General features: G+C 51.3%; 56 protein-coding genes, 1 tRNA gene and 1 pseudogene (2 of these 58 only partly in view). 27 read left to right on the forward strand and 31 right to left on the reverse strand.

The features are described 5' to 3' along the window. The 4 genes in view from mnmG to F7P81_RS05895 are tightly spaced (at most 54 nt apart) and all read left to right on the forward strand, a layout consistent with a single transcriptional unit that may run on beyond the window. Nucleotides 1–334, forward strand: the end of a protein-coding gene (mnmG, locus tag F7P81_RS05880) for a tRNA uridine-5-carboxymethylaminomethyl(34) synthesis enzyme MnmG (protein ID WP_151158850.1). It extends 1,562 nt beyond the left edge of the window; 334 of the gene's 1,896 nt are visible here — the last part of the coding sequence; the start codon falls outside the window, past its left edge; the stop codon is at nt 332–334. After that, the gene (gene rsmG, locus F7P81_RS05885; RefSeq protein WP_151158851.1) at nt 331–963 is read left to right on the forward strand and encodes a 16S rRNA (guanine(527)-N(7))-methyltransferase RsmG; all 633 of its coding nucleotides are present in this window, start codon (nt 331–333) and stop codon (nt 961–963) included. The genes mnmG and rsmG overlap by 4 nt, the downstream gene beginning before the upstream one ends. A gap of 54 nt (nt 964–1,017) precedes the next feature. Beyond that, a complete protein-coding gene (locus F7P81_RS05890) occupies nt 1,018–1,818 on the forward strand; it encodes a ParA family protein (RefSeq protein ID WP_022709109.1) in 801 nt (266 codons plus the stop codon). Nucleotides 1,819–1,869: 51 nt separating this feature from the next. Next, nucleotides 1,870–2,748, forward strand: a complete 879-nt coding sequence (locus tag F7P81_RS05895; RefSeq protein ID WP_075653913.1) for a ParB/RepB/Spo0J family partition protein — start codon at nt 1,870–1,872, stop codon at nt 2,746–2,748. Nucleotides 2,749–2,806: 58 nt separating this feature from the next. On the opposite strand, the gene holA is transcribed toward F7P81_RS05895, so the two are convergent. From holA to F7P81_RS05930, 7 genes are all read right to left on the reverse strand, one after another. Beyond that, on the reverse strand, nt 2,807–3,853 hold the full coding sequence (gene holA, locus F7P81_RS05900) for a DNA polymerase III subunit delta (protein ID WP_022709107.1): 1,047 nt from the start codon (nt 3,851–3,853) through the stop codon (nt 2,807–2,809). Between the two features lie 109 nt (nt 3,854–3,962). Continuing rightward, nucleotides 3,963–4,757: an ABC transporter ATP-binding protein gene (locus F7P81_RS05905; protein WP_022709106.1), complete on the reverse strand. Its 795-nt coding sequence runs from the start codon at nt 4,755–4,757 to the stop codon at nt 3,963–3,965. Beyond that, complete coding sequence (locus F7P81_RS05910) at nt 4,754–5,635, reverse strand: ABC transporter permease (protein WP_022709105.1); 882 nt, start codon at nt 5,633–5,635, stop codon at nt 4,754–4,756. The genes F7P81_RS05905 and F7P81_RS05910 overlap by 4 nt, the downstream gene beginning before the upstream one ends. A 348-nt stretch (nt 5,636–5,983) precedes the next feature. Beyond that, a complete protein-coding gene (locus F7P81_RS05915; RefSeq protein ID WP_075653910.1) occupies nt 5,984–6,952 on the reverse strand; it encodes an ABC transporter substrate-binding protein in 969 nt (322 codons plus the stop codon). Nucleotides 6,953–7,173: 221 nt separating this feature from the next. After that, complete coding sequence (locus F7P81_RS05920) at nt 7,174–8,301, reverse strand: NAD(P)-binding domain-containing protein (RefSeq protein WP_183956627.1); 1,128 nt, start codon at nt 8,299–8,301, stop codon at nt 7,174–7,176. Between the two features lie 85 nt (nt 8,302–8,386). Further along, a tRNA-Arg gene (locus F7P81_RS05925) sits at nt 8,387–8,463 on the reverse strand. A gap of 152 nt (nt 8,464–8,615) precedes the next feature. After that, a complete protein-coding gene (locus tag F7P81_RS05930) occupies nt 8,616–9,812 on the reverse strand; it encodes a M20 aminoacylase family protein (RefSeq protein WP_151158852.1) in 1,197 nt (398 codons plus the stop codon). Nucleotides 9,813–10,237: 425 nt separating this feature from the next. On the opposite strand from F7P81_RS05930, the gene F7P81_RS05935 reads away from it, so the two are divergent. Both F7P81_RS05935 and F7P81_RS05940 read left to right on the forward strand, forming a co-directional pair. Then, nucleotides 10,238–11,320, forward strand: coding sequence for a D-alanyl-D-alanine carboxypeptidase family protein (locus F7P81_RS05935; protein WP_151158998.1), 1,083 nt, complete (start codon nt 10,238–10,240; stop codon nt 11,318–11,320). Nucleotide 11,321: 1 nt separating this feature from the next. After that, nucleotides 11,322–12,488 (forward strand): CobW family GTP-binding protein, encoded by a 1,167-nt coding sequence (locus F7P81_RS05940; RefSeq protein ID WP_151158853.1) that lies wholly within the window; start codon nt 11,322–11,324, stop codon nt 12,486–12,488. A 110-nt stretch (nt 12,489–12,598) separates the two neighbouring features. Here the strand turns inward: F7P81_RS05940 and F7P81_RS05945 are convergent, their stop codons facing one another. The 15 genes from F7P81_RS05945 to F7P81_RS06015 all read right to left on the reverse strand — a co-directional run bounded on the left by F7P81_RS05945 (nt 12,599) and on the right by F7P81_RS06015 (nt 29,697). Then, the gene (locus F7P81_RS05945) at nt 12,599–12,832 is read right to left on the reverse strand and encodes a sulfurtransferase TusA family protein (protein ID WP_022709333.1); all 234 of its coding nucleotides are present in this window, start codon (nt 12,830–12,832) and stop codon (nt 12,599–12,601) included. A gap of 1 nt (nt 12,833) precedes the next feature. Beyond that, complete coding sequence (locus F7P81_RS05950) at nt 12,834–14,063, reverse strand: L,D-transpeptidase family protein (RefSeq protein WP_151158854.1); 1,230 nt, start codon at nt 14,061–14,063, stop codon at nt 12,834–12,836. A 342-nt stretch (nt 14,064–14,405) separates the two neighbouring features. Then, on the reverse strand, nt 14,406–15,359 hold the full coding sequence (locus tag F7P81_RS05955; RefSeq protein ID WP_075653906.1) for an acetyl-CoA carboxylase carboxyltransferase subunit alpha: 954 nt from the start codon (nt 15,357–15,359) through the stop codon (nt 14,406–14,408). A 134-nt stretch (nt 15,360–15,493) separates the two neighbouring features. Then, nucleotides 15,494–16,429 (reverse strand): site-specific tyrosine recombinase XerD, encoded by a 936-nt coding sequence (gene xerD / locus F7P81_RS05960; RefSeq protein WP_151158855.1) that lies wholly within the window; start codon nt 16,427–16,429, stop codon nt 15,494–15,496. Beyond that, nucleotides 16,419–16,646 (reverse strand): hypothetical protein, encoded by a 228-nt coding sequence (locus tag F7P81_RS05965; RefSeq protein WP_116088620.1) that lies wholly within the window; start codon nt 16,644–16,646, stop codon nt 16,419–16,421. Before F7P81_RS05965 ends, xerD begins: the two co-directional genes overlap by 11 nt. A 154-nt stretch (nt 16,647–16,800) precedes the next feature. Then, nucleotides 16,801–18,207 (reverse strand): dihydrolipoyl dehydrogenase, encoded by a 1,407-nt coding sequence (lpdA, locus tag F7P81_RS05970; protein ID WP_151158856.1) that lies wholly within the window; start codon nt 18,205–18,207, stop codon nt 16,801–16,803. A gap of 72 nt (nt 18,208–18,279) precedes the next feature. Continuing rightward, nucleotides 18,280–18,813 carry a hypothetical protein gene (locus F7P81_RS05975; protein WP_151158857.1) on the reverse strand — a complete coding sequence of 178 codons (534 nt, stop codon included), beginning with the start codon at nt 18,811–18,813 and terminating at the stop codon, nt 18,280–18,282. Between the two features lie 63 nt (nt 18,814–18,876). Beyond that, on the reverse strand, nt 18,877–19,536 hold the full coding sequence (locus tag F7P81_RS05980; protein WP_022712273.1) for a LysE family translocator: 660 nt from the start codon (nt 19,534–19,536) through the stop codon (nt 18,877–18,879). A 99-nt stretch (nt 19,537–19,635) separates the two neighbouring features. Then, nucleotides 19,636–20,856: a 2-oxoglutarate dehydrogenase complex dihydrolipoyllysine-residue succinyltransferase gene (gene odhB, locus F7P81_RS05985; protein WP_151158858.1), complete on the reverse strand. Its 1,221-nt coding sequence runs from the start codon at nt 20,854–20,856 to the stop codon at nt 19,636–19,638. A gap of 79 nt (nt 20,857–20,935) precedes the next feature. Next, a complete protein-coding gene (locus F7P81_RS05990; RefSeq protein WP_151158859.1) occupies nt 20,936–23,932 on the reverse strand; it encodes a 2-oxoglutarate dehydrogenase E1 component in 2,997 nt (998 codons plus the stop codon). Between the two features lie 284 nt (nt 23,933–24,216). Continuing rightward, a complete protein-coding gene (sucD, locus tag F7P81_RS05995) occupies nt 24,217–25,119 on the reverse strand; it encodes a succinate--CoA ligase subunit alpha (protein ID WP_022712276.1) in 903 nt (300 codons plus the stop codon). A gap of 3 nt (nt 25,120–25,122) precedes the next feature. Next, nucleotides 25,123–26,319, reverse strand: coding sequence for an ADP-forming succinate--CoA ligase subunit beta (gene sucC, locus F7P81_RS06000; RefSeq protein WP_022712277.1), 1,197 nt, complete (start codon nt 26,317–26,319; stop codon nt 25,123–25,125). Nucleotides 26,320–26,471: 152 nt separating this feature from the next. Beyond that, nucleotides 26,472–27,434 carry a malate dehydrogenase gene (mdh, locus tag F7P81_RS06005; protein ID WP_022712278.1) on the reverse strand — a complete coding sequence of 321 codons (963 nt, stop codon included), beginning with the start codon at nt 27,432–27,434 and terminating at the stop codon, nt 26,472–26,474. 439 nt (nt 27,435–27,873) lie between these two features. Further along, nucleotides 27,874–29,058 (reverse strand): cell division protein ZapE, encoded by a 1,185-nt coding sequence (gene zapE / locus F7P81_RS06010; protein WP_151158860.1) that lies wholly within the window; start codon nt 29,056–29,058, stop codon nt 27,874–27,876. A 96-nt stretch (nt 29,059–29,154) separates the two neighbouring features. Then, nucleotides 29,155–29,697, reverse strand: coding sequence for a protease inhibitor Inh/omp19 family protein (locus F7P81_RS06015; protein WP_028233952.1), 543 nt, complete (start codon nt 29,695–29,697; stop codon nt 29,155–29,157). A gap of 568 nt (nt 29,698–30,265) precedes the next feature. On the opposite strand from F7P81_RS06015, the gene dapF reads away from it, so the two are divergent. The 6 genes and pseudogenes from dapF (at nt 30,266) to F7P81_RS17190 (ending at nt 35,875) form a co-directional block, all read left to right on the forward strand. Then, nucleotides 30,266–31,150 (forward strand): diaminopimelate epimerase, encoded by an 885-nt coding sequence (gene dapF, locus F7P81_RS06020; protein ID WP_151158999.1) that lies wholly within the window; start codon nt 30,266–30,268, stop codon nt 31,148–31,150. A gap of 2 nt (nt 31,151–31,152) precedes the next feature. After that, entirely contained in the window at nt 31,153–32,433 is a 1,281-nt protein-coding gene (gene mtaB, locus F7P81_RS06025) for a tRNA (N(6)-L-threonylcarbamoyladenosine(37)-C(2))-methylthiotransferase MtaB (protein WP_151158861.1), read from the forward strand. 451 nt (nt 32,434–32,884) lie between these two features. Next, nucleotides 32,885–33,892 (forward strand): annotated as a pseudogene (ftsY, locus tag F7P81_RS06030) (signal recognition particle-docking protein FtsY); the annotation flags it as partial. Beyond that, nucleotides 33,889–34,563, forward strand: coding sequence for a septation protein A (locus F7P81_RS06035; RefSeq protein WP_022712285.1), 675 nt, complete (start codon nt 33,889–33,891; stop codon nt 34,561–34,563). The pseudogene ftsY and the gene F7P81_RS06035, both read left to right, overlap by 4 nt. A gap of 15 nt (nt 34,564–34,578) precedes the next feature. After that, on the forward strand, nt 34,579–35,343 hold the full coding sequence (gloB, locus tag F7P81_RS06040) for a hydroxyacylglutathione hydrolase (protein ID WP_151158863.1): 765 nt from the start codon (nt 34,579–34,581) through the stop codon (nt 35,341–35,343). 28 nt (nt 35,344–35,371) lie between these two features. Then, nucleotides 35,372–35,875 carry a hypothetical protein gene (locus tag F7P81_RS17190; protein ID WP_022712287.1) on the forward strand — a complete coding sequence of 168 codons (504 nt, stop codon included), beginning with the start codon at nt 35,372–35,374 and terminating at the stop codon, nt 35,873–35,875. Nucleotides 35,876–35,899: 24 nt separating this feature from the next. Here F7P81_RS17190 and F7P81_RS06050 read toward each other — a convergent pair whose 3' ends face one another. Next, on the reverse strand, nt 35,900–36,748 hold the full coding sequence (locus tag F7P81_RS06050) for a DUF3108 domain-containing protein (RefSeq protein ID WP_151158864.1): 849 nt from the start codon (nt 36,746–36,748) through the stop codon (nt 35,900–35,902). Nucleotides 36,749–37,085: 337 nt separating this feature from the next. Between F7P81_RS06050 and rpmB the strand changes: the two genes are divergently transcribed. Together rpmB and F7P81_RS06060 are read left to right on the forward strand one after the other, a co-directional pair. Continuing rightward, nucleotides 37,086–37,379, forward strand: coding sequence for a 50S ribosomal protein L28 (rpmB, locus tag F7P81_RS06055; RefSeq protein WP_022712289.1), 294 nt, complete (start codon nt 37,086–37,088; stop codon nt 37,377–37,379). Nucleotides 37,380–37,460: 81 nt separating this feature from the next. After that, nucleotides 37,461–38,129: a VUT family protein gene (locus F7P81_RS06060; RefSeq protein ID WP_246176038.1), complete on the forward strand. Its 669-nt coding sequence runs from the start codon at nt 37,461–37,463 to the stop codon at nt 38,127–38,129. 78 nt (nt 38,130–38,207) lie between these two features. Here the strand turns inward: F7P81_RS06060 and cobT are convergent, their stop codons facing one another. From cobT to F7P81_RS06075, 3 genes are all read right to left on the reverse strand, one after another. Further along, complete coding sequence (gene cobT / locus F7P81_RS06065; protein WP_151158865.1) at nt 38,208–40,094, reverse strand: cobaltochelatase subunit CobT; 1,887 nt, start codon at nt 40,092–40,094, stop codon at nt 38,208–38,210. A 94-nt stretch (nt 40,095–40,188) separates the two neighbouring features. Continuing rightward, entirely contained in the window at nt 40,189–41,175 is a 987-nt protein-coding gene (cobS, locus tag F7P81_RS06070; protein WP_022709759.1) for a cobaltochelatase subunit CobS, read from the reverse strand. A gap of 318 nt (nt 41,176–41,493) precedes the next feature. Continuing rightward, on the reverse strand, nt 41,494–42,117 hold the full coding sequence (locus F7P81_RS06075; RefSeq protein ID WP_022709758.1) for a J domain-containing protein: 624 nt from the start codon (nt 42,115–42,117) through the stop codon (nt 41,494–41,496). Between the two features lie 180 nt (nt 42,118–42,297). Between F7P81_RS06075 and F7P81_RS06080 the strand changes: the two genes are divergently transcribed. Both F7P81_RS06080 and F7P81_RS06085 read left to right on the forward strand, forming a co-directional pair. After that, nucleotides 42,298–42,627: a BolA family protein gene (locus F7P81_RS06080; protein WP_022709757.1), complete on the forward strand. Its 330-nt coding sequence runs from the start codon at nt 42,298–42,300 to the stop codon at nt 42,625–42,627. Between the two features lie 202 nt (nt 42,628–42,829). Beyond that, on the forward strand, nt 42,830–43,090 hold the full coding sequence (locus F7P81_RS06085) for a DUF2798 domain-containing protein (protein WP_022709756.1): 261 nt from the start codon (nt 42,830–42,832) through the stop codon (nt 43,088–43,090). Nucleotides 43,091–43,158: 68 nt separating this feature from the next. Here F7P81_RS06085 and aroB read toward each other — a convergent pair whose 3' ends face one another. The 3 genes from aroB to F7P81_RS06100 all read right to left on the reverse strand — a co-directional run bounded on the left by aroB (nt 43,159) and on the right by F7P81_RS06100 (nt 45,998). Then, a complete protein-coding gene (aroB, locus tag F7P81_RS06090; protein WP_151158866.1) occupies nt 43,159–44,283 on the reverse strand; it encodes a 3-dehydroquinate synthase in 1,125 nt (374 codons plus the stop codon). A gap of 22 nt (nt 44,284–44,305) precedes the next feature. Continuing rightward, the gene (locus tag F7P81_RS06095) at nt 44,306–44,914 is read right to left on the reverse strand and encodes a shikimate kinase (protein WP_022709754.1); all 609 of its coding nucleotides are present in this window, start codon (nt 44,912–44,914) and stop codon (nt 44,306–44,308) included. Between the two features lie 112 nt (nt 44,915–45,026). Further along, entirely contained in the window at nt 45,027–45,998 is a 972-nt protein-coding gene (locus F7P81_RS06100) for a tyrosine recombinase XerC (protein ID WP_151158867.1), read from the reverse strand. A 91-nt stretch (nt 45,999–46,089) separates the two neighbouring features. Between F7P81_RS06100 and rimM the strand changes: the two genes are divergently transcribed. From rimM to F7P81_RS06155, 11 genes are all read left to right on the forward strand, one after another. Then, nucleotides 46,090–46,713 (forward strand): ribosome maturation factor RimM, encoded by a 624-nt coding sequence (rimM, locus tag F7P81_RS06105; RefSeq protein ID WP_075653893.1) that lies wholly within the window; start codon nt 46,090–46,092, stop codon nt 46,711–46,713. Continuing rightward, nucleotides 46,713–47,408: a tRNA (guanosine(37)-N1)-methyltransferase TrmD gene (gene trmD, locus F7P81_RS06110; RefSeq protein ID WP_151158868.1), complete on the forward strand. Its 696-nt coding sequence runs from the start codon at nt 46,713–46,715 to the stop codon at nt 47,406–47,408. Before rimM ends, trmD begins: the two co-directional genes overlap by 1 nt. Continuing rightward, entirely contained in the window at nt 47,408–47,761 is a 354-nt protein-coding gene (locus F7P81_RS06115) for a DUF4260 domain-containing protein (RefSeq protein ID WP_151158869.1), read from the forward strand. The genes trmD and F7P81_RS06115 overlap by 1 nt, the downstream gene beginning before the upstream one ends. A 212-nt stretch (nt 47,762–47,973) precedes the next feature. Beyond that, on the forward strand, nt 47,974–48,408 hold the full coding sequence (rplS, locus tag F7P81_RS06120; protein WP_022709749.1) for a 50S ribosomal protein L19: 435 nt from the start codon (nt 47,974–47,976) through the stop codon (nt 48,406–48,408). A 246-nt stretch (nt 48,409–48,654) separates the two neighbouring features. Further along, nucleotides 48,655–50,064: a 3-isopropylmalate dehydratase large subunit gene (gene leuC, locus F7P81_RS06125; protein ID WP_075653887.1), complete on the forward strand. Its 1,410-nt coding sequence runs from the start codon at nt 48,655–48,657 to the stop codon at nt 50,062–50,064. 448 nt (nt 50,065–50,512) lie between these two features. After that, the gene (locus tag F7P81_RS06130; protein ID WP_022709747.1) at nt 50,513–50,980 is read left to right on the forward strand and encodes a GNAT family N-acetyltransferase; all 468 of its coding nucleotides are present in this window, start codon (nt 50,513–50,515) and stop codon (nt 50,978–50,980) included. Between the two features lie 431 nt (nt 50,981–51,411). Further along, nucleotides 51,412–51,813, forward strand: coding sequence for a succinate dehydrogenase, cytochrome b556 subunit (sdhC, locus tag F7P81_RS06135; protein ID WP_022709746.1), 402 nt, complete (start codon nt 51,412–51,414; stop codon nt 51,811–51,813). A 12-nt stretch (nt 51,814–51,825) separates the two neighbouring features. Next, entirely contained in the window at nt 51,826–52,209 is a 384-nt protein-coding gene (gene sdhD / locus F7P81_RS06140; protein WP_022709745.1) for a succinate dehydrogenase, hydrophobic membrane anchor protein, read from the forward strand. 8 nt (nt 52,210–52,217) lie between these two features. Beyond that, nucleotides 52,218–54,053: a succinate dehydrogenase flavoprotein subunit gene (gene sdhA, locus F7P81_RS06145; RefSeq protein ID WP_151158870.1), complete on the forward strand. Its 1,836-nt coding sequence runs from the start codon at nt 52,218–52,220 to the stop codon at nt 54,051–54,053. A 17-nt stretch (nt 54,054–54,070) separates the two neighbouring features. Next, nucleotides 54,071–54,850 (forward strand): succinate dehydrogenase iron-sulfur subunit, encoded by a 780-nt coding sequence (locus tag F7P81_RS06150; RefSeq protein WP_022709743.1) that lies wholly within the window; start codon nt 54,071–54,073, stop codon nt 54,848–54,850. 171 nt (nt 54,851–55,021) lie between these two features. After that, nucleotides 55,022–55,393 carry a VOC family protein gene (locus F7P81_RS06155; protein WP_151158871.1) on the forward strand — a complete coding sequence of 124 codons (372 nt, stop codon included), beginning with the start codon at nt 55,022–55,024 and terminating at the stop codon, nt 55,391–55,393. A gap of 152 nt (nt 55,394–55,545) precedes the next feature. Here F7P81_RS06155 and F7P81_RS06160 read toward each other — a convergent pair whose 3' ends face one another. Continuing rightward, nucleotides 55,546–55,983 carry an OsmC family protein gene (locus F7P81_RS06160; RefSeq protein ID WP_022709741.1) on the reverse strand — a complete coding sequence of 146 codons (438 nt, stop codon included), beginning with the start codon at nt 55,981–55,983 and terminating at the stop codon, nt 55,546–55,548. Between the two features lie 93 nt (nt 55,984–56,076). Next, nucleotides 56,077–56,558, reverse strand: partial view of a ubiquinone biosynthesis hydroxylase gene (locus tag F7P81_RS06165; protein WP_151158872.1) — the end only. 790 nt of this gene lie beyond the right edge of the window; only the last 482 of its 1,272 coding nucleotides appear in the window; its start codon lies off the right edge, out of view; its stop codon occupies nt 56,077–56,079.

Raw genomic sequence — 56,558 nt, forward strand, 5'->3', positions numbered from 1 at the left:
AGTCTGGCCGGAGCTTTCTGGTTTGTCTTCTGCTACAAAAGAAGCTCTGGAAATTGAAGCGCAATATTCTGTTTATCTGGATCGTCAGACAGCGGATATTGCCGTGATGGAACGTGAAGAGCAGTTGATTATACCACGATCAATCCAATTCTCGACAATTTCTGGCCTTTCCCTTGAATTGAAGCAAAAGCTTGAGAAGCGTCAGCCTTCAAATATTGCAGAAGCGCAAAGAATTGAGGGGATGACGCCTGCTGCGATCGCATTATTGATAACACATATCCGTAGACATGGTATTGCACAGGATATTTCGGGTGATTTGGCAAAACCAGCATGACAAAAGATAAATATTTTGATTCACTGAAACAAATATACCCATCTGTTTCACGTGAAACAGCCGATGATTTGATTGGTTTTGAAACACTGTTCAAAAAATGGTCCAAAGCAATCAATCTGGCTTCGCCAAATACACTGGAAACTCTGTGGGAACGTCACATTCTTGATAGTGTTCAGCTTTTTAAATTGGCACCTCAAGCAAAACAGTGGCTGGATTTAGGATCAGGCGGCGGTTTCCCAGGTGTTGTTTTGGCAATACTGCTGAAAGAAACCGGCGGTTCAATAAGACTGGTTGAGAGTAATAGTAAGAAATCAGCGTTTTTGAGAAATGCATTGGCTCAATTCCAAACGCACGGACAGGTTGTGAATGCCAGAATTGAAAGCTGTTATCAGCAAATTCAGGTTCCGGAAATCATCACTGCCAGAGCCTTGGCTTCGCTGGACAAGCTGTTTGAACTGACAGAACCGTGGATGACAAAAGGTGCTAAGGCTTTGTTTCAAAAAGGGCGGGACTATCAGCGTGAAATTGATGAAAGTCTGCTGAACTGGAAATTTGATCTTGTACGACATGGAAGCGCAATAGAAGCGGATTCAGTCATTCTGGAAATCAGTAATTTACAACGCCGTTGAATGGCAATGACATTGAATGAGCATTGAAAACGGAAGTTATTCGGGACAATTATTATGAATAACAGAACACGGATTATAACGATCGCGAACCAGAAAGGCGGCGTGGGAAAAACCACAACTGCTATTAATCTGGCGACTGCTTTGGCTGCAATCGGTGAAAATGTATTGATTGTTGATCTCGATCCGCAGGGCAATGCCAGTACCGGACTTGGAGTTGACCGTAAAAATCGTCCATTGTCATCTTATGATGTGCTGACGCAGAATGCTTCTGTGCCGGATGCAGCAATTGCGACTGATGTACCAAATCTTTATCTGGTTGCATCGACGCTGGATTTGCTCGGTATTGAAATGGAAATTTCCCATGCGCCGGACAGAACCAGACGTTTGCGTGATGCGCTGCGCTTTGATTCAGGTATTGCCGATCATTTCAGCTATATTCTGATTGATTGCCCGCCGTCACTCAATCTTCTGACATTGAATGCAATGGCTGCCGCAGACTCTGTTCTGGTGCCGTTGCAGTGTGAGTTTTTTGCTCTGGAGGGTCTCAGCCAGCTGCTCGAAACTGTCAATCAGGTGCGCAATTCGCTTAATCCTGAATTGTCGATTCAGGGCGTTGTGCTGACCATGTATGACAGCCGAAACAATCTGGCCAATCAGGTTGTTGATGATGTGCGCGCCTTTATGGGCGAGAAGGTTTACCGGACTGTTATTCCGCGCAACGTGCGGGTATCGGAAGCACCGTCTCATGGTAAACCGGCCATTCTTTATGATCTGAAATGCGCAGGAAGTCAGGCCTATCTTCAGCTGGCATCCGAAGTGATCCAGCGGGAACGCCAGCTTCGTACCGCAGCATGAAACTGACTATTCGATTCGACTACGTAACAATTTGCAGAAAGCATTCAACTGATGAACGATGATCCTTCAAAAAAGCGTCTTGGTCGCGGTCTGGCAGCTCTGATTGGGGATATCGACCGGCCTGTGGAAGAACGCAAGGCACCGGTTCCGCTTGAACGTTATGTGCCTATTGAATTTGTAAGCCGTAATCCGCGCAATCCGCGTCGCATTTTTACGGAAGCTGAGCTGGAAGATCTGGCACAGTCCATTCGTGAGCATGGCATTGTACAGCCGATTGTCGTGCGTCCGGCACCAGAAAATCGTGAGCATTTTGAGCTGATTGCCGGTGAGCGTCGTTGGCGTGCGGCACAGCGTGCCGGTTTAACCGAAATTCCGGTTATTATGCGCGATGTGGATGATCGCGTTGCTCTTGAGCTGGCAATTATCGAAAACGTTCAGCGTGCTGATCTGAACCCTGTTGAAGAAGCAATGGGTTATCAGTTGCTGATTGATGAGCATGATTATACGCAAGCTGATCTGGCACAGGTTATCGGTAAGAGCCGCAGTCATGTTGCAAATACGCTGCGTCTTCTTAAACTGCCGACAGAAGTACAGGGGCTGATCAATGATGGTGCTTTGACTGCCGGTCATGCGCGCACACTGATTACAATGGAAAATCCTCAGGCTGTTGCAGAACGCATCGTCAAAGAAGGTCTGTCAGTCCGTCAGGTTGAGGCTCTGTCTCAGGCTGAGAGCAAGGGTATTCCGGCGGTTAAGCCGGAACGTGCACCGGTTGAAAAAGATGCTGATACACGGGCATTAGAAAAGCTGCTTTCTGATGTAACCGGTATGAAAGTTGAAATTAATCATCGTGATCGTGGTGGCGAAGTTCGCATCCGTTATAGTTCTCTTGAACAATTGGATGAAATTTGCCGCCGCTTGCAAAGCTAATTTACTAAAAAATAAAAGAAAAGCCGGTCTGAGTACCGGCTTTTTTATTATGATGAAATCAACGTCTTTGTTTATTTCTTATTGCTTCTACTGTCAGAGCAATAAAAGCCTGTCTGATGATTGCTGTTGACAGGGTCGCATTCTGTCGGCTTTCAAGAACTGTGCGCTGAAGCCTGTCTGTCACCTTGTTGAGCGCTGCAACGCTCCAAAGTCCTAAAGCCGTCTCAACCAGCTTTTTACGGGCGAAGAAAATCGGTGGTTTTGCAGAATTGACAACAAGTCCTGCCGGTACATTTCCTGTTTCCATAGCATAGCGCAATGTCTGTAATTGGCTGAACTGGCGGATAGCTGAATTGACGAGCAGGAAAGGGTGGGTGCCGGTATTGACTACGCGGTCAAAGGCAATGTTGAACTTTGGCAGATCACCAATCAGAACAGCGTCGATCACCTCATCCTGAGAAAGAGCGGCGACATCGCCGACAGATTCCCGCACATCTTCAAGTTCAATACGCTGCTGGCCGCGCGCATAAAGGCAAAGCTTTTCAAGTTCACCGCGTGTGGCCAGACGGTCACCGCCAAGGCTCAGGCGCAGAAACTGACGGGCATCATTGGAAATTTGCAAATGATTGGCTTGCAACACATCGTCGATTAAACCGTCAATGCCGCGCGCATCATCGCTATAGCAGGGCAGAGCCATGGCTGTGGAGCCGTTTTCCACATTGGTGCGCAGTGCTGCACCTTTTTTCAGATCACCAGCCTCAACCAGAATATAGGTGTCCTGAGGTGGTTCTGAAATCAGGTTTTTAACGGCCTCAGCCAGATTTTTTTGTGCCGAAGCATTTTTAATCCAGATCAGACGATCTCCGCCGAACATGGAAATTGTTCTGGCTTCATCGATCAGGCGGGCAGGGTCTTTGTCTATTTCATCCGCTTCAATCCGTAAAACCGCAAACGGATCATCGAGAGGCAGGCCGGTCAATTTGGCGAATTTTGCGCCGCGCTCACTAACAAGACCTTTGTCGGGACCATAGAGCAAGACTACCGTTCCGGTTTGAGCCGGACGCGCGAGAAACCCATCAACTTCATGTGCTTTTTTCTGTGCCATATGTCTGCTTACAACAAAGGCAGCTAAAGTGAAATCCGTGTTTCAGCTTTCAAATAAAAATGCCGCGGGATGAGCGCGGCATTTTTTGAACTTCAGATGACAGTCCTATTTATTGGATCAGCAATGCATCATCATCCAGTGTTTCACCGCGTACTTTTTTGAACATATCAATCAGGTCTTTAACGGTAAGGTTCTTACGCTCATCTCCGGAAACATCGAGGATGATATTACCGCCATGCAGCATGATTGTACGGGTCCCGTAATCAAGTGCCTGCTGCATGGAGTGCGTTACCATCATCGTCGTCAGCTTGTTTTCACTGACTAACTTGGCTGTGAGTTTCATGATGAAATCTGCCATGCCCGGATCAAGCGCAGCCGTATGTTCATCAAGCAGCAAGACTTCTGATTTTGTCAGGGTGGCCATGATGAGAGACAGTGCTTGACGCTGACCACCGGAGAGCAGATCCATACGATCCTGCACACGGTTTTCCAGACCGAGATTAAGCCCTGCAATGCGTTCGCGGAACAGTTCACGACGCTTATGATTAAGCGCATGGGACAGGCCACGCTTTTGACCGCGCATGGCTGCGAGGGCAAGGTTCTCTTCAATCGATAATGCTCCACAGCTGCCGGTCAGCGGGTCCTGAAACACGCGTGCTACCATGGAGGCACGGTCAGCGGTCGATTGTTTGGTGACATCTTTATTGCCGATCAGGATTTTTCCTTCAGAGGCCTGAACATCACCGGCGAGGGCACCGAGCAGGGTTGATTTACCCGCACCATTGGAACCGATTACAGTAACAAATGTGCCTTCTTCAATCTTCAGATTGATGCCGGAAAGTGCCTGTTTCTGCAGAGGTGTACCACGACCGAACACAACACCAAGATTTGAGACTTCAATCATTTGGAAGCTCCTCCGCGACGAAGGCGTGGCAGAATGAGTGCCAGTGTGACCAGTACGGCTGTTGCCAGATTAAGGTCAGACGCTTTGAGCCCGATGAAATCACTGCTCAGCGCCAGCTGGATGGCGATACGATAAAGTATGGAACCAATGATACAGCCGATCAGCGCCCAAAGCAAAAAGCGCGTGCGGAATAATGTTTCACCGATAATCACTGCGGCAAGACCGACAACAATTGTGCCGACACCGGAGGTGACATCTGCAAAGCCGTTTGTCTGGGCAAATAATGCGCCGCCAAGAGCCACCAGAGCATTGGACATAGCCATGCCGAGATAAATCTGACGATCGGTTTTCACGCCCTGTGCGCGTGCCATACGCGCATTGGTACCGGTTGCACGCATGGCAAGACCGATATTGCTCTCCAGAAAACGCCAGATGAGCAGGGCGGCGATGATAACAAGAACACCAACAAAAAGCGGACGCACATAATATTCAGGAACACCTAACCCATAAAAAGGTGAGATCATTGTATCCTGATTAATCAGAGCGACGTTCGGCTTGCCCATCACACGCAGATTGACTGAGAAAAGCGCAGTCATGGTAAGGATGGAGGCCAGAAGATTAAGGATGCCGAAGCGGATATTCAATGTTGCGGTTACAAGTCCGGCAACAGCGCCTGCCATCATGGCAATCAGCGCGGCAAGCCACGGATTAACACCGGCAATAATTAAAACAGCAGTAACAGCGGCGCCGAGTGGAAAGGAACCATCCACAGTCAGATCTGGAAAATCAAGCACACGAAACGACAGATATACGCCGAGGGCTACAAATGAAAAGACCAGACCTAATTCGACCGCACCCCAAAAAGCGATCAGACTCACAATAATGTTCCTTCGGCTTGTGCAGACGGCCGGCACTCTCAAACGGGTCAATCACAGTTCTGTTTTGACCGTCTGATAATACGGGGCAGCCTGCCTGTTGAAATCTGAGTATCTTTTGTTTTGCGGTCTGTGCCGGATTTAAAAGATACAAAGGAGATGATCCGGATATTGAGGTCTTAAAAATTGAACCCGAATATCCGGATGATGAAAAACCGGTAAAGCAACTTTACCGGCTAGAGCATAATTCCTTAAACTTGAATCAGTTTAAGGTAAAATTATGCTCTAATTTTAAAGTGTTAGAGCGAGTTTTGTGTGCCAAGTCTGGCACACGGCGCTCTAGAATATAGATTATTCTTTGATGACTTTGCTTGCGCGGTCGACCACAGCCTGCGGGATTTCAATACCCATTTTCTTTGCTGCAACCAGATTGACAACCAGATCTGTACCGGCGGCAACTTTCACCGGAATATCACCAGGCTTTTCGCCCTTCAGAATACGGACAACAACTTCACCGGTCTGCTTGCCAACATCATAATAGTTGAAACCGAGAGCGATGAAAGCACCGCGGCTGACGGAATCTGTATCGGCAGTCATCAGAGGAATCTTGGCTTCTTCCGCAACACTGACCGCACCTTCAAGGGCAGAAATAATAGTGTTGTCAGTCGGGATATAAATCAGGTCTGCTTTACCGATCAAAGCGCGGGCTGCGCCCTGAACTTCAGCCGATTTGGTTGCAGCTGATTCAACCACTTCCAGACCACCTTCTTTGGCCGCAACTTTCAGGCCTTCGAGAAGCGAAATCGAATTGGCCTCACCGGAATTATAAAGGAAGCCGATGGTCTTTACATTCGGAGCTACTTCTTTGATCAGTTTGATGTGATCAGCAACCGGTGAAAGATCGGACAGACCGGTGACATTGCCGCCAGGCTTTTCCATGCTTTTAACAAGCTGTGCGCCAACCGGATCAGACACGGCAGTAAACACAACCGGAATATCACGGGTGCCGGAAACCACGGCCTGCGCAGATGGTGTGGAGATCGGTACAATTACATCCGGTGCTTCACCGATGAACTGACGGGCGATCTGTGCTGCTGTTGCAGGATTGCCCTGAGCAGACTGATAGGTGAATTTCAGATTTTCACCTTCTTTAAAACCGGCTGCGGCCAGTGCATCTTTTACACCGTCGCGGGCAGCATCAAGAGCCGGATGTTCAACAATTGCTGTGACAGCAACACTGACATCTTTGGCATTTGCCGGTGCAGCAATCATTGTTGTGGCCATAGCTGTCGACAGCAAAGCCAGGAAAAGTGTACGCATGAAAATCTCCCTCTGTTCCGCGTCCCGATCAAAACGAATAATCAGTTCTCGGAGAGAGGTCAACGCGCATCATATGGGATAGTCAAGAGGCGGACACTTTAGCGCTATTCTTACCGGCAGGCGTGGCGGTAAAAGCATAGTTGTTTCACGTGAATCATCGTGGTTAGCAAAAACTTAACGACATTTTTTATGATTTACAGGTTTCACGAAATCAAAATCCGTTATGCATATTGTTTATGCAGCTCAAGATATTCGCTCAGTTCTTTAGCTGCTGCAGCGCCTGCGCGATTGGCTCCGATGGTTGATGCCGATGGTCCATACCCAACCAGATGAATGCGCGGATCTTTGACAACTTCAGTAGCCAGTCTGCCGCCCATGATAATACCGCCATTGGCTTCGCGGATTTGTAATGGCGCTAGATGATCGAGGGAGCTGCGGAAGCCGGTACACCATAAGATGACATCGGCACGTTGTTCTGTGCCGTCTGCCCAACGGATACCTGTTTCTGTTATCTCGTTGAACATTGGCAGGCGGTTTAATGCACCACGTTCACGGGCAGCATGCAAAGCAGGGGTGAGGGGAATACCGGTTACAGAAACAACAGAGCCGGGTATCAAACCGCGGCGGACACGATCTTCGACAATAGCCACAGCTGCGCGGCCATCTTCTTCTGTAAATGGTGTTTCACGAAATTGCGGTTCGCTGCGGGTTACCCATGTTGTTGTGGTGACCTGTGAAATTTCATCAAGCAGCTGCAGAGCGGAAATACCACCGCCGACAATGACAACATGTTTACCGATGAATGCTTCAGCTGTCTGATAATCGCGGGTATGAAGCTGCTGTCCTTTGAAAAGTTCAGCACCGGTATAATGCGGTATGACCGGTGTCTCCCATGTGCCGGTGGCATTGATTAATCCGCGGGCAGTGAAAGTTTCCCTATCGGTTTCAATACGAAAACGCTCATTGCGCTCACAAACAACATTGACGCTCACCGGTCTGTAAACCGGCAAATGAAACTTCTTTTCATAGGCCGCATAATATCGGGGAACAGCAATGGATGCTTTGACCTCTGATACTTCGGGCTCCAGAACATCTGCGAAAGACATACCCGGAAGGTCATGAATCCGGTTTACTGTGCTGAGTGTGAGGGAAGGCCAGCGATATTGCCATGCGCCGCCGGCATCGGGCGATTTATCGAGAATGATAAAATTGCGGCCTGCTTTCAGACCCAGTTTTTGCAGATGATAAGCAGATGATAAACCGGCCTGTCCGGCACCAATAATCAGAATATCGGTTTTAAAGGCCATATGCAGTGCCGGTTTTGTTACAGTCTCTTGATTATCACTCATGGCCAGAATCCGCTTTATCGAACAACTAAACCTTACTTAGGTTTTTGTTCCGTTCATACAAGCGGTTGGTAGGGGAAGAGAGAAGTGGTGATCCCGACTGGATTCGAACCAGTGGCCTACAGATTAGGAATCTGTCGCTCTATCCTACTGAGCTACGGGACCGGATAGTATGGTGCACACATACTGATTTTTTGACCGTAAGCCAAGGGCAGGCAGGGCAGAAAATACCGGAATAGTCTGATGAGAAATAAAAAAGCGAAGAGGGGATTATGCCTCTTCGCTGAACAGAAACCTGTTTAATTTGCAGTCTGAGATCAGGCTGCGATTTTCTCAGCCGGCGCTAGCTGCGCGTCTTTGAGACGATATTGTGCAAGCTCAACCCAATAGCTCATGCCATAGGGCAGGGCATCATCATTAAAGTCATAGGCCGGATGATGCAGGTTTGCGCTCTCGCCATTGCCGAGGAAAATATAGCAACCCGGACGCGCTTCGAGCATATAGGAGAAATCTTCGCCACCCATCATCGGTTCAACTTCACGGGTGATCGGGCCATTGATGCTGACCTTGTCAGCAACATTGGCGGCGATTTCTGTCTGGCCGGAATGGTTGAATGTCACCGGATAGTTGTTTTTAAAATCAAGATCGATCTTGATATTGTTGAGCAGACCAAAGGCTTCACAATGGGCACGCATACGCTGTTCGGCAAAAGCACGATTGTGCTTTGTGAGGCTGCGTACTGTGCCCGCGAGCACGGCTTTTTCCGGAATAATATTATAAGCTTCACCGGCATTAAATTTGGTCACTGAGATTACCAATGAATCCAGCGGGTTTGATCCACGTGAAACAATGCTCTGTAATGCGGTGACCAGTTGGGAGCCGATAACGATCGGATCAATATTGCGATGCGGCTGTGCGGCATGGCCGCCTTTGCCGTTGATGGTGATGGTAAATTCATCAGTCGCGGCCATGATCGGGCCTTTGCAAACGGCCAGTTCACCGACAGGAATGCCCGGCATATTATGCATGCCGTAAACTTCAACAATATTGAAGCGCTCCATCATACCGTCTTTGACCATAGCCAGACCACCGGCACCGCCTTCTTCGGCAGGCTGGAAAATGACGATGACTTCGCCGTAGAAATCACGGGTCTCGCAGAGAATTTTTGCAGCACCGAGCAGCATGGAGGTGTGGCCGTCATGGCCGCAGGAATGTGCCTTGCCCGGATTTTGCGAAACCCATTCCGGTGTGCCGGTTTCAGTCAGCGGTAATGCATCCATATCCGCACGCAGACCGATTGCCTGACCTGCACCTTTTTTGCCTTTAATGACGCCGACAACACCGGTGCGTCCGATACCGGTCACAACTTCATCACAGCCGAATTCACGCAGTTTTTGTTCTACAAATGCCGCAGTTTCATGCACGTCATAGAGTAATTCCGGTTTGCTGTGTAAATGTCTGCGCCACAGGCTGACTTCCTGTTTTAATTGTGCGGCGCGATCTAAAAGCGGCATTTCTGTTCTCCGAACCTGTGTGCCTCTCCTCCGAGGCATTATGAGCGAGGCGGTATGTGGACTGCATAAAACTGAAATCACTCGTCACAGTAATGATGCAATAAAATTATACACACTATGAGCGGGTGTGGGTAAAACACAACGCTCTCAGATAACATAGTGTGTTTTATAAAATTTCGCCAATCGGTCTTTGCCTTTTATACGGTGTCTGAGGTAGAAAAGTTTACTTAAGAAAAATGTGCAGGCATTTTTTCTGATGACCGGATTTTTGCCGCTTTATACCGCTTGAAGACCTGACGAAACAAATGCAGGTTCTGATCTGCGGTGAAGCAGGATATAGTTCCGGATATCTGAATACCGAATATTACGCCTTGAAAGGTGGTCATCCCATGATCCCGAATATTTTAAAACAATCTGTTCTGGCAATGACTGTCTCATGCCTTGCAATTTCGCAGGCTGTTTCAGTGGCGCAAGCCAATCCTTATATGGCTGTTGATGTGTCGACCGGTAAGGTACTGGCGCATAATGATGCTTTTAAGCGCTGGTATCCGGCATCGCTGACCAAAATGATGTCAGCCTATGTGGTGTTCCGCGCTTTGCGCTCCGGTCAGAAAACACTAGAATCGCCGGTGCGTATGTCTGTTGCAGCGACAAAAGAACCGCCGAGCAAAATGGGCTATAAGGCCGGTTCGGTGATGACACTGGACAGTGCTTTGAAAATCATGATGGTGAAATCCGCCAATGACGTGTCCGTTGCAGTGGCTGAATCCGTTGGCGGCAGTAAAGCCGGATTTGCAAAAATGATGAATGCCGAAGCAAGACGCATTGGCATGTTCGGTTCAAACTTTACCAATCCGCATGGTCTGCCTGATCCGAACAATTATTCGACTGCGCGCGATATGGCCTTGCTTGCTGCGCAGCTGCGTCGTGAATTTCCTGAATATGCCCATTACTTTAATACGGAAGCGATTGATCCGGGTGAGGGCAAAAAAGTTCAGGCCAATTACAATATTCTGCTCGGCCGGTTTAATGGCGCTGACGGTATGAAAACCGGCTTCATTTGCGCTTCCGGATTTAACCTCGCCGGCTCTGCAACCCGAAACGGCCGTACAATTGTTGCTGTTGTGCTGGGTGCTGCCAAACAGGAAGACCGTGCCGTGCAGGCTGCGGAATTGCTGCAAAATGGTTTTGCTACCCGTGGCGGCGGCGGTGCAACGCTTGCCAGCCTTGTGCCTTATGGCAGCAATAATAATCAGGCCACAGATTTGCGAGCGCAGATTTGCAGCCAGCAGGCTATGTCTGACCGCTGGGACGGTCGTGATGTGGAAGGCCGTTTGAAAATCAATTCGCCTTATATTACGGCGATGACCCGTGAACCGGTTGCGGTTCCTGTCGGACTGGTTGCCAAAGCACCGGAAGTGCAGGCCGGCGGCGTGCTGCATATTTCACAAGTGCCGATTCCACTACAGCGTCCTATGCGCGGTAATCTGACAACAGCAGTGAATTAACATGTCCTTCAAACCGATCAGCGTTTCTGTGCTCACAGGTTTTCTGGGAGCAGGAAAAACCACATTGCTCAACCGGCTGCTGAAAGATCCTGCCTTGCAGGATACGGCGGTTATCATCAATGAATTTGGTGATGTCAGTATAGATCATCTGCTTGTTGAGCAGACGGCTGACGGGGTTATCCAGCTTGCTGATGGTTGCCTGTGCTGCACCGTTCGCGGTGAGCTGGTGGACACACTGGCGGATCTGATTGAGCGGGTGCAGATGGGCAAGATCAATGCCTTGCAGCGCATTGTGATCGAGACAACCGGTCTGGCTGATCCGGTGCCTGTATTGCAGGCGCTGATGGGGCATCCGGTTTTAATGCAGGTTCTGAAACTGGATGGTGTGATTACAGCAGTTGACGCTGTGAATGGTATGGCGACATTGGATGCCCATATTGAGGCGGTGAAACAGGTAGCAGTTGCCGACCGGATTGTTCTGACCAAATCTGATCTTGCCGATACAGCACAGCTTGCAGCTTTAAAGACGCGGATCAGAAACCTTAATCCGGCAGCCGAAATCTATGACAATGTTGCAGACGATATCGGTTATGCAGCTTTGTTTGATTGCGGCCTGTACAATCCGGCAGGCAAGACACCGGACGTGCAGAACTGGCTGAAAGCAAACAGTTATGACGACCATCATGACCATCACGACCACGTTTGTGAAATACATGGTACAGGCTGTTCCGGCCATCATCACGGTGAGCATGGACATCATCATCACCACCATCACGATGAGACAATCCGTTCATTCTCGCTGAAACATGATGCGCCGGTACCTTTTGCAGCCATTGAAATGTTTCTGGATTTGCTGCGCTCTACCCACGGCGACAAATTACTGCGCATGAAAGGGATTATCGCTGTTGCTGAAGATGCTGAACGACCGCTGGTTATCCATGGTGTGCAGCAGATTTTGCATCCGCCTGTGCGCCTGAAAAGCTGGCCGCAGGAATTACAGGACAGCAAATATCAGACACGTCTGGTTCTGATTACCAAAGATCTGGATGAGACCTATATACGTGATCTGTTTGATGCGTTTTTAGGCAAGCCGCGTATTGATCAGGCTGATGCACAGGCGCTGACTGATAATCCGCTGGCAATTCCCGGTTTTTCCATGAAGGGCTAAAAGTCTTAGAGCGGTTTACGTCCAGATTGGATCATAGTGCTCACTCTAGATTCTTTATTTGGTCGCATTATCACGGGCGTCAAGTTGATCCAACTTGACTGTGAAATGCTCTAGCCCTTTTGTATCAGAAAATGAAAAACCCGACCCTCATTCTGCTGTTCCAGCAGAATATGCCCTTCTGACTGGCAGAAATGGGCAATATCAAGCGGGGAAAGCGGATCAGTGGTTTCAATCCTGATCCGGTCACCGGCAGACAGGTCTTGTAATTTTTTACGGGTTTTCAAAACAGGTAAGGGGCATTGCAGCCCCTTAAAATCATAAAAAACTTCAGCTTCAGCGGTCATTTTATTGGCCGGTCAGCCGGTTCCAGAGAGATTTCTTCTCAGCTGTTACCGCCGGCATATCCGGTGTTACCTGAGGGGCAACAACGGCTGCTGCTGCCGGATTATTGTTCGGCACAGGAACAGAAGCGGTTGCGTTCTGATCCAGAACAGGCTGGGTTGCCGGTACATTAGCTGCAACCGAGGTTGCAGCAGGTGCTGTTACAGGTGTCTGAGCGATCGCTGTCGGTGCTGCAGTATCCGGTGCGCCTGGTGTCTCGGAAGAGGCAGGGCTTAAAGATGGCGGCGTGCGGGATACTTTCTCACCACGTGCGCGACGTGCACTCCAGTCAGATACCAGTTTTGCTTCCTGAACGCCCATGATTGAAGGCGCAGGCTGTTTTTTCGATGATTTATTCAGCGCGCTCGAAAAAGCTGCATCATAGGTTTTCTGGTAGCTGGAATAAGCAGACTGGATTGAATCCGGCTGCGACATTGGCGGACAGGCGGCAGAAGCCGAAAGTCCCTGCTGTCCCGGGAAATTCTGATTAAAGACGTAACGCTTGCCGCAAACATCGACTTTCGGCGGTACTTTTGTAATTTCGAACTGGTCATAGCCTTCCTTAAGCATGGTCCAGAACTGATAATTCGGATCATTCTTATAGCGCGCCATATTGGCGGCTGTCATACGGAACGGATAGGCCTGAACCTGAAAATCGCGTTGACCGCCCTTAAAGGCATCGCGTCCGAAAGCATAAATTTCGGACATGCTTTCGTCAGTCATGGAATAGCAACCGGCAGAAGAACAGGCACCATGCACCATCAGATGCTGACCAGTACGGCCATTGGCACGGTCATAGGCATTCGGAAAGCCGAGATTGAACGACAGGTAATATTGGGAGTTCGGGTTCATCTGCGCAGCAGAAACCGAATAGAAACCTTCCGGTGCCTGACGGTCACCCTCTACATATTTAGGACCGAGCTTGCCTGACCATTTGCAGATCTCATAGGACGCAACCATGTCATAGCGGCCGTTGGTTTTCTGTTTCCAGACTTCCAGAACGCCTTCTTCCTTGAAGATACGCGCCATAACCGGCGATGTCTTGTTCATGCCCTTGGCTTTGATTTTAGCCAGAACTTTGGAAGGCAGCTCACGCTCTGCTTTGGCGCCGACACCATCAAAGACTGAACCCTGACAACCGGCAAGTGCTACGGTTGCGATCAGTGAAGCAAAAATTGCAGTTCTGAGTTTCATGAGTGTCACCGGCAATATTAGGCAAGAGTTGGAACAAAATATCCTGAAATAGCAAAAAGGCAAATTTTCAGCCGCGATCAGTTTGTCCCGTAGTATCGGTCAGTATGATTGATAAAGTGTTATTAACTTAGCATCGGGCAATATTTACAGCAAATGACCCGTATTGACCATATGTCTTAGAGCAGTTCCTGTGACGGCTGAATTGCCGGAAATGCTCTCTCTTTTTGTTAAGCACATTGTCCAACGTAAAACGGCTTAGCACTTTTGCCGGAAATGCTCTTAAAACATAAAGGCCGCGCTGGTTGCGCGGCCTTTATGTGGAACAAGTGGTTGAAATCGCAATCAGAGATTACGACCCATGGCCAGATATTTCTGACGACGTTCCTGTTTCAGTGTTTCGCCGTCCACGCCTTCAAGAGATTTCAGCGCTGTTGCAATCACTTCGCCTGCAGCATCGATAATCGCATTTTTACCGCGATGTGCGCCGCCGAGAGGCTCAGGAATAATATTATCAATGATTTTCAGCTCAAGCAGATCCTGCGCTGTGATGCGCATATTGGTGGCTGCATCTTTGGCACGGGTCGAATCACGCCACAGAATAGAAGCAGCACCTTCCGGTGAGATCACCGAATAGATTGCATGTTCGAGCATGTAAACGCGGTTGGCGACAGCAATCGCAATCGCACCACCGGAACCGCCTTCACCGATCACAACCGTGATAACCGGTACACGCAGTTTCAGGCTCATTTCCAGCGAGCGGGCAATGGCTTCTGCCTGACCGCGCTCTTCCGCACTAACACCCGGATAGGCACCGGCAGTATCAATGAATGTGATTACCGGCAGTTTGAAACGGTCAGCCAATTCCATGATACGGATGGCTTTACGATAGCCTTCGGGACGCGGGGAACCGAAATTATGTTTCAGGCGGGTCTTGGTGTCATTGCCTTTTTCCTGACCGAGCACCGCAACAGCCTGACCATTAAAACGCGCAAAACCGGCCTGAATGGCCTGATCTTCGGCAAAGTTACGGTCACCGGCCAGCGGCGTGAATTCTGTAAACAGGCGGTTCACATAATCCAGACAATGCGGACGGTCCGGATGACGGGCGATCTGCACTTTCTGCCAAGGGGTGAGTTTGCGGTAAATATCTTTCAGCGCGTCGCTAGAGCGCTTTTCAAGGCGCCGTATCTCATCACTCATCTCGACACTGCCGCTTTCCTGCGCCAGCTTTTTCAGTTCGAGGATCTGACCATCGAGATCTGCGACGGGTTTTTCGAAATCAAGGTAATTATACATATGACCTGACTATTACGCTCCGGAGACTAAAACCATCAGACATTAAGGTCTGAGAGAGGGTTTCATCTGTCCTATATAGATTGTCTGACAGAAAAATCTATCTGCCGAATATGTTTCTCTTAAACTTCATAGCGTCAATCGGCAAGCGGATGATGCGTTGCAACGAGCTGATGCAGTCTTTCTTCCAGCACATGGGTATAAATTTGTGTCGTAGAAATGTCCGAATGACCTAATAATTGCTGAACTGCACGTAAATCTGCACCATTTTGCAAAAGATGGCTGGCAAAGGCGTGACGCAGCACATGGGGAGAAACCGCAGCGGCTGCAATACCGGCACGCGCTGCCAGTGCTTTCAGATCACGGGCAAAGACCTGCCGTGCCAGATAACCGCTTTCCGAGCGGGCAGGAAACAGCCAGGGACTGTCCTGCCATTCCGGTACTCTGTCACGCAGACCCACATAAAGCTGCAGGACATTCTGCGCTTTGACCGAGAGCGGCACCATACGTTCTTTGGCACCTTTACCGCGCACCAGCAGAAAACGCTGATTGCTGCGGATAGTTTTCTCCGGCAGGCCGACAAGCTCGCTGACACGCATACCGGTGGCATAGAGCAGTTCCAGCAACGCATGCAGACGCACGGCGTTGAAGTAGCCGCTCATATCTTCCTGAGGCTGCGCTTCTGTTTCAGCCTGCGCCAGCAGCTTTGAAACTGTATCTTCGCTCATGATTTTAGGCAGTGCCTGATTTTTCTTCGGCGCATCGATAATGCCCGTCGGATCGTCGCTGCGCATACCTTCAGTATAGAGAAAGCGGAAAAATTGCCGCAAAGAGGAGAGGCGGCGTGCCTGTGAAGTGGAAGCGAAGCCCTGAATATTCATCTCATCAAGGCAGGCTTTAATATCGACGGAATTGGCTGAAACCAGTCCGGTTTTGCGGCCTGCCATAAATTCCGCAGCGGTTTCCAGATCGCGGCGATAGGATTCCAGCGTATTCTCGGCGGCACCCCGTTCCGCACTCATCATTTCCAGAAACGAGTCGATTGCAGCATCTGATGAGAGATTATTCTGCATCTTCAGCCTCCGGTTCACCCTCTGTATAGGGCGATGGCACAGGGGCAGGGCTGACAGGTGCTGTATCGCGCGGTTGCTGCACCATTTTATGTGCCGGTACGCGCACAACAATCTCTGATGTCACCGGACTGACCGTTTTCACGAGCACCAGCATCAGCCCGTAAATACAGGCAGAAATCAGAGCCAGAATGATAATCAGGCGGGTGAGGGTTGGCATAGAGGCAGCAGTGCTTTCATTTGGTTAGGCTTTATTTAGTGCATTGTGCCCTGATAATCTCAATAAAGCCTAACCAAATTCGACATGAAAAAGAAAAGGCCCGGTAAAAACCGGGCCTCGCATTCTGAATAATCCGCAGATTATATCAAACCAATTACATATGAATTGGCTTGTCATAAGTGGCCATTGCCGATTCACGAACAGCTTCCGACATGGTCGGATGTGCGTGGCAGGTACGGGCCAGATCTTCAGAAGAACCGCCAAATTCCATCAGAACGGTCAGTTCGTGGATCATTTCACCGGCATTGTAGCCGAGGATATGCGCACCGAGAACTTTGTCTGTAGCTTTGTCAGCCAGAATTTTCACAAAACCGTCTGTGTGCTGCATAGCACGAGCACGGCCATTGGCTGTGAACGGGAATTTGCCGACTTTATATTCAATACCGGCAGCTTTCAGTTCTTCTTCGGTTTTGCCGACAGAAGCAACTTCCGGCTGGGTGTAAACAACGCTCGGGATCACATCAAAATTGACGTGGCCTTTCTGACCGGCGATGATTTCTGCAACTGCAACACCTTCATCTTCGGCTTTGTGCGCCAGCATCGGGCCTTTAACCACGTCGCCGATCGCATAAATGCCGGCAACATTGGTCTGCCAATGATCGTTGATCGCAACGCGGCCGCGTTCATCAACAGCAACACCGGCTTCGGCCAGACCCAGACCATCTGTGTAAGGACGACGGCCGGTCGAGATCAGAACGGCTTCAGCTTCAAGGGTCACTGCATCGCCGCCTTTAACAGGCTCGAAAGTCACCTTGGCACCATTGCCGGATTTTTCAACTGCAGTCACTTTGGCGCTGAGTTTGAAATCAATGCCCTGTTTGGCCAGCATGCGCTGGAACTGCTTGGAAACTTCACCATCCATGCCGCCGAGAATCTTGTCAAGATATTCAACAACAGTCACTTTGGCACCCAGACGCGACCATACGGAACCGAGTTCCAGACCGATCACGCCGCCGCCGACAACAACCAGAGTTTCAGGCACTTTGGTGAATTCCAGCGCGCCGGTTGAAGAAACAATGACTTTTTCGTCAATATCAACATTAACGCCCGGAATACCGGCAACATCAGAACCGGTGGCGATGATGATGTTTTTGGTTTCGAGTTCTTTGACAGAACCGTCTTCAGCAGTCACAGAAACTTTGCCTGCAGCAACAACTTTACCAAAACCGGTGAAAGCTTCGATCTTGTTCTTCTTGAACAGGAATTCAACGCCGCTGGTGTTGGCTTTAACAGTTGTTACTTTGTGCGCCAGCATTTTTTCGAGGTTCAGTTTTGGCGCGCTCACTTCAACGCCGAGCGCGTCGAAAGAATGACCGGCTTCAGCAAAAACTTCAGAAGCGTGCAGCAATGCCTTTGAAGGGATACAGCCGACATTGAGGCAGGTGCCGCCGAAAGTGCTGCGTTTTTCAACAACGGCAACTTTCAGGCCGAGCTGGGCAGCTTTGATAGCTGCAACATAACCGCCAGGGCCGGTACCGATAACAACGACATCATAAGACATTGCTTAATCCTTTTAACTCTTTTTAAGTCCGTTCAGGCAGGGGATTTCTGCATGAAGACAAGGGTCGATCTTTTATTCTTCGGGTGTGCAGGCTTTAAAGCGAAACACTTCCCAGTTCAGCGGCTCGGCCGGTTTGGCCGTTCCAAAATCATAACTGTCCAGCATACTGACAAAATCCGGCAGGAGGATTGCTGCGGCAGCCGGTTCATCATTGCGGGGCAGAAACTCTGCATCTGCACCATCTTTAAGCGCATATACTACGCCCTGCCAGATTGTGCAGTCATCAATTTCATCTTCAGCATTATCGTCACCCGCACAATTATAGGTGATCATGGCTGTCGGGCGGGCTGCACCGTCTGTCCATTGCACAGTGCCCTGTAATTTGAATTCAGGTTTGTCATTGGCAATGATGGTGAAACTGTTGCCTGACTGCTCATCATCTTTTTGAACAGGGCTGAAAGTCAGTGTGTAATTCTGGTCTTTGTCGGAATAGGCGGCGCGGTTCTGCATACAGGCGGCTGAGGCAACGGCTGTGGCGGTCAGCAGAATCGTACAGCTTGCGAGACAGGCAATAGTCTTTTTGAAAATGGCTGATTTGATAGGCATTGTTCCCTCACCGGGCTTGTCAATTCTGATTTACAGCATCGGCCTGAAGCACGATCCGTAGTTCTAATGGGCTTGCTGACTGGCCAGCTTAATTCCTAATCCGATAAATACCATACCGGTCACGCGATTAAACCATGCACCCAGAGCGAAAAAGCGTTTACGCACGGGTTCCAGCGTAAAGAACAAAGTCACAATTGCAAACCAGCCGATGACGACGATTGCGATCAGAATCCCGTAAATACCCTGAATTGCAGCCGGTGTTTCATGGCTGACAAGGGATGAGAACAAGGAGAGGAAAAACAACACGGCTTTCGGGTTCAGCGCATTGGTGATGAAACCCATAGTAAAGCAGCGCTTGGCCGAAATTGCCTTTTGTTGTGGTTGAGCAGCTTCGCCGTCTGTCTGAAGAATTTTATCTGCATCGGCTGCATTGAGCGGTTTTTCCCGCAGCGCCTTGATGCCGAGATAAAACAAATAGGCAGCACCCGCCCATTTAATCAGCGAAAACAGAAACAGAGACTGGGATACGATCAGGCCGATACCGAGGATCGTATAGGAGATGTGGAACATCAGCGATGCGCCGATGCCAAGACTGGTGATGAAGGCTGCACGGCGGCCATGCACAATGCTCTGACGCACAATCAGCGCGAAATCCGCACCGGGTGCAACGAGCAGGATCACGAATACCGCCATCAGACCGGTGAATTCGATCACATACTGCATGAGAGGCTCCGTGAGATCAGAAAAAGAAAGAGCCGCAGGGCTCAGAAAAGATGCAGTTGAAAAGAGCGCTGTCGTGAGACAGCGCTCTTAGTCAGTTTATTACAGATCGAGAACCAGACGTTCCGGATCTTCCAGGCTGTCCTTAACGCGAACGAGGAAGGTCACAGCTTCTTTGCCGTCTACGATACGGTGATCGTAGGACAGAGCCAGATACATCATCGGACGGATAACGATCTGACCGCCGACAACAACCGGACGTTCCTGAATTTTGTGCATGCCGAGAATACCGGACTGCGGTGCGTTCAGGATCGGGGAAGACATCAGGGAACCATATACACCACCATTGGAGATGGTGAATGTGCCGCCCTGCATATCAGCCATGGAAAGCTGACCGTCACGGGCTGCACGGCCGAGACGACCGATTTCTTTTTCGATTTCAGCAATCGACATCTGGTCGGCATCGCGAACAACAGGAACCACGAGACCCTTGTCTGTACCGACTGCAACGCCGACGTGAGCAAAGTTCTTGTAGATGATGTCTGTACCGTCGATTTCGGCATTAACAGCAGGGATTTCTTTCAGAGCATGGGTCACAGCTTTGGTGAAGAAACCCATGAAGCCGAGCTTAACGCCGTGCTTCTTCTCGAAGATATCTTTGTAGCGTGAACGCAGATCCATAACTGCGCTCATATCCACTTCGTTATAAGTGGTGAGCATGGCTGCGGTGTTCTGAGCATCTTTCAGACGACGCGCAATGGTCTGACGCAGACGGGTCATTTTCACGCGTTCTTCGCGTGGTGCATCACCGGCAGGGGACGCAGGACGTGCAGCAACTGGAGCTGCGGCTGCTGCAGGTGCAGTGCCTTTTGCAAGCGCTGCAAGAACATCGCCTTTGAGAACCTGACCACGTTTGCCGGAACCGTCAACCTGATCACTGTTCAGGCCGGCTTCAGCCATCAGCTTGGCAGCTGCCGGTGCCGCAGGCATGGAAGAAGAAGCGGTTGCAGCAGGAGCAGCAGCGGCTACAGGTGCAGCGGCTGGTGCCGGAGCAGCAGGTTTGGCTTGAGGAGCAGCAGCTGCGCCCGATGCATCAATCTGGCCGAGCAGGGCATCGAGACCAACATTGTCACCTTCCTGAGCGGTGATTTCTGTCAGAACGCCGGAAACAGGCGCAGGAACTTCAATAGAAACCTTGTCGGTTTCCAGTTCAACCAATGGTTCATCAGCAACGATAGCGTCGCCGACTTTTTTGAGCCATTTGCCGATAGTTGCCTCTGTGACGGATTCCCCGAGGGTGGGAACGCGGATTTCGGTTGCCATGGTTTTATCTTCCCTGGATCTTTAATCTGAATGATAGGCGACCCGCTGAGGATAAATCAGCGGGTCAGAAATTTAAATTTTAAGAACCGAGCGCATCTTCAAGGAAGGCTGCGAGCTGTTCAAGATGCTTGGACATCAGACCTGTTGCAGGCGATGCGGCAGCCGGACGGCCTGCATAGCGGGCACGCGGATATTTCGCATCAATATGCGCCAGAACCCATTCCAGATAAGGCTCAATGAACGACCATGCGCCCATATTCTTCGGCTCTTCCTGACACCAGACGATTTCTGCACCGCGGAAGCGGGACAGTTCGTTGATGAGGGCTTTTGCCGGGAACGGATAAAGCTGTTCAACGCGCAGCAGGTAGATATCGTCGATACCGCGTTTTTCACGCTCTTCGTAAAGATCGTAATAGACTTTACCGGAGCAGAGAACCACGCGACGGATCTTGGCATCTTTCTGCAGCTTGATCGGCTGATCCTTGAGATATTGCGCATCATCCCACAGCAGACGGTGGAACGTGCTGTCTCCGGACAGTTCGCTCAAGGAAGAAATCGCACGCTTGTGACGCAGCAGAGATTTCGGTGTCATCATGATCAGCGGCTTGCGGAAGTCGCGTTTCATCTGACGACGCAGAATGTGGAAGTAGTTTGCCGGTGTCGTAACATTGGCAACCTGCATATTATCTTCCGCGCAAAGCTGCAGATAACGTTCCAGACGTGCTGACGAATGTTCAGGACCCTGACCTTCATAGCCGTGCGGCAGAAGGCAGACGAGACCGGACATACGCAGCCATTTGCGCTCACCAGAAGAGATGAACTGGTCGAAAACAACCTGAGCACCGTTGGCGAAGTCACCGAACTGGGCTTCCCACAGCACGAGTGCGCGCGGATCTGTCAGCGAGTAGCCATATTCGTAACCGAGCACAGCTTCTTCCGAAAGCATCGAGTTGATGGCTTCGTAGATCGCCTGACCCTTCTGAAGATTATTCAGCGGGATATAGCGGCTCTGATTTTCCTGATCGTAAAGAACAGTGTGGCGCTGCGAGAATGTACCGCGTTCCACGTCCTGACCGGAGAAACGGATCGGGTGGCCTTCGAGAGACAGCGAACCGAATGCCAGCGATTCAGCTGTTGCCCAGTCAATGCCTTCACCGCTGTCGATCATCTTCGAGCGATTGTCGAGGAAGCGCTGAATGGTGCGGTGTACGTTGAAGCCTTCAGGGGTTTCGGAAAGTTTCTTACCGATTTCCTTGAGGGTCTTCGCCGGTACGCCGGTTTTACCGCGACGCTGTTCATCGGCATTGTCAGCTGTGCGCAGGCCTGCCCATGCACCGTCAAGCCAGTCGGCTTTATTCGGCTTGTAGTTCTGGCCGGCTTCGAATTCTGTTTCCAGCTTGTCGCGCCAGTCAGCTTTCATCTGGTCGATGTCAGCCTGTGTCAGAAGACCTTCGCCGATCAGCTTTTCACTGTAGAGCTGTACAGTGGTTTTGTGCTTGCGAATTTCTTTGTACATCAAAGGCTGTGTGAACGCGGGCTCGTCGCCTTCGTTGTGACCGAAGCGGCGGTAGCAGAACATGTCCACAACAACCGGCTTATGGAAGGTCTGGCGGAATTCGGTTGCAACTTTTGCAGCGAAGACAACAGCTTCCGGATCATCACCATTGACGTGGAAAATCGGGGCTTCAATCATTTTCGCTACATCCGAAGGATATGGCGAAGAACGGGAGAAGGCCGGATTGGTGGTGAAACCGATCTGGTTATTGATGATGAAATGAACTGTACCGGCAACGCGGTGGCCGCGCAGGCCCGACAGACCAAGGCATTCTGCAACAACGCCCTGACCGGCAAATGCCGCATCACCATGCAGCAGCAGCGGCATGACTTTAGCGCGTTCAGTCAATGGCACGATTTCATCACGGGTGCGGCCGGCCAGCAGATCCTGCTTGGCGCGGGCTTTACCCATAACAACCGGATTGACGATTTCGAGATGTGAAGGGTTGGCAGTCAGCGACAGGTGAACGGAGTTACCGTCAAATTCGCGATCCGAAGACGCACCCAGATGGTATTTAACGTCGCCTGAACCTTCCACATCATCCGGCGCATAGGAGCCGCCTTTAAATTCGTGGAAAATAGCGCGGTGCGGTTTGCCCATAACCTGAGAAAGCACATTCAGACGGCCACGGTGAGCCATACCGAAAATGATTTCTTTAACGCCCATGGAGCCGCCGCGCTTGACGATCTGTTCAAGGGCAGGGATCAGGGATTCACCGCCATCGAGACCAAAGCGCTTGGTGCCTTTGTATTTCACGTCGATAAACTGTTCAAAGCCTTCAGCTTCGATCAGTTTGGACATGATGGCTTTCTTACCTTCCGGTGTGAAAGCAATGCTCTTATTGGCGCCTTCGATGCGCTCCTGAAGCCAGGCCTTTTCAGCCGGATCAGAAATGTGCATGAATTCAAAGCCGATTGTCGAGCAATAGGTGCGCTTCAGGATATCGAGCATTTCGCGAACGGTCGCATATTCGAGGCCGAGCACGTTGTCGATGAAGATTTTGCGGTCAAAATCAGCCGGTGTGAAACCGTAATTTTCCGGAGCCAGTTCATTGTGATCATTCGGCTTTTCGGAAAGACCGAGCGGATCGAGATTGGCATGCAGGTGGCCGCGCATACGGTAAGCGCGGATCATCATGATCGCGCGAACACTGTCACGTGCTGCCTGTGTAATTTCTGCTTCAGACAGAGCTGGTGCAGCAGCAACAGCTTTGCCGCCTTTGCCTTTCAGCTTGTCTGTCATATGTTTTTCAACATCTGCCCAGTTGCCGTCGAGAGCATTGGTCAGCTCATCTTTCGGCGTCACAGGCCAGCTGCTTTTTTCCCAGGATGCACCGCGGGCATTTTCAATCACATCTTTCGGATTGTCACCGAGATTTGCGAAAAAATCGCGCCATTCTGCATTGACCGAATTCGGATCGGTTTCATATGCAGCATAGAGCTCCTCAATATAGTCGGCATTGCCGCCATAGAGAAACGAGGTCAGGGCGAAAACGTCATTGGCTTCTTCTTGCCGTGCCATTGTCCTTGCCGGAGTATCCACTCCGTCTCCTTATACCGGCCATACCGGAAAATCTTCCGGTCCCGTTTTAAGTTGCTGGTCTGTTGTCTCTGTTCTGAGAAATAGTGCGTTTGTACTGATTTCCAACAGAAACGGGCATAAGTTTTAGTCTAGTGAACCCGGTTCGGGGCTTGAGGCGTGCCATGGGCCACGAACCGGGCTTTTTAGAGGCAGTCACGCAGTGCGACTGCCAATATTCTTTTTAGTTCAAAGGGATTACCCCTGAGAGCTTCAACCCAAAGGTTTTAGCCCTTGAGAACTTCAACAAGAGTCTTGCCGAGCTGTGCAGGCGATGGGGAAACGCGGATACCGGCTTCTTCCATAGCTGCAATCTTGTCTTCAGCGCCGCCCTTACCGCCGGAGATAACAGCACCGGCATGACCCATGGTGCGGCCTTCCGGAGCAGTACGACCGGCGATAAAGCCAACCATTGGCTTCTTACGGCCGCGCTTGGCTTCGTCTTTGAGGAACTGAGCTGCTTCTTCTTCAGCCGAACCACCGATTTCACCGATCATAACGATCGATTTGGTGTTGTCGTCTGCGAGGAACATTTCCAGCACGTCGATGAATTCTGTGCCTTTAACCGGATCGCCGCCGATACCGACAGCAGTGGTCTGGCCGAGACCTTCATTGGAGGTCTGGAACACAGCTTCGTAAGTCAGTGTACCGGAACGGGAAACAACGCCGACCGAACCTTTTTTGAAGATGTTGCCCGGCATAATGCCGATTTTGCATTCTTCAGGGGTCAGGATGCCCGGGCAGTTAGGGCCGAGCAGGCGTGATTTTGAACGTTCCAGACGTTCTTTCACGCGTACCATGTCCATAACCGGAATACCTTCGGTGATGCAGACGATGAAGCCGACTTCAGCTTCAATTGCTTCGATGATGGCATCGGCTGCACCTGCAGGCGGAACGTAGATTACGGATGCATCTGCACCGGTACGTTCTTTAGCTTCAGCAACAGTTGCAAAAATCGGCAGGTTTTCGCCCTTGGAACCGGTCCAAGTTTCGCCACCCTTTTTAGGGTGGATACCGCCGACCATCTGGGTGCCGTAATAGGCAAGAGCCTGTTCAGTGTGGAAAGTACCTGTCTTACCGGTCAGACCCTGAACGAGAATCTTGGTGTCCTTGTTTACAAGAATAGACATGGATCAATTTCCCTTCACTGCAGCAACGATTTTCTGCGCTGCATCGTCGAGATCGTCAGCTGAAATAACATTCAGGCCGCTCTCGTTGATGATTTTCTTGCCGAGCTCAACATTGGTGCCTTCGAGACGAACGACCAGAGGAACTTTAAGGCCAACTTCTTTAACAGCAGCGATCACGCCTTCAGCGATAACGTCGCATTTCATGATGCCGCCGAAGATGTTCACGAGAATACCTTCAACAGCCGGATCAGCAGTGATGATCTTGAATGCAGCTGTTACTTTTTCTTTGGTAGCGCCGCCGCCAACATCGAGGAAGTTTGCCGGTTCTGCGCCGTAAAGCTTGATGATGTCCATGGTTGCCATAGCAAGACCGGCACCATTGACCATGCAGCCGATATTACCGTCGAGGGCAACATAGGCCAGATCATGCTTGGAAGCTTCGATTTCTTTTTCGTCTTCTTCCGACAGATCGCGCAGTTCCTGAATGTCAGGATGACGGAACAGAGCATTGCCGTCGAAGGATACTTTGGCATCCAGCACGCGTACACGACCATTGGTCATGACGATCAGCGGGTTGATCTCCAGAAGGCTCATGTCTTTTTCAACAAAAGCTTTGTAGAGGATCGGGAACAGCTTCAGAGCGTCTTCACGGGCTTCGCCTTCGAGCTTAAGAGCATCGGCAAGCTTGGCATTGTCTTCATCGGTCACGCCTTTGGCAGGATCGATTGCAACATTGATGATCTTTTCCGGTGTTTCTTCCGCAACAGCTTCGATGTCCATACCGCCTTCGGTGGAAACAACGAAAGCCGGACGGCCGACGGAGCGGTCGATCAGCAGGGAGAGATACAGTTCGCGGTCGATGTCCGCACCATCTTCGATGTAAAGACGGTTTACCTGCTTACCGGCAGGACCGGTCTGCTTGGTCACCAGAGTGTTGCCGAGCATTTCTTTAACGTTGGCAACAACTTCTTCGATGGATTTGGCAAGACGCACGCCGCCTTTAGCATCGGCTGGCAGTTCTTTGAACTTACCTTTACCGCGGCCACCGGCATGGATCTGGCTCTTGACCACATAAAGCGGGCCAGGAAGGGTCTTTGCCCATTCTTCAGCCTGTTCAGCGGAGTAAACAGCCACGCCGTTGGCAATCGGTGCGCCGTAGGAGTGGAGCAGGCGCTTAGCCTGATATTCGTGAATATTCATCTGGTTGTCCTTTTAAGGGCGCTCCTGAAACCTGTTGTTTCAACTTGTGTTGATAGACAGGCTTCGTGATTTTTATATGAAGTTCCAGAGACCAGTTCGGGGCCACTTTGGGAAAAGCGCCCCGAAACATCCCAGAACTTGAATAAGGGAGCTTATTTCAGATTTGGTGCAATCGCGATGCAGGCGTCGCAAAGACCCTGAACTGCAGCAACTGATTTCTCAAATGCGGCCTGTTCTTCTTTGTCGAGCTGGATTTCGATAACCTGTTCAACGCCGTTCGCACCGATAATGGTCGGTACGCCGACATACATGTCTTTCACGCCGTACTGGCCGGTCAGCTGAGCTGCAACAGGCAGAACGCGGCGCTTATCCTTGAGGTAGGATTCAGCCATCTGGATAGCGGAAGAAGCCGGTGCGTAATAAGCAGAGCCGGTTTTCAGCAGACCAACGATTTCAGCACCGCCGTCGCGGGTGCGCTGAATGATCTTGTCGAGCTTGTCCTGTGTGGTCCAGCCCATTTTGACCAGATCCGGCAGAGGAATACCGGCAACGGTCGAATAGCGGCTGGAAGGAACCATAGTATCGCCGTGACCGCCGAGAACGAATGCGGTGACGTCTTCAACGGAAACGTTGAATTCTTCAGCGAGGAAGTAGCGGAAACGGGCGCTATCAAGCACGCCAGCCATACCGACAACTTTGTTTGCTGGCAGACCGGAGAATTTCTGCAGAGCCCAAACCATCGCATCAAGCGGGTTGGTGATGCAGATTACGAAAGCATCAGGGGCGTATTTGGCAATACCGGCGCCGACCTGTTCCATGACTTTCAGATTGATGCCCAGCAGGTCATCGCGGCTCATGCCCGGCTTGCGCGGTACACCGGCGGTAACGATAACAACATCTGCGCCTTCGATGGCGGCATAGTCATTGGCACCGGTGAACTTGGCATCGAAACCGTCAACCGGTGAGGATTCCGCGATATCGAGGCCTTTGCCCTGCGGGATACCTTCGGCGATATCGAACAACACAATGTCACCGAGCTCTTTGAGACCGGCCATATGGGCGAGCGTTCCGCCGATCATGCCTGAACCGATGAGAGCAATCTTATTGCGAGCCATGCTGGTTACTTCCCTGATCTAAAATCTAACTAAAACAGCTTTACCTCTGCTCGAGCTTTCCGATCGGTTACGCCCGCAGAGGCCATTACGCTGTATGGTCGATATGCCCGTTTTCAAAATAACTCAACTAATAATTTTGTATTTAAAGATTTCAATCGTTTAGCTAAATATGTTCTTACGTAAACGTAAGTCATTTTTGACAAAAGCCGAAGTTTTTCCTGTTTCATATCATGAAATCAGGGAAAGGAATTTTACCGGAATTTTTGTCCGCTTACAGCTGATTTTTGTTTGTTCAGAATGGCTTACAGTCAGCCCGATTGCGGAATGCTTATTTGATGAATCATAAGTGCTCTTATGATTCCCCTGACTGGCATAAATTAGGCCATGATCGTCACAAAATAGTGACGATCAGAGAATTGGCCTGTGTTTCACCTGTTACTCAGGCTGTTGCCCGTATTGCAGCTGATTCATTTGTCTCAAATGCTTCAAGATATTCCGCACTCTGCATCTCAAAAAGACGCGATGCGGTACGGTCAAATTCAAAAGCTTCTGTGCCGCTGGAGGCACTATAGAGTTTGTCGGGTGTCGCTGCGGCAGAGATGATAACACGGGCGCGCTGGTCGTAAAGTGTATCCACCAGCAGAATGAAACGTTTGGCTTCATTTCTCTTGGCAAGATCCAGCACCGGCACATGATCGATAAACATAGTGCGGAAACGCGCCATGATCGCCAGATAGTCTGCAGCAGCCAGCGGTTTGGCGCAAAGTTCATCAAAAGTCACACGCACGGCTTTGCCGACAGTGCGGTTCAGATGAATGCTGCGGCCTTTAACCTTGATAACCTCTGCCGTCTCAAGCCCGCCTTCCGTCAGAACATGCCATGCCTCATCCATTCTGGCATCTGTTTTAAGCCCGAGCGGGGTGAGATAGACTGGCTGGCGATCGAGCTTTTCAAGCCGGTAATCCGTGCGCGAATCCAGATTGATCACATCAACACGGGTTTTGAGAATGCTGACAAAAGGCAGGAACAGCTGACGGTTGAGACCATTCGGATAGAGATTATCCGGTGCCACATTGGATGTGGCAACCAGCACCACGCCACGCTCGAACAGCGCCGAGAATAAACGCGACAGGATCATCGCATCGGCAATATCTGTGACAGTAAATTCATCAAAGCACAGAATCCATGCCTGTTTTTCCAGTGCTTCAGCAACCGGCGGGATCGGGTCTTCCTGTTTGGTTTCACCTTTTTTGAAAGCCTGACGGTGAGCATGAATACGCTCATGAACATCAGCCATGAAATCATTGAAATGTGCGCGGCGTTTGCGTTCAACCGGCAGCAATTCAAAGAACATATCCATCAGCATGGTTTTGCCGCGGCCGACTTCACCATGAATATATAAGCCCTTGATCGGCTCAGCCACTTTTTTGGATTTGCCGAACAGCCAGCCCAGTGCGCTGGATTTGCGCGAAAGGCGTTTGCTGCAAATCGCATCGATCAAAGCATCAAAGCGCTTTGCCAGAATCTGCTGCTGCGGGTCTGCTTCAATATCTCCGGCCATGGCCAGAGAGTCGTAGCGTTCTGATACGGACGGATAGGCTTTCAGCGTTTCATTGAAAGACATGACAACCTCATTCGGGCTCATTCAGGCGCTGTTCTATAAATGAAAAGCCGCAGATTGTGTCTGCAGCTTTTATAATTCTATAATGTCAGCAAGTTTTTAGCGGGACAGGCTGATCGGCTGGCCGCCGGAAGTCTGACCGTCAAAGCGGCCGTCAGCAGATGAATAGAGCGAAGCTACAGTGCCGCCATTTGCATCATAGAGAACCAGCTGCTTGCCGTTGACCGACCATGAGGACAGGTTGGCGAGTTCACCCGGGCAACGCAGCGGACCCGCGCGGTAACCCTGACCGAATTTGGTCTGCGGGGTGGCAACTTTACAGCTCTGACCGGCAAGTGATGCATTCCACACACCAGCAACTTTGCCCGGTGTCAGGTCTACGGACGATGCAGGCGGCAGGCTGGCAACCTGTGTATTGCCCTGCGGCTGTGAATTCATATCATTCGGATTGGCTGGAAACTGCGATGCATTCACATCATTCAGCGATCCGGACTGAACCGATGTCGTCGGAGCAGGGCGCAAAGGAGCAGGCTGTGCCTGCGGGGGAGTGTTGCTGGCCATATTGTCAAAACGCGAACTCTGGCAACCGGCGAGAATGGTGGCAGCTGCAAGTCCGAGCAGGCCAATCTTAGAAACTCCCATACCCATCTCCTTGATAGTGTGGTTTCCGAAGCGGAATCTTTGAAACAGTTCCGTCCTCAGGTCAATATTGAGGCAAAATCCGCTGCACTTTAGACCATTTTGTAATCAAAAGGAATCATTGAACAAAAGGGAAATAAGTAGGATTGCACGATTTTACGGCTTCAGCCTTGTTTTAATCTGACAGGTTATGGCCTGACAATGTGAAAGCCTGTCTGGCAGCAAAATTTGAGCAGATTATGTTTTAAAGATAAACATATTTTACCGGCAGGCCAAGGCACGATCTGCCTCCAAGGCAGATTTCAGGCAAAAACGCATCACTGCTTTTCGAATCATTGGCACATATACTGGCAATTTGAGAGAAGTTCCGCCATATAGGCCTGTAAATGTATATCCGGAGTGCCTTGCGCAAAGTGTGAAGCGCTTTCAGGATGAGTTTTCAGGCAAAATCTTCGGATGCTGCCTGTTTTTCGTATCTCTGCGAACCGAATTTTGTCGATGTTCCGCATTAAGGCTGCTGATATGCCGTAACCGGAATATATCTTATAATTGTGAAACTATGTCTGTAGCTATGTCAGTTGATGCTGCTTTTGCCAAAATGAATGGCCTTGGCAATAAAATTATTGTGGCGGATATGCGCGGCCGGAGTGACCGGATCACGCCTGATGCTGCGCGCGCACTGAATGCTGATGCTGCGACCGGTTTTGACCAGATCATGGCGATCCATGATCCGAAAACGGCGGGTACGGATTATTATATCCGCATTATTAATTGCGATGGCAGTGAAGCGCAGGCTTGCGGCAATGGCACACGCTGTGTGGTGCAGGCACTTGCGGCGGAAACCGGCAAATCACAATTTACCTTTGAGACACTGGCAGGTTTGTTGCTGGCCGAGGAACTGCCGGATGGCCAGATCCGTGTGGATATGGGCAAGCCGCGTTTCGAATGGCAGGCTATTCCGCTTGCAGAAGAATTTCGTGATACCCGCATGATCGAATTGCAGATCGGGCCGATTGATGCACCGGTGCTGCATTCGCCGTCTGTGGCGTCGATGGGCAATCCTCATGCGATTTTCTGGGTGGATCAGGATGTCTGGTCCTATGAGCTGGATAAGTTCGGGCCATTGCTGGAAAATCATCCGATCTTTCCGGAAAAAGCAAATATTTCTATCGCGCAGGTTACAGGCAAAGACGAGCTGACCATCCGCACCTGGGAGCGTGGTGTTGGTCTGACACGGGCTTGTGGTTCTGCTGCCTGTGCCGCTGGTGTGTCGGCGGCACGCACACGCCGTACGGGGCGCAATGTAAAAGTCATTGTGCCGGGCGGGCCATTGCAGATCGACTGGCGCGATGATGATCATGTTTTAATGACAGGACCGGCTGAATGGGAGTTTTCGGGGCAGTTTGATCCGGCAACAGGTCTTTGGGCAAAAGACACAACAGCGGAAGGTGCCTGATTATGGCGGTTGAGGTTGTAACATTCGGCTGCCGGCTGAATACTTATGAATCCGAAGTGATGAAACGCGAAGCTGATGAGGCCGGTCTCGGTACATTGGAAAACGGCGCGATTATTTTCAACACCTGTGCGGTAACGGCGGAAGCGGTGCGTCAGGCACGCCAAGCCATTCGTAAAGCACGTCGGGATAATCCGGAAGCCCGTATTATTGTGACCGGTTGTGCAGCGCAGACCGGTGCTGATGATTTTGCGGCGATGGACGAGGTTGATCTGGTTCTCGGCAACGAAGAAAAACTGAAATCCAATTCTTATCGCATGTTGCCGGACTTTGGTGTGAACCAGTTCGAGAAGGTGCGCGTCAACGATATTATGGAAGTGCGCGAAACCGCCAGCCATATGGTGGATGCGATTGAAGGCCGTGCCCGTGCTTTTGTACAGGTGCAGAATGGCTGTGATCATCGCTGCACTTTCTGCATTATTCCCTATGGCCGTGGTAATTCCCGCTCTGTCCCGATGGGCGGTGTGGTTGAGCAGGTCAAGAGACTGGTCGGCAACGGCTATGCCGAAGTGGTGCTGACTGGCGTGGACATGACCTCCTACGGGCCTGATCTGCCGGGCAATTTACGTCTCGGCAAACTTGTGAAAACCGTTTTGGCGCAGGTACCGGATTTGCAGCGTCTGCGTTTATCTTCCATCGATTCGATTGAGGCGGATGAAGACCTGATGGAAGCGCTGGCTAATGAAAAACGCCTGATGCCGCATCTGCATCTCTCATTGCAGTCCGGGGATAATATGATCCTCAAGCGGATGAAGCGTCGTCATTTACGCGATGACTCCATCCGTTTCTGCGAAGATGTGCGCAAGCTGCGTCCTGATGCCGTATTTGGTGCGGATATTATCGCCGGTTTCCCGACCGAGACGGAAGAGATGTTCCAGAATTCTATCCGTATTGTCGAAGAATGCGGCCTCAGCCATTTGCATGTTTTCCCTTACAGTCCGCGTGAAGGCACGCCTGCCGCACGCATGCCGCAATTGCGTCGTGAGGTGATTAAGGAACGCGCTGCCCGTCTGCGTGTTGCCGGTGATGCGGCTTATCGCCTGCATCTGGAAAGTCTCAAAGGCACCGTGCAGAATATTCTGGTAGAACGTGGTGGCTTAGGTCGGACTGAAGGCTTTACACTGACTGGGCTGGATACACAGGATCTGACAGCAGGACAGATTGTCAGCCGCGTGATCTCCGGTCATGATGGGGACAAGCTGCTGGCTGTTCCGCAAAATATCTGATTATCATTCGAAAATAAGAAGCGCTGTATTCATGGCTATGGGTTTTATAAAAAAGATTTTTTCTTTCGGCAAAAAGGAAGAGGTATCTTCCGCTCCGTCAGAGGAAGTCCTGTCGCCTTTAGCGGAAGAGGGCGCACCGGTTGCAGCAGAACACACGCCTGTTGAACCGCATCATGAGACTGTGCTGGAAAAGATCGAAGACCTGCTTTCCCAGCCTGTCATCGCTGATCCGGCGACGATTGAACTGAAACCGGTTTATGATACGCCGGAGCCGGATGAGACCGACCTTGAAGAGAAGCTGCAGGCGGAAGAGCCGCCTCACGAGACTTTTCTGGAAAAGGTTGAGGAACTGCTTTCCCAACCGGTGATTGCTGATCCGGCAACCATTGAGCTGACACCGGTCTATCCTGAAGCCGAGCCTGAAATTACCGATGCTGATGCGGAAGTGGTTCCTGCGCCAAAACCGGTAAAGGTGACAGTCAGCAAGTCGGTTGAGGCAAAACAGGAACCAGTAGTCGTTGAAGCCGAACCGGAAAAGAAACTGTCATGGTTTGAGCGGCTGCGCAGCGGTTTGTCGCGCTCTTCACAGCAGTTGGGCGACTCCATCGGCGGCATTTTCACCAAGCGCAAACTGGATGAAGACACACTTCAGGAACTGGAAGATGTGCTGATTCAGGCTGATCTTGGTCTGGAAACCGCGATGCGTATCACAGACAGCCTGTCTTCGGGTCGTTATGGCAAAGATATTTCGACCGATGAAGTGCGCCGCATTATGCGCTCCGAGATCGAAAAAGTTCTGGTGCCCGTGGCGAAGCCTCTGGAACTTGACCTGTCGCACAAGCCGCATGTCATTCTTGTGGTTGGTGTGAATGGTACCGGTAAAACCACAACAATCGGCAAGCTGGCGGCAAAACTGACCGCAGGCGGATTGAAAGTGATGCTGGCAGCAGGCGATACATTCCGCGCCGCAGCGATTGAGCAATTGCATATCTGGGGCGAGCGTACCGGTTCACCGGTTGTGTCATCCAAGCTTGGTGCCGATGCTGCCGGTCTGGCATATGACGCATGGCAGCAGGCCAAAGATGCCGGCAGCGACGTGCTGATTATTGATACGGCAGGGCGCTTGCAGAACAAAGCCGAGCTGATGGATGAGTTGGCTAAAATTGTGCGCGTGCTTGGTAAACATGATCCGGAAGCGCCGCATACAGTGTTGCAGACGCTGGATGCTACCACCGGTCAGAATGCGCTTAATCAGGTTGAAATTTTCAAAAATATTGCCGGTGTGAACGGCTTGGTCATGACCAAGCTCGACGGTTCCGCACGCGGCGGTATTCTAGTGGCGATTGCCGCCAAACATAAATTGCCGGTCTATTTTGTCGGTGTCGGTGAACAGATTGATGATCTTGAGCCGTTTACGGCACAGGATTTTGCCGGAGCGATTGCAGGAGAAGCACGATGAACGATCATATTTTTGAGCGCGATCCGTCTGACCCGCAACGCAAGGAAGTGCCGCCGCTGTTAAAACTGGCACTGGAACTCGGGCCTTTGCTGGTGTTCTTTTTTGCCAATTCGCGCGGTGAGTGGCTGGTTGAGCGTTTTCCGGTTCTGGCACAGATCGGTCAGCCGATTTTTATTGCAACGGCCTTGTTTATGGCCGCCACTGTGATTGCGCTGGTTGTATCATGGATCATGACACGCAGCCTGCCGATCATGCCGCTGGTTTCGGGTATTGTGGTGCTGGTTTTCGGCGCGCTGACGCTGTGGCTGCACAATGATACTTTCATAAAAATGAAACCAACCATTGTTAACAGCCTGTTCGGTGCGATTCTGCTGGGCGGTCTGCTGTTTGGCAAAGCTTTGCTCGGCTATGTCTTCGATCAGGCTTTCAAGCTGGATGCGGAAGGCTGGCGTAAGCTGACATTGCGCTGGGGTTTGTTTTTCTTCGTGCTGGCTGTGATTAATGAAGTTGTATGGCGGAATTTTCCGACCGATACATGGGTCACATTCAAAGTGTGGGGCGTCATGCCGCTGACCATTGCTTTTACAATGTTCCAGCTGCCATTGATAAAAAAACATTCTCTGGTGCCATGGGGCACAGAGGATGACGCAGCATCGGCGGATAAAAAATAATCGGGAGCGAAACGGATGGCTCGTCTTGAAATTGAACAGTTCTATTGTCGCGAAGATAATTTCGGTGTTCTGATTCATGATCCGGAAACGGGACTGACAGCATCAATTGATGCGCCGGAAGAACTGGCAATCCGTTCGGCTTTGGCGCGTCGCGGCTGGAAGCTCGATTATATTTTTACGACCCATCATCATCTCGATCATGTCGATGCGAATGAAGCATTGAAACGCATCTATGGTGCACAGATCACAGGACCCGCAGCGGAAAAGATTCCGGGTGCGGATCGCGGCGTGAAAGACAGTGACAGGTTTCAATTCGGCTCGTTTGAAGTGCAGGTGATTTCTACACCCGGTCATACGGCCGGAGAGGTGAGCTATTATCTGCCGCAGGCAAAAGTTGCTTTTACGGGCGATACATTATTCGCGCTGGGTTGCGGACGCCTGTTTGAAGGCACACCGGCAGATATGTATGCATCGCTGCAAAAGCTGGCTTTGCTGCCGGTTGATACAAAAGTCTATTGCGGGCACGAATATACGCTGAATAATCTGCGTTTCGCGCTCGATGTTGACGGTACCAATCCGGCATTGAAAGAGCGCGGTCGTGAGATTGAGCGGCTGCGGGCGGAAGGTCTGCCGACCCTGCCAACCAGTATCGGGCTGGAAATGGCCACCAATCCGTTCTTGCGCGTGCATGACAGTGCAGTGCGCAAACAGCTTGGGATGGAAGATGCCAGCGAGTTGCAGGTTTTTGCGGAACTGCGTAAACGCAAAGATCATTTTTGACAAAAGCCGTTTGAGGCAAAGGTATAGTATGGTTTGTCTGTTCCGCCGTCCGGCTGTTACAATTATCGCCGGTTCTTTTCTCGCAGCGGGTTTTTTCGCTGTTATGCCTTTGACCGGTCATGCGGCATTTGCGCAGAGCTTTTCGGAAGTGGCCAAACCGGAAGTGCCGGCGGAAGTGAATAATTATCCGCTTGATGAGAAGTTTCTGACCAAGATGGAAGCCGCACAGGCCGAGCTCAACACCATGGATATGTCCGGCAGCGGTGATGATGAGGCCGGAACCGGCGATCATTCACCAAAGGCGCTGGCTGCCCGTATTGAAAAGCAGCCGAAAGTGATGGCTGTGCTCGAAAAACACGGCCTGACCGCGCAGGATTATATTTACGGCTATTTCGCTCTGGTCAGCAGTGTAAGCGCTGTGGAATCTGAAAATGAAGAACAGCTTGTTGATGAATTAAAGGGCATCAATCCGGCGCATATCACTTTCGGCAAACAATATATTGACCGTATCCATAAGCTTCTTGGCGAATAATTGACGCTCTGGGCATATTGCTAATCATTTCGTCTGCTCGAAACGTGTTGCGCGGACTTTAACCGTGCCGATCTGTGTGCCGACACTGGCGGCCACAGGGGCGTAAATTCCCGCACCCTGTTTATCCGTATTCAGCGAGGCAAAGCTGATAGTGATTTTGCTTTTGTCCGCCAGATAGCGCACGGATTTCTTGTCTTTTTCATAGCCGGAGACAGGGACAAATTTAGCATTGCAGGTGATTGCAGTGCCGTCGAAATCTTTGATCGAAAAGGCCTCAGTTCCTGCCGGACTTAACCGGATCTGCGCGCGTGTCTGCCCGTCAAAGATCTGTAATGTCCGGTTACAGACTGCTGCGGAAGTGGGGCTGGTAATCATCATCGCGCTGATCGGATCAAAGACTGCTTTCAGATCATCGGGGCGGGTTTCCACCCACGGATCATTTTTCCGGATCGGCGGCTGATTGTCGAAAGCGCTGACAGAACCGTTTTTGAAGCTGATAGCTGTACGCTTGTGTTTTTTACCGCTGCGATAGGTGGTGAGATAAGAAACGGGCTGAACAGCGGCGGCAGTGCCTTGCTTGCGCATATTGCCATTAATGGCGATGGAGCCTTTGGTACTGTCAAAAATACGGGCAACACCGGAGCTGTGAAAACTTCCGTCGAGTGCGTAGGCATTATTCGTGATTCTGGTGTTCAGTTCGGAACGCGCGATTGTTATGCCGAAAACGGAAATACCATATTCCGTGCGGTAGCCGGAATCAGCGGCAAAAGCGGTAGCGGGCATTACGGAGAGGGCAGTGAGAATTGCTGCTGCAAATATCCGGTTCTGATCGGTTGCGGTATGGATTCTTGCAGCCTTGTCCGTAAACATCATTCAGATCTCCCTGAGACTCACCTGAGCGGATAATGTGCAGCACCCAGTCTGAAAATGCAGAACTGGTGACTTTTGTGCCCGCTATTTGTATGATAAAAGCGGCAAAATGCAGTCAATGACAGTCAATTCCTTGTCATTCCTGCAATTGAACCCGTAATCAGCTTGAAACGGCTTGACGGGAAGGGCTGCTTTCACTATAGAAACCCGACTTTCCCAATGGGCCGCTGTCCGATATTGCGCGCCGCGACATATCAATCACGGATTGATTATGATAGTAGCGAAGACGGTATCGGATATTTGTGCCGGGGCCTGAAACAGAATTTTGAAGGTGAGACCAATGTCCCGCGCTTGTGAACTGACCGGTAAAGCGGTCCTCTACGGCAACAATGTAAGCCATGCGAACAACAAGTCGCGTCGCCGTTATTTGCCAAATCTTTGCAATGTAACCCTGATGTCCGATGCAATGGGCCAGAGCTACCGTCTGCGCGTTACTGCGCATGCGCTGCGTACTGTTGAGCATCGCGGTGGTCTGGATGCATTCCTTGCGAAAGCTTCTGACAATGAACTGTCACAGCGCGCACGTCTGCTGAAGCGTCAGGTTGCCAAGAAACTGGCCGAAGCTGCTGCTTAATAGCTTTTACGGCTGAATTTAGTTTTGCTAAAGGCCGGTTCGTCCGGCCTTTTTGCTGGTTCCATTACCCAGGATAAAAAAATGCCTCTACAGCATAATTCCGCTATTAAAGCGTTGATTTTTCCCGTTCTGGCCATGTGTGCGGCCGTCGCCGCCTCCAATATCCTTGTGCAATATCCGGTTCATTATTTCGGTTTGCAGGATATTCTTACCTATGGCGCATTCACTTATCCGTTTGCCTTTCTGGTCAATGATCTGACCAACCGCCGCTTTGGCCCGCAGCGCGCCCGTCAGGTCGTTTATGCCGGTTTTGCGCTGGGTGTTATCATGTCGATCTGGCTTGCAAGCCCGCGCCTTGCTGTGGCCTCAGGAAGTGCGTTCCTGTTCGCACAATTGCTGGATATCAGTGTGTTCAGCCGTTTGCGTCGTTTGCGCTGGTGGAAAGCACCGCTGGCGGCAGCACTTTGCGGTTCTGTGCTGGATACAATCCTGTTCTTCTCGCTGGCTTTTGCCGCACCGTTCAGCATGCTTGATACGGCTTTCGGGCTGGCTGACAGCTCTATGACCGATCAGGTGCAGTGGTTTGGCCTTGCAATGCCGCTGTGGCTGTCTCTGGCGCTTGGTGACTTTGGTATCAAGGTTCTGATGAGTGTGGTGATGCTGGTGCCTTACGGAGCGATTCTGGCACTGTTTGCCCCGTCAATCTATGGCGCCGGCAAATCTGACGCTGCTAAACCGGCTATCCGGTAAGCACCTGCAGAGCAAGCCCATTAAAAAAGCCTCCCGAAGAGATCATCCTCGGGAGGCTTTTTTATTCAGCTTTGCAAATCAGCGCCGTGCTGTCCGGGCTTTGGGCTGATCCTGATCGTCAAACAGCGAGGCGAGCTGCTCGGTCATTGCGCCGGCCAGTTCTTCCGCGTCAACAATGGTCACCGCACGCTGGTAGTAGCGGGTCACATCGTGGCCGATACCAATCGCAATCAGCTCAATCGGTGAGCGGTTTTCGATTTCATCAATCACTGCACGCAAATGACGTTCCAGATAATTGCCCGGATTAACCGACAGGGTCGAATCATCAACCGGCGCACCATCGGAAATCACCATCAGGATTTTGCGCTGTTCAGGACGGCCGAGCAGACGGTTATGCGCCCACATCAGCGCTTCACCGTCGATATTCTCTTTCAGCAGGCCTTCACGCATCATCAGGCCGAGATTGCGTCGTGCGCGACGCCAAGGGGCATCAGCGCCTTTATAAACGATATGGCGCAGATCATTGAGGCGGCCCGGCTGGGCAGGTTTGCCGCGATCGAGCCATGCTTCACGGGACTGGCCGCCTTTCCATGCTTTGGTGGTAAAGCCGAGAATCTCAACCTTTACACCGCAGCGTTCCAGCGTGCGTGCCAGAATATCGGCGCAGGTGGCAGCCACAGTAATCGGGCGTCCGCGCATCGAGCCGGAATTGTCGATAATCAGGCTCACAACCGTATCGCGGAAATTGGTATCGCGTTCGGTTTTGAAAGACAGCGGCTGAGTCGGGTCAATCACCACACGCACCAGCTTGGCGCTGTCGAGATGACCTTCTTCCAGATCAAACAGCCATGAGCGGTTTTGCTGCGCCATCAGACGGCGCTGCAGACGGTTGGCGAGACGTCCGACAACGCCTTGCAAATTCGCCAGCTGCTTGTCGAGGAAACCACGCAGACGATCCAGTTCCGCATCATCGCAGAGATCGGTTGCTTCTACGATCTCGTCAAATTCACGGGTGAAAACTTTATAGTCATGATGCTTGTCGAAATCGGAAAACGGCTGGTTAGACCGGCGCGCTTCGCCCGGTGTTTCCGCATCTTCCTCTTCACCGTCATCAGCATCTTCATAGGCGGCATCTTCAGCTTCCAGATCACCGCGCTCACGGTCATCATTGGTGTCTTCAGAACTGTCGCCGTCGCCGGACTGGTTTTCTGCATCTTCTTCCGATGCACCTTCCTGCGATTCTTCCGGATCAGCCTGTTCTTCCTGCTGGCTTTCCTCGTCATCACTCTCGGATGGTTCGGCCAGTTCTTCAGCCATATCCAGTGCAACCAGCATTTCACGCACCAGACGGGCATAATCCTGCTGGCTGTTCAGACGGTCGCCGAGTGTTTCGAGGCGGTCGCCGATTTTGTCTTCAATCCAGTCGCGCCACAGCTCAACAACATTGCCTGCCTGTACAGGCGGACGGTAGCCGGTGAGTTTTTCACGAACCAGAAGGGAGATGGCTTCTTCAATCGGCGCATCATCGCGCGAGGTAATCGCGGAATAATTGGCGCGGCTATATTTGTCAGCCAGCATGGCCGACAGATTACTGGCCACGCCTTCCATAGCCAGAGCGCCGATCGCTTCAACACGAGCCTGTTCTACGGCGTCATAAATAGCGCGGGCTTGGCTCCCCTGCGGTGCAAGCTGCGCATGAATGCGCGGATCATGGCGCGCATGACGCAGCGCCATCGAGTCACCAAGACCACGGATTATGGAAATATCTTCTGCAGTCGGGCGCTTTGGCAGATCCGGCAGACGGGCATGATTGCCGGTCAGTGCCGGACGGTCATGGCTGAAGCCGACCTCAAATTCATTGCTGCCGGCGATTGCACGCACACAGGCTGTGACCGCGCGTTTGAAAGGTTCGGAATCGACCGGACCTTTAGGACGTTCGCGTGTGTTATCGCCGGGGCCTGCCATGATGAAACTGCCTTATATCAGAAGAACTTAACCTTGTTTCGCTGTCTTAATGAAGCGAGAGCGCCCCTGTGATGACAGGGACGCTTTGTGCGTTTTATGCAAGCACGACATTAACTGCGGATTCAGGCAGTTCCTGTCCGAAAGCACGCTGGTAGAACTCAGCAACAATCGGGCGCTCCAGCTCGTCGCATTTGTTCAGGAAGGTTAAGCGGAATGCAAAGCCGACATCGGTGAAAATATTGGCATTTTCGGACCATGTAATCACAGTACGCGGGCTCATAACGGTCGACAGATCGCCATTGATGAAAGCCTGACGGGTCATATCGGCAACGCGAACCATTTTCGAGACGATCTCACGGCCTTCCGCATTCTGGTAATGCTTGGACTTGGCGAGAATGATCTCAACTTCATTGTCATGCGGCAGATAGTTCAGCGTGGTGACGATCGACCAACGGTCCATCTGCGCCTGATTGATCTGCTGGGTGCCGTGGTAAAGACCGGTGGTGTCACCGAGACCGACAGTGTTCGCGGTTGCAAACATGCGGAATGCCGGATGCGGGTTGATAACGCGGCTCTGATCGAGCAGGGTCAGACGGCCGGACGATTCCAGAACACGCTGGATAACGAACATCACGTCCGGACGACCGGCATCATATTCGTCGAACACCAGAGCAACATTGTTCTGATAGGCCCATGGCAGAATACCGTCTTTGAATTCGGTAACCTGCATACCGTCTTTGACGACGATGGCATCTTTACCGATCAGATCAATACGGCTGACATGGCTGTCGAGGTTAACGCGAACACATGGCCAGTTCAGACGGGCTGCAACCTGTTCAATATGGGTGGATTTACCGGTGCCGTGATAGCCGGAGACCATAACGCGGCGGTTATAGGCAAAGCCGGCGAGAATCGCCAAGGTTGTCTGGCGGTCAAAAATGTAATCCGGATCTGCATCCGGTACATGCGGATCTTTTTTGCTGTAAGCGGGCACGATCATATCGGAATCAATCCCGAACACGTCACGCACCGATACAGTTGTGTCCGGCATATTGTTTATGTCGAGATCAACCTTGCTCATCATGCCTCCTGAGCGGCGCCTGCATGCCGCTGTATCATCATATGTTCAGAGAGCCTTTCCCTTTTCCTGCAGCGGAAAACCCCTCTATCGCTTTCTGTTCGTCTTGGCTCAGTTCTTCCGGCACAAACAGTTCCGGTTTTTGCTGAAACTGTCTGAAGTGCTGTGCCGGTGTAGTTGTTTCGGCAGGTTAACAGGGAACGAAAGTTTTTTGCTTCCGTAATTTCCCTTTGTTCCCTGCAAATAATCTTTGTTTTACCGCATGTCTTTCACCCAAAACCGGTATCCGTTTTCGGGCGGCATGCTTTAGTCTTTGCCTGTTTAGCAAAAACCTGCGGTCTTTAGCAATTGATAAGCTTGCACAACTTCGCGGAAACGTTCTTCCGAACCGCGATCGCCGCCATTGGCGTCCGGATGATGCTGCTTTACCAGCTCTTTATAGCGCGATTTGATCGCGTCGCTGGTCGAATTTGCCGCAATGCCCAGGGTTGCAAAAGCCTTGGATTCGAGCGGACGCGGGCGTCTGGTCGGGGTTGCAGCTTCCGCACGGGCGCGTGTTTGTTCAAAGAGGTTCAGCGGATCACGGATCTTATTGTGATAGGCTGCCGTGCCTGAACGCATACGGGCAAATTGCGGGGCTGACTGGCGCGAAGTGGAGTTTTTGGTAGTTGTCCATGTCGGACGGTCACCAACGGCCGCATTCTTCTGGAACTTGGCGATTTCCTCATCGCTAAGACCGGAGAAAGCATTGAAGTTTTTATTATATTCGCGGACGTGATCCAGACAGAAGTGCAGATAAAGGCCTTCACGCGCACCGCCCGCAGGCGCTTTGTGTGTTCCGGTTTCTTCGCATCCTTCCCACTGGCACTGCGGGCCAGCCGGTTTTTTGTCTTCCTTGCGGGAACGGATACGGATGCTGTCAAAAAATTTTGAATTCGTTGCCATGATATCAATATTACGGGGTCAGATCTGATGATACAAGAATTGACATTTCACGACGCATGACCGAACCCTGCGGGGCCGAGAGTCGAAGCAGACGTGAAATCGGGATTTAGCTGCATTATGTATACCGGAATGGTAACGCATGCACATAACATAGTCCCTATATGGGGGCAGGAGATCAGAATGTCTATTCCTTTGACGCGTCAAGAACGGATTACCGCAAAACTATCTGAGGCTTTTCAGCCTGTGTTGCTTGATGTCATCAATGAAAGTCATCTTCATGCCGGTCATCATCACACAGACGGCGGTCATGAGGAAGTGTTCGACGGTACCGGTGAAACACATTACCGCGTTATAATTGTGGCAGAGGCTTTTACAGGTTTGAGCCGCGTTGACCGTCATCGTGCGATCAATGCGCAGCTGGATGAAGAATTGCAGAGCGGTCTGCATGCGATTGCGCTGGAACCGAGCGCACCGGGGGAGCCGACCCGCCGTACCCGCAAACCGGCCTGATTATTCAAAACAAGTAACCGCAGACTTCCGGTTACTTGTTTCCTTTGTCATCTGCTGTTATGAGGCAGCAGTGAGCTTTTGGCTCTTCCGTAAGCGTTTAACGTTAAGCAACGCATCCATGCCGGTCTTACACCGGACAAGCTCCTGTCTCGGGCGGGAGGGATGTGCTGATGTGTAAGACCGCAAATTTACGGAAATGATTATGCAATCTTCCAAATCTGTTCCTGCTTTTCCGAAGCTTCCGGCACGTTACATTCCGGTTGTGATGCCTTTTATTCTCTCTGTCCTGATGACTTTTGTTGTGTCTCTGATTGCCACACTGAAAAATCTCGGGTTCAGGGCTGATCTTTTATCGCACTGGATGCCCGCATGGGGGCTGTCGTGGATCGTGGCATTTCCGGTGTTGTTGCTGGTGCTGCCGCTGGTACGGCGGCTCGTCGGCATTGTGTGCCACAAGCCATAAGGGCTTAAACAAAAACCGCTCGCAAAACTCATTTGCGAGCGGTTTTTTTAAATTGATGATACGGAGTTTTAAGCCAGTTTTTCCTGCAGGAAAGCCTCTACATCAGCTGCATTGACATTTTTGGCGATGAAAGACTGGCCAAGACCACGGGTCAGGATGAAAGTCAGCGAGCCGCGCGACACTTTTTTGTCCTGTGCAATATAAGACATCAGCACATCTGCGGAGGGCAGACCGGCAATCTCTTTCATCGAAACCGGCAGGCCGACAGCTTTCAAATGCTTTTCTACCCGCACAGCAATATCTTCTGAAATCAGACCGAGGCGTGCAGAGAATTGATGCGCCAGTACCATGCCGATGGCAACGGCTTCACCATGCACAAGGCGTGAGGAATCATAATTGGTGGCAGTTTCCAATGCGTGACCGAATGTATGGCCGAGATTGAGCAAGGCACGATCGCCGGTTTCACGCTCATCGCGGGCAACAACGGCTGCCTTGGCGCGGCAGGAGGTGGCAATGGCCTGCTGGCGTGCAGCACCGCCTGTAAAGATACCCTGCCAGTTGTTTTCCAGCCATTCGAAAAATTCCGGCTGATCGATCAGACCATATTTGGCAACTTCTGCGTAACCGGCAGCGAATTCACGCTTGCTCAAAGTGTCGAGAATATCTGTATCAGCCAGCACCAGTTGCGGTTGATTGAAAACGCCGACAAGGTTTTTGCCGTAAGCGGTGTTGATGCCGGTTTTGCCACCGACAGAAGAATCAACCTGCGCCAGCAATGAAGTCGGAATCTGGATGAAATTCATGCCACGGCGCACAATACCGGCAACGAAACCGGCGAGATCACCGATCACACCGCCGCCCAGAGCAATAACAGCATCGCCGCGTTCAAGGCGGGCTTTGAGAATGTCATTGGTCACAGTTTCAAGCGTGGCAAAGCCTTTGGATTTTTCACCGGCAGCAACCACGACCGGTGTCGCATTAATACCGGCAGCTTCCAAAGCGTCGAGCAGTGATGGCAAATGCAGCTTGGCAAGATTTTCATCGGTGACCACAGCCGCACGGATGCCCGGCAGACGTGCAGCAATCTCCTGACCGGCGCGGGCAATCAGGCCGCTGCCGATCAGAATGTCATAAGAGCGGTCTCCCAGTGATACATGAACGGTTTCGGTTGCAACATGTCCGGTAGATGTCATGGGAGATACTCGTGATTATGATTTAGTCTTGGATTGGTTCGGTCTTGCGTAAATGATCGAGCAGCAAGGTGATGACTTCCTGTGCAATCACTTCACGCTTTTCATCGCGGGAGATGATACTCAGATCAGCTGTAGCATAGACCGGATAACGTTCGGTCATCAGCTTCTGCATCACTGCACGCGGATCGTCATTTTTCAAAAGCGGACGATCCTGACGGCGTAAAACGCGCTCCATCAGCACATCCAGTTCCGCATTGAGCCAGACGGAAATACCGGCAGAAGCAATATTCTCGCGGGTCTGTTCATTCATGAAAGCGCCGCCGCCGGTTGCGAGGATCATTGATCCGCCTTCCAGCAGGCGCTGCATAACACGGCGTTCAAGATCGCGGAATTCCGGCTCGCCATAGGAGGCAAATAATTCAGTAACGCTCATACGGGAGACATTTTCGATTTCCGTATCGAGATCGAAAAACGGCAAATCCAGCATTGCGGCCATTTTCTTGCCGATAGTGGATTTTCCTGCTCCCATAAGTCCGACAAGCACCACAGGGCGCTGGTTCAGGAGGGCTTTAATTTCGTCGGCCTGACTGCGCAAATGCGTCTGGTCAGCTTTTTTATTTGGGTTCGGCATCGTCTTCTTCTCGTGACGGTGCTTCCATTTGAAACACTTGAGTAAAGTCAATCGCTGCTGATCTGCGGCTTGTCAAGAAAGATCGGAGATTTTCTGCCGCTATTGATGGTGCTTAAGGGTGCGCACGGGGGTGTGCTTTGTCGTAAATTTCTAGCAGGCGATCGGTATCCACGCCGGTATAGACCTGTGTAGTGGAAAGGCTGGCATGGCCAAGCAGTTCCTGAATGGTGCGCAGATCGCCGCCGCGCGCCAGAAGATGGGTCGCAAAAGAATGCCGCAAAGCATGGGGTGTTGCGGTTTCCGGTAGACTGAGCGCGCAGCGCATCTTCTGCATTTCCCGCTGGATAATACCGGCATGGAGTGCACCACCTTTAGCACCGCGAAACAGCGGCATTGTGCCGTTCAAATGAAAGGGGCAGAGGCGGCGATATTCGGCAATTGCCTGATGAACGGCAGGCAGCAGCGGTACGAGGCGGCTTTTGCCGCCTTTACCCTGAATTGTCAGGGAGCGGGCTGTTGTGTCGGCCACGGCATCCGGTGTCAGACCAAGCGCTTCTGAAATACGCAAGCCGCAGCCGTAAAGCAGAGTGAGAACAGCGGCATTGCGTGCGGCAATCCATGGCTCTTCCGCCAGCTGTTGCTGTGTGTTGACAACCCGCAAAGCTGCATCAGCCGACAAAGGTTTGGGCAGAGATTTCGGCTGGCGTGGTGCGCGTATAGCGCTGGCACCAGCTGCATTGGCCAGCCCCTGTTTTTCGAGATAGCGCAGCAGCGAGCGCACACCGGCAAGACCGCGCCCGAGAGTGCGGGCACCGGCTCCGTCATTACGGCGTGAGGCCAGATAGGAGCGCAAATCTGTAATGCGTAGATTCGAGACATCTTTCAAAGCCGGTGGTGTGCCCAGATGGCCGGTCATGAATTGCAGAAACTGACGGGTATCGCGCTCATAGGCATTCAGCGTATGGGCGGCCAGTCTGCGGCTGTTGGTTAAGCTGCCAAGCCAGTCCTGACGCGCCTGATTGAGGTCGGGCGCAGCGATAATCAGAAATTCTGCTTTTGAGGTTTCCGTTTTGGCCGTTTGCATGGATTGAATCTGTAATCCGGTTATCTTAATAAAAATAGAGTTTCTCACGGCGAGGTTACGGAACCGTTGCCGCCACAGTTTAAGGTTTTTCATGTCTTCTCAGAAAAAAGGCAGTCCGGTGCGGGTTGCAAATCTTGATAATCCGGTTCAGCTCGCCGTTATCGGCGCTGCCCATGGCATCAAAGGGGAAGTGCGCGTTAAAACCTATACGGGCGACCCTATGGATCTGGGCTCCTATGGTCTGCTTTATGATGCATCCGGTAAAAGCTATGAAGTGCTGTCGATCCGCCCGAGCAAAACTGTGGTCGTGGTGCGCTTTGCCGGTGTTGAGGATCGCAATGCGGCGGAAGCGCTGAATGGCAAAGAGCTTTATGTTGATCATGCGCAGCTGCCGCAGGATCTCGATGAGGACGAATTTTATTACACCGATCTGATCGGCCTTGCCGTGCGCGACAGCGCAGGCGTGTCCTATGGTAAAGTCTCTGCCGTGTTTAATTTCGGCGGCGGTGATGTGCTGGAGATCAAAGAAAGCGGCAAAAAGCCGGTTATGATCCCGTTTACACTGACTTCTGTACCGGAAATTCTGATGGAAGAAGGTGCGATTCTGATTGATCCGCTGGCGGCAGGTCTTGTTGATGACGGTTCAACCTCTGCGGATGAAGAGGGTGATGAGCCTGAGACACCTGAGACTGATGATGACGGATGGGCGCGGTAATGAGTTTCAAAGCATCTGTCCTGACCCTTTATCCTGAGATGTTTCCGGGGCCGCTGGGCTCTGCCCTTGCAGGCCGCGCCTTGCGCGATGATAAATGGCAGCTTGAAGCCGTCCAGATCAGAGATTTTGCGCTCGATAAACACCGGATGGTTGATGACACACCGGCTGGCGGCAGCGCAGGTATGGTGATGAAACCGGATGTTGTAGCGCGTGCACTTGATAGCCTAGAACAGGATAACCGCCCGCGTATTCTGATGAGCCCACGTGGGCGACCTTTGACTCAGGATTTGGTGCGCGAACTGGCGAGCGGCGAGGGTGCAGTGATTCTCTGCGGTCGTTTTGAAGGCGTGGATGAACGGGTTATTGAAGCACGCAATCTGATGGAAGTTTCGGTCGGGGACTATATTCTCTCCGGTGGTGAAACCGGTGCGATTGTGCTGCTTGACGCGATTGTCCGGCTGATTCCGGGTGTGATGGGCAATCATGAATCCGGTGAGACCGAGAGTTTTGAAACCGGCCTGCTTGAGCATCCGCATTATACCCGTCCGCAGGAATGGGAAGGGCGCTCTATTCCCGCTGTGCTGACGTCCGGTAATCATAAGGCTGTCGATCAATGGCGGTTGGAAGAAGCAAAGCGCATTACCAGTGAGCGCCGTCCCGATTTGTGGGAGGCCTATCAGAACAGGAGTAAATAATGCAGATTCTGAGACGTGCGGAATATGCAGCTATTTTACTGATTGCTCTGGGGTTTTATGCGCAAAGCGGTGAGGGCTGGTGGTGGTTTGCGCTGTTGTTTCTGGTGCCTGACATTACTATGGCAGGTTATGCATTTGGCAACCGTATCGGTGCGCTGGTCTATAATGCCGGTCATAGTTTTCTGAGTGTGGCCGCGCTTGGCCTGCTGATGTATGTGTCAGGGCAGCAATGGTTGTGGCCTTATGTGCTGATCTGGACTGCGCATATCGCTTTTGACCGGATGCTGGGCTACGGGCTGAAATATGCGTCCTCTTTTCAGGATACGCATTTGGGACGGATCGGTCGCAACTGAATCAGAACTTCTTGCAGAGTTGAGTTGATTCACGGGCGGTAATGGTGTATTGCCGCCTCACATTTCGGGATTTCCTGAAATCCGATTTTCGTTGACCTGAAATCAATGAGTAGTGAAACCGCTCCTGTCTTAACGGCATAGCATGACGGCAAAGACTGTTTTGCAAGTGATAGCGCTCTGACTGTTCGAGAAGAATCAGAAGGATTAAAACTATGAACATTATTAAGCAGCTTGAAGCTGAACAGATTGCAAAGATTGCTGAAAAGCGCGTTCTGCCAGATTTCGACGCCGGTGACACAGTTCGCGTTCTCGTACGCGTAACTGAAGGTACACGTACCCGTGTACAGGCTTACGAAGGCGTTTGCATCGGCCGTTCGGGCGCAGGTCTGCAGGAAAGCTTCACCGTTCGTAAGATTTCTTACGGCGAAGGCGTAGAGCGCGTATTCCCTGTTTATTCTCCGCTGGTTGAAGGCGTTGAAGTTGTTCGCCGCGGTAAAGTCCGTCGTGCGAAACTTTACTACCTTCGTGGTCTTACCGGTAAGGCTGCCCGTATCGTTGAGAAAAAAGACAATCGTTCGAAAGCTGAACGTGAAGCAGACAAGCGCGCTGCTGAGCGTGATGCTGCTGCCAAGGCAGCTGCAGAATAATTTTCTGCATCTTTCTGCGATTATAAAATTTCCAGGGATAAGGGCGGCCTCAGGGTCGCCCTTTTTCTATTTGCAAAGATTAAATGCCGCTTGGGTAATAATCTTGCTGCGACACCCTGTTCCGCTTGTCATTTCTTGACGAAATCGCATAGCGGGTGCATATGAACCATAATCATATCGGTTCTGTGGTCCTGTGATTGCCGGGAGGTAATGGCCGCAGAACGCTTGCAAAGGATACTAAGAGCCATGAGCGCGCCGCGTACACTCTATGACAAGATCTGGGACGATCATCTGGTAGATCAGCAGGATGACGGTACCTGCCTGCTTTATATTGATCGCCATCTTGTGCATGAAGTGACCAGCCCTCAGGCTTTTGAAGGTCTGCGTATGGCTGGCCGCAAAGTGCGCCATCCGGAACGCACCCTTGCTGTTGTTGACCATAACGTGCCGACTTCGGCAGATCGTGTGAATGGCATCAAGAATGAAGAAAGCCGTATTCAGGTTGAAGCTCTGGCCAAAAATGCGGCCGAGTTCGGCGTTGAATATTATTCCGAGCGCGATAAGCGTCAGGGTGTTGTGCATATTGTCGGTCCTGAACAGGGCTTCACCCTGCCGGGCATGACGATTGTTTGCGGCGACAGCCACACTTCTACCCACGGCGCCTTCGGTTCGCTGGCGCATGGTATCGGTACATCCGAAGTGGAGCACGTACTGGCCACCCAAACCCTGATCCAGAAAAAAGCTAAAAACATGCTGGTGCGTGTGGATGGCAAACTGGCAGCAGGTGTGACTGCGAAAGACATTACACTGGCGATCATCGGTAAAATCGGCACTGCCGGTGGTACAGGTTACGTGATTGAATATGCCGGTGATGCAATCACCTCTTTGACCATGGAAGGCCGTATGACGGTCTGTAACATGTCGATTGAAGGCGGCGCACGCGCTGGTCTGATCGCACCTGATGCGACAACTTTTGATTATATCCGTGGCAAGCCACGCGCACCTAAGGGCGAGCAGTTTGAACAGGCTCTGGCTTACTGGAAGACCCTGAGCTCCGATGAAGGCGCGCATTTCGATAAGATTGTGACTCTTGATGCCGCTGAAATCTCACCGGTTGTCACATGGGGTTCTTCGCCGGAAGACGTGGTTTTTGTGACCGATGTGGTGCCGAACCCTGATGACATTCAGGATGATACCAAGCGTTCATCGAAATGGCGTGCGCTGGAATATATGGATCTGAAGCCTGGCACCAAGATCACCGATATTGCGATTGATCGCGTCTTTATCGGCTCCTGCACCAATGGCCGCATTGAAGATCTGCGCGATGCTGCACGTATGGTTGAAGGTAAAAAAGTTGCCTCCACTGTCAATGCGATGATTGTTCCGGGTTCCGGTCTTGTAAAAGAGCAGGCTGAAGCTGAAGGTCTGGACAAGATTTTCATCGAAGCAGGCTTTGACTGGCGTGAGCCGGGCTGCTCGATGTGTCTGGCAATGAATGATGACCGTTTGAAGCCGGGTGAGCGTTGTGCATCGACCTCCAACCGTAACTTTGAAGGTCGTCAGGGCTTTAAAGGCCGCACGCATCTGGTGTCGCCTGCAATGGCCGCAGCCGCAGCCGTGGCGGGGCATTTTGTTGATATCCGTGATTGGAACTAAATACCTGATCTAAAAGTCGCCATGCTTGGCTGCAAATGGCAATTTCTGTGCTTCCGATGCTCACGTACTTTTATGTACGCTGCGCGTCGGTTCTTGAAATCACCATTTTCGCTTACGCCTGCCGCTTTTTGATTCAGGCATTAATTCGGCATCGTAAGAAAAAACCCGCTCATTGCGTAAGATCAATGGGCGGGTTTTTCTTTTCAGCTAAAGCAGCATTGATTAGGCTGGTTTTTTTTAACGAAGCAGCTACTCTAGTGGATTGAATTTGACGTTTGGCTGCCGACTGAAACAAGCGCTGCTCCAAACGTCAAATTCAAAAAATCCACTAGTTTTATATAGTCTTTAGTGGTCTTTTTGATTCCGACATTTGCTCTGCACAATACCCCACGGAATGCAAATGTCGGAATCAGACCACTAGTTCTTATTCGCCAAAAGGGAAGGCATCATGACACAGGATCACGCTATTGATATTTCATTGCTTCACTTACGTGATGCCCGTGAACTTGCGCCTTTGCTGGCCGATTATGCGCAGGCGCTGAAGCGCGGTGCACCGCGCCGTCCGGATGAATATTATGCGGAAAAGCTGTTGCAGGATCGCAGTGCTGAATTGCTCGGTGCGCGGCTTGATGGCGTACTGGTCGGCTTTGTGATTTTCTATGATCTGCCGGAGCCGGTATCGGGCATGCGCGCAGGGCAGGTGGACCATATTTACGTCCATCACGAGCACCGCAAAAAAGGTATCGCCAAGGCTTTGATTGATGTGCTGGCTGATAAGGCCGAAGAGCGCTCATGGAGCAAGCTGGCACTCAATGCACCGCGTCAGCCGGAAGATGGCCGCAAGCTGTATGAACAGGTCGCGGCCACAGCGGACTGGAGCAGTTTTGTGATTCGTTTTGCACCACATCTCCAGTAAACCTGTTGAAACACAGTCCGGCGGCTCATAATCAGGACAATTTAACTGCCGCCGGATTTTATTTTTATCGCGGATGTCAGGTAATAGGCCGCATAAAACCGTTTAAAACGTCATCTCTCTGCTCAGGTGCGACTAATTGCATGGCTGGCCGCATGGTTGTGACTTTGACGTGGTGACAAAAGCGCAGTAGATAAGCCTTAACATGGTCGTCCTTTAAACGATCTTGGCCGTATTCGCTCTACTGCGCGGCTCCTGAGCCTGTGAAGCTTCAAGAATTGCGCAGCATGTTAAAATGACAGAGTTTATATCTATGCTGGGCGCAGGTTCATCATAGATATAGACTCTGTTGGGCATGAACAGACCATAGATTTTGCCGGTATAGCGGCATGTTTAGCAAGGCCTGTTTATCGGTAACATTTACCAGGATAGCTATGACAACAAGACCAATAGTCAAAAGCCAGCGCCCGCTGTCACCGCATTTGTCGATTTATAAACCGGCAATTACCATGACAACGTCGATCATTCACCGCATCACCGGCGGCGCACTCTATTTCGGCACCGTATTGCTTGCAGTATGGCTGATTTCCGCAGCGGTCAGTGAAGATTGCTTTAATTTCGTCAACGGCCTGTTCGGCTCATGGATCGGACGCCTTGTGCTGTTCGGCTACACATGGGCTTTGATGCAGCATCTGGCAGGCGGTATCCGCCATTTCATCTGGGATATGGGCGCAGGCCTCGAAAAACACACCGCCAGCAAAATGGCCTGGGCGACTGTGGTATTTTCCGTGATTGCGACAATCCTGATCTGGGTTGTGGCTTATAGCCTGCGCTGAGAGGACTGATATATGCAAGATATGCGCACCCCTCTGGGTAAGGTTCGCGGCCTTGGTTCTGCCAAGGAAGGCACCGGCCATTTCTGGACACAGCGTATGAGTGCTGTCGCACTTGTGCCGCTGGTGATTTATTTCATCGGCCTGATTATCTGCCTCAATGGTGCAGATTATGCAGAAGTCCGCGCTGCAATCGCCCATCCGTTTAATGCGATTGTGATGGCACTGTTTGTTCTGACCGGTGTTTATCACATGCGTCTGGGCATGCAGGTTATTATCGAAGATTATATTCACGGCGAAGGCCTGAAGATTGTTTGCGTTATGCTCAACACCTTCTTTGCGATTGTTGTTGGCGGCGCGAGTGTATTTGCAATCCTCAAGCTCAGCTTCGGAGGTTGATAGGCCAAATGGCAACAACTAAAGACACAGCTGCTAACGGCAGCAAATATACCTATGTCGACCACAAATTTGACGTTGTGGTTGTCGGTGCCGGTGGTGCAGGCTTGCGTGCAACACTGGGTATGGCAGAGCAGGGCTTTAAAACAGCCTGTATTACCAAAGTTTTCCCGACGCGCTCCCACACGGTTGCAGCGCAGGGCGGTATTGCTGCTTCGCTTTCCAATATGGGTCCGGACAGCTGGCAGTGGCATATGTATGACACTGTTAAAGGCTCCGACTGGCTCGGTGATACAGACGCCATGGAATATCTGGCTCGTGAAGCGCCTGCGGCGGTTTATGAGCTGGAACATTACGGCGTGCCGTTCTCCCGTACAGAGGAAGGTAAAATCTATCAGCGTCCGTTCGGCGGTCATATGCAGAACTTCGGTGACGGCCCTCCGGTACAGCGTACCTGTGCTGCTGCCGACCGTACCGGTCACGCTATTCTGCACACGCTCTACGGCCAGTCGCTCAAGAACAATGCGCAGTTCTTCATTGAATATTTTGCGCTTGATCTGATCATGACTGACGGTGTTTGCACCGGTGTTGTGGCTTGGAACCTCGATGACGGCACCATTCACCGTTTCTCCGCTAAAATGGTCGTCCTGGCCACCGGCGGTTACGGTCGTTCGTATTTCTCGGCAACCTCTGCCCATACCTGCACCGGCGATGGTGGCGGTATGGTTGCACGTGCCGGTCTGCCTCTGCAGGATATGGAATTCGTTCAGTTCCACCCGACCGGTATTTACGGCGCAGGCTGCCTGATTACTGAAGGCGCACGCGGTGAAGGCGGTTATCTTGTGAACTCTGAGGGTGAGCGCTTTATGGAGCGTTATGCACCTTCCGCTAAGGATCTGGCATCGCGTGACGTTGTGTCCCGCTGCATGACCATTGAGATCCGTGAAGGCCGCGGCGTTGGCAAGAACAAAGATCACATTTATCTGCATCTGGATCATCTTGATCCGGCAATTCTGCATGAGCGTCTGCCGGGTATTTCGGAAAGCGCCAAGATTTTCGCCGGTGTTGATCTGACCAAAGAGCCGATTCCGGTTCTGCCGACAGTTCACTACAATATGGGCGGCGTGCCGACCAACTATTGGGGTGAAGCGCTGAACCCGACGGAAGAAAATCCTGATCGTGTACAGCCTGGTCTGATGGCTGTGGGTGAAGCCGGTTGTGCGTCCGTGCATGGTGCAAACCGTCTCGGTTCAAACTCGCTGATCGATCTCGTGGTATTCGGCCGTGCGGCTGCAATCCGCGCCGGTGAAGTGATTGACCGCGCTGCAAAAATTCCTGATCTCAATCTCGCTGCCTGCGATAAGATCATGGAACGTTTTGACCGTCTGCGCTTTGCTGACGGCGGCACTCCGACTGCTGTTCTGCGTGAAAAAATGCAGCGCACCATGCAGGAAGATGCTGCAGTATTCCGTACCTCAGAATCCCTGAAACAGGGTTGTGAACGTATGGCCGCGATCTGGAAAGAAATGCCGGATATTAAAGTGACTGATCGCTCATTGATCTGGAACTCCGACCTGATGGAAACATTGGAGCTGGAAAACCTGATGGCCAATGCGATGACCACTGTTGTGGCCGCTGAAGCCCGTAAGGAAAGCCGTGGTGCCCATGCCCATGAGGATTTCCCGAACCGTGATGACGTGAACTGGCGCAAGCACTCGCTGTCCTGGCTCTCAGAAGACGGTAAAGTTACGCTTGGCAGCCGCCCTGTTCATCTTGACCCGCTGGTCAAGGAAGAAGACGGTGGCATCAGCCTCGCTAAAATTGCGCCTAAAGCGCGCGTTTACTAAGGATTGGGGAAAGAGCAATGGTAGAACTGGCACTTCCCAAGAATTCGCAGATCCGTCCCGGCAAAGTCTGGGACAAACCTGCGGGTGCAACGAACCTGCGTGAATTCAAGATTTACCGCTGGTCGCCGGATGACGGTCAGAACCCGCGTCTCGACACATTTTATGTTGATCTTGATGATTGCGGCCCGATGGTTCTCGATGCACTTCTGTACATCAAGAACAAGATTGATCCGACTCTGACGCTGCGTCGCTCGTGCCGTGAAGGTATTTGCGGCTCCTGCGCTATGAATATTGATGGTTCGAATACGCTTGCATGCACCAAAGGCATGGAAGATATCAAAGGCACTGTTAAGATCTATCCTCTGCCGCATATGCCGGTTGTGAAGGATCTGGTGCCTGATCTGAGCCATTTCTATGCACAGCACCGCTCGATTGAGCCATGGCTGAAAACGGTTTCGCCTGAGCCGCAGAAAGAGTGGCTGCAGAGCCATGAAGACCGCGCCAAGCTTGATGGTCTTTATGAGTGCATTCTCTGCGCCTGCTGCTCGACGTCGTGCCCGAGCTACTGGTGGAACGGCGACCGTTATCTCGGTCCTGCCGTATTGTTGCAGGCTTATCGCTGGTTGATTGACTCGCGTGATGAAGCAAAAGGCGAACGTCTCGATAATCTCGAAGATCCGTTCCGTCTTTATCGCTGCCACACGATCATGAACTGCGCGCAGACCTGCCCTAAAGGCCTGAACCCTGCAAAGGCGATTGCCGAGATCAAGAAAATGATGGTCGAGCGCCGCGTATAATCACGGCGAATAACCAAAAAACTAAAAGGCACCGTTCGCGGTGCCTTTTTTGTGGCTTCATAAATCTGCCCGATTAAGCGCGCTTAAATTTTTATGCTTTAGTCTGCAACTCTTACGCGCTGTCAGCGTTTCGTGTTTGCATAAGTTGTGTAATCTTTGGCGGAGGCCGCTATGCTGGATCAGATCGGATTTATGGTCACCAATAAAGATAAAGCGCGGGCTTTTTACTCTGCTGCTTTGGCACCACTGGGCATTGATGCTGTCACGGAATTCGGCAACTGGCAGGGCTATGGCCGTCACGGCAAGCCGGAATTCTGGATCGGCTCACAAAAAGGTTCAGCCTATCAGGGAAAAATGCATCTGGCATTTCTGGCGGGCACACGCGGCGAAGTTGAGCGCTTTTATCAGGCAGCACTCAGTGCAGGCGGTGTTGAGCACAGCGCACCGGTTTTACGCCCGAATTATCATGCGGACTATTTTAGTGCTCAGGTTAAAGACCCGGACGGGCATATTATCGAAGTTGTCTGTCACATGCCCGCTTAGAGCGGTTACAGTTAATGCTAATCGATAGAACCGCTCTTTTTATATGATTTGACGCACATCTTATTCCGAAAACCGCTTCACACTTTTCGGGATGCGCTTGAAAGAAAAAAGCCGCAGATCAAATCTGCGGCTTTTTTTAATTGTACTCAGATTTAAAGCAATGTGGCCGTGAGATTGATTTCCAGCGCATTCAACGCGCGGGAGACAGGACAATTTTCTTTGGCTTGTTTGGCCAGTTTCTGAAAATCATTTTCGGAAATATTGGCGACACGTGCGCGCAAGGTCAGATCGCTTTTGGCAATGGAAAAACCGCCGCCTTCATTCGGCACGGTGCTGATGGTCGCGGTTGCCTGTAATTCCGTTGGTGGGGTGCCATTGGTGGAAAGCAGGGACGACAGCATCATGGCAAAGCAACCGGCATGGGCAGCACCAATCAGTTCTTCCGGATTGGTGCCTGCATTGCCGTGTATATCTTCAGTGCGTGATTTAAAGCTGTAAGGCAGTTCATTGAGTGCGGTGCTCTGGGTTGTCAGTTTTCCGGTGCCGGTTTTCAGGTCGCCGTTCCAGATGGCCGTGGCAGTTCGGTTCATTGTCTCTCTCCTAATTGATCCCGTGTCTGAGACTCTATGAAAAGAAATAGTTTTGACGTGCCTATTATCCAGTGCAATCCAAGCAGATTTTTGTCAGATCGCTTCACCTTGTAACAGGCGCGGGTTTTCCTTACCGAAACCGGCGGCCTGTTTGATGAAATAGTTCTTCATCACCGGCAGGCGGTCAACAAGACCGAGCCCGATATCGCGCACGGTGCGTAGTGCCAGATTGTCATTAGAAAACAATCGGGTCAGAACATCGGTGCTGACGCCCATCTGCACGGTGTCGAAGCGGCGCCATGTCTGGTATTTTTCGAGTGCAGCAAAAGAACCGATATCAAGGCCGAGGCGCTCGGTATCAACAATCACCTGTGCCAGCGTTGCCGCATCGCGGAAACCGAGATTAAGCCCCTGTCCGGCAATCGGGTGAATACCGTGCGCGGCATCACCGACCAGTGCGAAACGTGGCTTTACAAATTCACGCGCCAATGTGAGACCCAGTGGGAATGCACGCTTGTTGCCTTCTACGCGGATTTCGCCCAGATGATGACCGAAGCGCTGTTCCAGTTCGGCTT

Source organism: Pseudochrobactrum saccharolyticum, from assembly GCF_008801715.1.
Taxonomy (GTDB): domain Bacteria; phylum Pseudomonadota; class Alphaproteobacteria; order Rhizobiales; family Rhizobiaceae; genus Pseudochrobactrum; species Pseudochrobactrum saccharolyticum.

Excerpts from the sequence above, each read along its gene's own strand:
- rsmG (WP_151158851.1), top strand. The coding sequence starts at position 331 with ATGACAAAAGATAAATATTTTGATTCACTGAAACAAATATACCCATCT.
- F7P81_RS05890 (WP_022709109.1), top strand. The coding sequence starts at position 1,018 with ATGAATAACAGAACACGGATTATAACGATCGCGAACCAGAAAGGCGGC.
- F7P81_RS05895 (WP_075653913.1), top strand. The coding sequence starts at position 1,870 with ATGAACGATGATCCTTCAAAAAAGCGTCTTGGTCGCGGTCTGGCAGCT.
- holA (WP_022709107.1), bottom strand. The coding sequence starts at position 3,853 with ATGGCACAGAAAAAAGCACATGAAGTTGATGGGTTTCTCGCGCGTCCG.
- F7P81_RS05905 (WP_022709106.1), bottom strand. The coding sequence starts at position 4,757 with ATGATTGAAGTCTCAAATCTTGGTGTTGTGTTCGGTCGTGGTACACCT.
- F7P81_RS05915 (WP_075653910.1), bottom strand. The coding sequence starts at position 6,952 with ATGCGTACACTTTTCCTGGCTTTGCTGTCGACAGCTATGGCCACAACA.
- F7P81_RS05920 (WP_183956627.1), bottom strand. The coding sequence starts at position 8,301 with ATGAGTGATAATCAAGAGACTGTAACAAAACCGGCACTGCATATGGCC.
- F7P81_RS05930 (WP_151158852.1), bottom strand. The coding sequence starts at position 9,812 with ATGCCGCTTTTAGATCGCGCCGCACAATTAAAACAGGAAGTCAGCCTG.
- F7P81_RS05935 (WP_151158998.1), top strand. The coding sequence starts at position 10,238 with ATGACTGTCTCATGCCTTGCAATTTCGCAGGCTGTTTCAGTGGCGCAA.
- F7P81_RS05940 (WP_151158853.1), top strand. The coding sequence starts at position 11,322 with ATGTCCTTCAAACCGATCAGCGTTTCTGTGCTCACAGGTTTTCTGGGA.
- F7P81_RS05945 (WP_022709333.1), bottom strand. The coding sequence starts at position 12,832 with ATGACCGCTGAAGCTGAAGTTTTTTATGATTTTAAGGGGCTGCAATGC.
- F7P81_RS05950 (WP_151158854.1), bottom strand. The coding sequence starts at position 14,063 with ATGAAACTCAGAACTGCAATTTTTGCTTCACTGATCGCAACCGTAGCA.
- F7P81_RS05955 (WP_075653906.1), bottom strand. The coding sequence starts at position 15,359 with ATGTATAATTACCTTGATTTCGAAAAACCCGTCGCAGATCTCGATGGT.
- xerD (WP_151158855.1), bottom strand. The coding sequence starts at position 16,429 with ATGCAGAATAATCTCTCATCAGATGCTGCAATCGACTCGTTTCTGGAA.
- F7P81_RS05965 (WP_116088620.1), bottom strand. The coding sequence starts at position 16,646 with ATGCCAACCCTCACCCGCCTGATTATCATTCTGGCTCTGATTTCTGCC.
- lpdA (WP_151158856.1), bottom strand. The coding sequence starts at position 18,207 with ATGTCTTATGATGTCGTTGTTATCGGTACCGGCCCTGGCGGTTATGTT.
- F7P81_RS05975 (WP_151158857.1), bottom strand. The coding sequence starts at position 18,813 with ATGCCTATCAAATCAGCCATTTTCAAAAAGACTATTGCCTGTCTCGCA.
- F7P81_RS05980 (WP_022712273.1), bottom strand. The coding sequence starts at position 19,536 with ATGCAGTATGTGATCGAATTCACCGGTCTGATGGCGGTATTCGTGATC.
- odhB (WP_151158858.1), bottom strand. The coding sequence starts at position 20,856 with ATGGCAACCGAAATCCGCGTTCCCACCCTCGGGGAATCCGTCACAGAG.
- F7P81_RS05990 (WP_151158859.1), bottom strand. The coding sequence starts at position 23,932 with ATGGCACGGCAAGAAGAAGCCAATGACGTTTTCGCCCTGACCTCGTTT.
- sucD (WP_022712276.1), bottom strand. The coding sequence starts at position 25,119 with ATGTCTATTCTTGTAAACAAGGACACCAAGATTCTCGTTCAGGGTCTG.
- sucC (WP_022712277.1), bottom strand. The coding sequence starts at position 26,319 with ATGAATATTCACGAATATCAGGCTAAGCGCCTGCTCCACTCCTACGGC.
- mdh (WP_022712278.1), bottom strand. The coding sequence starts at position 27,434 with ATGGCTCGCAATAAGATTGCTCTCATCGGTTCAGGCATGATCGGCGGA.
- zapE (WP_151158860.1), bottom strand. The coding sequence starts at position 29,058 with ATGTCTTTCAATGAAACGCTGAAAGCCTATCCGTCCGTATCAGAACGC.
- F7P81_RS06015 (WP_028233952.1), bottom strand. The coding sequence starts at position 29,697 with ATGGGAGTTTCTAAGATTGGCCTGCTCGGACTTGCAGCTGCCACCATT.
- dapF (WP_151158999.1), top strand. The coding sequence starts at position 30,266 with ATGTCAGTTGATGCTGCTTTTGCCAAAATGAATGGCCTTGGCAATAAA.
- mtaB (WP_151158861.1), top strand. The coding sequence starts at position 31,153 with ATGGCGGTTGAGGTTGTAACATTCGGCTGCCGGCTGAATACTTATGAA.
- F7P81_RS06035 (WP_022712285.1), top strand. The coding sequence starts at position 33,889 with ATGAACGATCATATTTTTGAGCGCGATCCGTCTGACCCGCAACGCAAG.
- gloB (WP_151158863.1), top strand. The coding sequence starts at position 34,579 with ATGGCTCGTCTTGAAATTGAACAGTTCTATTGTCGCGAAGATAATTTC.
- F7P81_RS17190 (WP_022712287.1), top strand. The coding sequence starts at position 35,372 with ATGGTTTGTCTGTTCCGCCGTCCGGCTGTTACAATTATCGCCGGTTCT.
- F7P81_RS06050 (WP_151158864.1), bottom strand. The coding sequence starts at position 36,748 with ATGATGTTTACGGACAAGGCTGCAAGAATCCATACCGCAACCGATCAG.
- rpmB (WP_022712289.1), top strand. The coding sequence starts at position 37,086 with ATGTCCCGCGCTTGTGAACTGACCGGTAAAGCGGTCCTCTACGGCAAC.
- F7P81_RS06060 (WP_246176038.1), top strand. The coding sequence starts at position 37,461 with ATGCCTCTACAGCATAATTCCGCTATTAAAGCGTTGATTTTTCCCGTT.
- cobT (WP_151158865.1), bottom strand. The coding sequence starts at position 40,094 with ATGGCAGGCCCCGGCGATAACACACGCGAACGTCCTAAAGGTCCGGTC.
- cobS (WP_022709759.1), bottom strand. The coding sequence starts at position 41,175 with ATGAGCAAGGTTGATCTCGACATAAACAATATGCCGGACACAACTGTA.
- F7P81_RS06075 (WP_022709758.1), bottom strand. The coding sequence starts at position 42,117 with ATGGCAACGAATTCAAAATTTTTTGACAGCATCCGTATCCGTTCCCGC.
- F7P81_RS06080 (WP_022709757.1), top strand. The coding sequence starts at position 42,298 with ATGTCTATTCCTTTGACGCGTCAAGAACGGATTACCGCAAAACTATCT.
- F7P81_RS06085 (WP_022709756.1), top strand. The coding sequence starts at position 42,830 with ATGCAATCTTCCAAATCTGTTCCTGCTTTTCCGAAGCTTCCGGCACGT.
- aroB (WP_151158866.1), bottom strand. The coding sequence starts at position 44,283 with ATGACATCTACCGGACATGTTGCAACCGAAACCGTTCATGTATCACTG.
- F7P81_RS06095 (WP_022709754.1), bottom strand. The coding sequence starts at position 44,914 with ATGCCGAACCCAAATAAAAAAGCTGACCAGACGCATTTGCGCAGTCAG.
- F7P81_RS06100 (WP_151158867.1), bottom strand. The coding sequence starts at position 45,998 with ATGCAAACGGCCAAAACGGAAACCTCAAAAGCAGAATTTCTGATTATC.
- rimM (WP_075653893.1), top strand. The coding sequence starts at position 46,090 with ATGTCTTCTCAGAAAAAAGGCAGTCCGGTGCGGGTTGCAAATCTTGAT.
- trmD (WP_151158868.1), top strand. The coding sequence starts at position 46,713 with ATGAGTTTCAAAGCATCTGTCCTGACCCTTTATCCTGAGATGTTTCCG.
- F7P81_RS06115 (WP_151158869.1), top strand. The coding sequence starts at position 47,408 with ATGCAGATTCTGAGACGTGCGGAATATGCAGCTATTTTACTGATTGCT.
- rplS (WP_022709749.1), top strand. The coding sequence starts at position 47,974 with ATGAACATTATTAAGCAGCTTGAAGCTGAACAGATTGCAAAGATTGCT.
- leuC (WP_075653887.1), top strand. The coding sequence starts at position 48,655 with ATGAGCGCGCCGCGTACACTCTATGACAAGATCTGGGACGATCATCTG.
- F7P81_RS06130 (WP_022709747.1), top strand. The coding sequence starts at position 50,513 with ATGACACAGGATCACGCTATTGATATTTCATTGCTTCACTTACGTGAT.
- sdhC (WP_022709746.1), top strand. The coding sequence starts at position 51,412 with ATGACAACAAGACCAATAGTCAAAAGCCAGCGCCCGCTGTCACCGCAT.
- sdhD (WP_022709745.1), top strand. The coding sequence starts at position 51,826 with ATGCAAGATATGCGCACCCCTCTGGGTAAGGTTCGCGGCCTTGGTTCT.
- sdhA (WP_151158870.1), top strand. The coding sequence starts at position 52,218 with ATGGCAACAACTAAAGACACAGCTGCTAACGGCAGCAAATATACCTAT.
- F7P81_RS06150 (WP_022709743.1), top strand. The coding sequence starts at position 54,071 with ATGGTAGAACTGGCACTTCCCAAGAATTCGCAGATCCGTCCCGGCAAA.
- F7P81_RS06155 (WP_151158871.1), top strand. The coding sequence starts at position 55,022 with ATGCTGGATCAGATCGGATTTATGGTCACCAATAAAGATAAAGCGCGG.
- F7P81_RS06160 (WP_022709741.1), bottom strand. The coding sequence starts at position 55,983 with ATGAACCGAACTGCCACGGCCATCTGGAACGGCGACCTGAAAACCGGC.